Source organism: Actinoplanes auranticolor, from assembly GCF_018332655.1.
Lineage (GTDB): Bacteria > Actinomycetota > Actinomycetes > Mycobacteriales > Micromonosporaceae > Actinoplanes > Actinoplanes auranticolor.
The window spans coordinates 1-56,394 of sequence record NZ_BOQL01000037.1; the positions used below are offsets into that span (position 1 = coordinate 1).

The window sequence follows — 56,394 nt, forward strand, 5'->3', positions numbered from 1 at the left end:
GAACCGGGCAGGTCCGTCGTGCTCATGTGCCCCCACATGCGCGATCGGAAGAAACAACAGCACTGCACCGCCATGCGTGCTGATGCCGGGGCGGTTGTCGGTCCGCCGTCGGACCGAGCATTCCCCATCGACGGCGTGGATGTTAGCGGACGATCGGCCAGGTCTCGACTCCTCGCCGACCCGGGTGACCTGGGCGTCGTCACGCTGTGTTCCGTCCTGTGCGCCTGCCGTGGGCACCGGGGGTTTTACCAGGAATGCCTGGTCAGAGCTGTATAGATGAACGTGGAAAGCAGGCCTGAGCATAATGCCCGCTTCGTCGGAACTTGCGGCTGGATAACGAATCTCGCGATTCCACACCGGATCCGACACATGCAGTCGTTCTTACCTCACGCAAAGAGACAATGGAGAGATCATGAGTGGCCCTCATCTATACCCAGGGTGATGGTTGTCGCAGGGCAATGACCTGGGCAACCCCGCCCGATCGGGTGATTTCCCGGCGCCGATCATTCTTTGTTGCCGCAAGCCCTCAGCGTTGCTGACAAATCACCCGATCGGCGCACCACTACGGCGAAGCAGCCGCGCTCGTCGACCGCAGCACCGCCCGTGAGGGGTGCGCGGACAGTCGTTCGGCGTGCACGACGGCGGAGTCGGCGGGCACGGCACCCAGGCCCTCAAGGTGGTGCAGCATCGGTTCGAGCTTCTCGTAGAGCACCAGGATCACGTCCCCCGCCACGGCCAGCCGCAGCGCCGCCTCGACCCCCGCCTGGTAGCCCGGAGCCCGGACGGCCTGGATCAGCGGCCGGCGCCCGCGCATCTCACGTTCCACCAAGGCGGACACCTCCCCCGGGGCCCGGCCTCTCGGATCCTCGTCGTCGTAGAGCACCGCCCGGGTTACCCCGTCCGCCAGCACCTGCGCCGAAGCGGCCAGCAGGTCGTCGCGGCGGTCGCCGGGCAGGGTCACCGCGGCCACGCAACGCTGCGGGCCCCAGAGCCGGTGCAGGGTCCGCAGGACGGTCGCGATCGCCGCCGGGTTGTGCGCGTAGTCGACGAACAGGGTCACGTCGCCGAGACGCAGCAGCGTGGCCCGGCCCGGGTTGTCCACCCGCGGCTCGAAGGCGGCCAGCCGCTCGGCCACCACGTCCAGCGCGGCGCCGAGGGCCCGGGCGGCGGCGGCCGCGGCGAGGGCGTTGACGGCCGCGTACGGCGCCGCTCCCCCGAACGAGCCGGGCACGTCCGCGACGCGCAGCAACGGGGTGCGCCGGCCGCCGTTGGCCTGCACCAGCCAGCCGTCCTGCAGCACGTACGCCGTACCGCCCCGGCCCAGGTGCTCGGCCAGCACCGGCTGCCGGCTGTCGGTGCCGAACCACACGAGACGCTTGCGGTCGGCGCGGACCCGGGGGCGCTCGGCGATGCTGCGTACCCACGGGTCGTCGGCGTTGAGCACCAGCGTGCCGCCGTCGCGGACCCGCTCGGCGATCAGCGCCTTGACGTGGGCCAGGTCCTCGATCGACTCGAGCCCGTCCTGGCCCAGGTGGTCGGCGGTGATGTTGGTGAGCACACCGACGTCGGTCCAGTCGTACCCCAGCCCCCGCCGCAGCGTGCCGCCCCGCGCGGTCTCCAGGACCGCCGCCTGGACCCCCGGGTCGCCCAGCACCATCTGCGCCGAGCGTGGCCCGGTGGAGTCGCCCAGGCGCACCACCCGGCCGTCGATCGCCACCCCGTCGGTGCTGGCCACACCCACCCGCAGACCGGTGCCGGCCAGCACGTGGGCCACCAGCCGGGTGACGGTGGTCTTGCCGTTGGTCCCGGTCACGGCCACGGTCGGGATGCGCCCGTCGGACCCGCCGGGGAACATGGCCCGCACGATCGCGTCGCCGACGTCGCGGGAACGCCCGCGCACGGGCGCGAGATGCATGCGCAGCCCCGGTACGGCGTTGACCTCGATCACCCCGGCGCCGAGCTGCTCGGGATCACCGGTCGGCGGCAGCGGCGCGGCGATGTCGGCCAGCCGCAGGTCGATACCCGCGATGTCCAGCCCGACCAGGGCGGCGACGCGCAGGCAGAGCCGGGTCACGTCCGGGTGCGCCCGGTCGGTGACGTCGCTGCCGGTGCCGCCGGTGGACAGGTTGGCGTTCTCCCGCAGCCACACCTGACGACCGGCCGCGGGCACGGTGTCCGGTGTGCAGCCCTGCCGGTCCAGCGCGGCCAGTGCGTTGGCGTCCAGCTGGATGCGGGTCAGCACCTGGGCGTGCCCGGCACCGCGGCGCGGATCGGCGTTGGTCTGGGCGACCAGCCGGGCGACCGTGCTCTCACCGTCGCCGACCACGTGCGCCGCGACCCGCTCGGCGACGGCCACCACCTCACCCGCGACCACCAGGACGCGGTAGTCGCGGCCGGCGAACTGCCGCTCGACCACCACATCACCACCCGCGGCCGTGTACGCCCGCTCGACATCCCCGGGTGTTCGCAGGTTCAGCTCGACGTGCTCGCCCTGGCGGCCCTGCCGCGGCTTGACCACGACCGGCGCGCCCAGCACGTCGAGCAGATGCACCGCTTCGGCGACCGTACGGGCGGCGCCGCCGGGTGCGACCGGCACCCCGGCGTCCTCGAGCAACCGCCGGGTGACCTGCTTGTCCGCGGCGATGTCGACACCGACGCCGCTGGTCCGGTCGGTCATCGCGGCCCAGGCGAGCCGCCGGCGGGTCCCCCAGCCCAGGCGCAGCAGGCTGAGATCGGCGTAGCGCTCGACCGGGATGCCCCGGCGCCGGGCCGCGGCGATGATCGACCTGGTGCTCGGGCCGGTGGCCTCGCGCTCGGCCAGCGCGGTCAGGGCGGTGAGGCGTTCGGCGAGGTCGGCGGCGGGCACGGACTCGCCGCCGGCGACCGCGGCGACCAGTTCCGCGGCGGTCTCCAGCAGCTCGGCCGGCAGCGTGGAGTCCGGCGACTCGTCGACCGGGCACTCGATGATCAGGTCGTAGAGCCCGGGCTCGCCGGCCGAGACGGTCCGGCCGAAGCTGACGTCGCGGCCGATCCGCTGGGACAGCTCGATGCTGACGTGCTCGGTGACGTGGCCGAAGTAGGTGCCGCCGCGCATCCGGCTGACGAACCCGCCGGGCGAGCCGGCCGCGCAGTGGTGCTCGGCCAGGCCCGGCAGGGCGCGCAGGATCCGTTCGGTGAACCCCGCGACGTCGCTGGTCTCGCGGCCGGTGAGCGCGTCGAGGTGCAGCCGGGCCACGATCGCGGGCCGGGACAGGTGGACGTTGGGTCCGCGCAGCCGGCGGATGCTGAGGATCTTCATGCGGCCAGTTCCCGTTCCCCGGCGGCCCCGTCGACGATCGTGGGGCGGCGGCCGGACAGTTCGAACCTGCACCCGGCAGGCAGCACGTGCACCCGCGCCCCGGTGAGCGCGATCGGCCCGTCGAGCGGCACCCGGATGTCCGCGGCGGCGCCCGCGTCGACGACCGTGACCGTGCCGGTCCCGAGCACCTCGAAGCTGTCGCCCTCGGCCAGGATCGCGGTGTCCTCGTCGATGCCCAGGCCGAGCTCGTGCGGGTAGAGGGCGACCGCGCTGAGCAGCCGGTTGAGCCGGCCGCGCTCGGCGAAGTGCATGTCGATGAGCACGCCGGGCAGGAACTCCAGCCCGGGTCCGGTGCGCACGCTGGCCCGGGTGACCCCGGGACCGTCACCGCCGAGGATCATGGTGCCGGACATCATCGCGGCGCCGGCGCTGGTGCCGCCGAGCACGATCGTGCCGGTCTGCACCAGCCGCTGCAGCGCCGAGTCGGCCAGCGTGCCGCCCAGGACGGTGGTGATCCGCAGCTGGTCCCCGCCGGTGAAGAAGACCCCGGTGGCGGTCGCGAGCGCCTTCACCACGGCGGGCTCGTTGGCCTGGGCCCGGTTGTCCAGGCGCAGCGCCCGGACCCGGCCCGCGCCGAGGCGGGTGAACAGGGTGGCGTACTCAGCCTCCAGGACGGCGGGTTCCGCGCTGGCCGTGGCGATGACGATCAGCTCGGCGGCGTGGCCCCCGGCCAGCTCCACGAAGCGGCGCAGGATCGCGGTGCCGCCCGGACCGTAGCGTTCGGCGCCACCGATGACGAGCAGCCGGGAGTGACCGGAACGATCGTGTGCCACGCCGTGCCTCCTGAACGGCCGCGCCCGACGTCCGGCGGCCTGTTCTGAGGCTAATCGGAACAATACCGAAACAACGGGCTAATCCGGTGAGTCGGCGGGCAGCAGATGGGACACGACCGGCGGCCCGTCGGCCAGGGCCCACGCCTGCTGCTCCTGCTGCTCGTCGCTGCCGGTGAGCCGGCCCTCGTGCTGGCGCAGATGTTCCTCCCACGTGGGCACCAGGTAGACCTCGACGAACTCGTCCGTCTGCTCACCGGGACGGAACAGTCCCCACCGGGTGGCCCCGGTCCGCTGCCGGGAACGCCGGACCGCCTGCATCGCGGCGACGAAGGCCGCCCGGTTCGCCGCCGGGACCCGGTAGGTCGCCGTGACCAGCACCGGCCCCTCGTCCAGGTGCGGCTCGAGCATCAGGTGCGGCTCGGCCCAGTAGACCGCCGGGCTGCGGTCGCCCTCCTGGTGGTGCAGCGGCAGCCGGCGCACGGTCACGGTGCCGAGCAGCATGAGCGTGGCCGCGGCCAGAAAGGCGGCACGCAGCCCGTACGCCTGCGTCACCTGCCCCCACAGCAGCGCACCGATCGCCTGGCCACCGGCGAAGACGACCTGGTAGACCGCGAAGCCGCGGGCGCGTACCCAGTTCGGCAGGAAGAGCTGCAGGCTCGCGTTCATCCGTGACACCTGGATCATCCAGGCCAGCCCCGCGGCGACCAGGACCGGCACCACGACGGCGGTGACGGCCACGGAGGCGACCACGAGCAGGGCGAGACCGTAGACCGTGCCGGAGAGCACCAGCAGCCGGTTGGCCGGGACGTGCTCGCGGACCCGGGGCATCAGCAGCGCGCCGAGGACCGCGCCCACGCCGAGGGCGGCGAGCAGGATGCCGTACCCGCCGGGGCCCATGGCGAGCTCCTGCTCGGCGACCAGCGGCAGCAGGCCCCAGACGATGCTGCCGGGCAGGACGAACAGCATCACGCGGAGCAGGATCCGGCGGACCACCGGCGAGTAGCGCACGTACCGGCCGCCGGCCCGCAGCGCCGGGCCGAACCGCTCGGCGTGTGCAGTCCCGCTCTCCGGCGGCCTGCGCCAGCGCAGCAGCGCCCCGGCGAAGATCACGAACGACAGCGCGTTGAGGCCGAAGACCGCGGCCACGCCCACGTGCGCGACCAGCAGCCCGGCCACCGCCGGTCCGGCCGAGCGGGCCAGGTTGGTGTTGACCGCGCCGAGCGCGGACGCCGAGGCGAGCTCGTCGCGCGGCACCACCTCGGGGATGACCGCCTGCCAGGTCGGCAGGGTCAGCGCCTGGCCGACGCCGAGCAGGAAAGTGAAGATCAACAGCAGCGGCGGCGGCATCCGGTCCAGCACGGTGAGCACGGTCAGCGTCCCGGCCACGGCGAACAACCCCACCTGTACGGCGAGCAGCAACCGCCGGCGATCGAACGTGTCGGCCAGCGTGCCGGACGGCAGAGCGAGCAGCAGGACGGGCAGCATCGTCGCGGTCTGCACCAGGCTGACGTAGGTGGCCGCGTCCGGCTCGTGCACCAGCTGCCACTGGGCCCCGACGGTCTGCATCCAGGTGCCGACGTTGCTGGCCAGCACCCCGATCCACAGCCCGCGGAAGATCTTGTCGCGCAGCGGGGCCCACGCCGATGTCTCCCCTGCTGATGCTTGCGCCGGCGCCACGGCCAGGCAGCTTAGCTGCGGCGCCTGGCTCCCGGTCCGGGGCGGGGCGCGACCTCGCGGGGGTCGTCGATCCGGTGACCGTGCGCGCAGTGCAGCTCGCTGTGGACGCGCGCGCCGCAGTCGCGATGGGCCATCTCCAGCGGCGGACCCTGCGCGTCGGCGAGGTAGCGGTCGCCCCACTCCATCACCGCGGTGAGCACCGGGTAGAGGTCGAGCCCCTTGGCGGTGAGCCGGTACTCGTGGCGGACCCGCGCGCCGGGCTCCCGGTACGGCTCGCGGTGCAGCACGCCGTGCTCGACCAGCGAGGCCAGCCGGTTGGTGAGAACCTGGCGCGGGATGCCGGTGCGCTCGCGCATGTCGGCGAAGCGGCGCACGCCGGTGAACACCTCCCGCAGCACCACCACGGTCCACTTCTCGCCGAGGATGCCCATCGCACGGCCGATGGTGCAGGCGTCGACGGACCAGTCGAGGGCGGCCGGGCGCGCGAGGGTGGGCTGCATGACACCGAGGCTAGGTCTGTTTGACAGACACAGCAAGCGGGTGCCAATCTGCGTCCATGACGCAGACCCAGGACGGGACCCGCACGCGCACGTACTCCTGGACCGATCCGGCCCTGCACGCCGCCGTGCTGGGCACGACGAGCGGCCTGGACCTGATGCGCAGGATGGTGGCCGGCGAACTCCCGCCCCCGCCGATCATGAACCTGATCGACATCTCCGGCATGGAGGTCGAGGAAGGCAGCGTCACGTTCTACCTGGAGCCGCAGGAGTTCCACTACAACCCGCTCGGCACGATGCACGGCGGCGTGTTCTCCACGTTGCTGGACAGCGCCGCCGCGTGCTCGCTGCACTCGACGCTGCCGGCCGGGGTCGCCTACACCTCACTCGACCTGAACGTGAAGTTCCTGCGCCCGGTGACCGTCGATTCCGGGCGGCTCACCTGCAGGGGCAGCGTCCTGCAGAAGGGCCGCCGGACCGCACTCACCGAGGCCCGGCTGACCGACACCGCGGGACGCCTCGTCGCTCACGCCACCTCCAGCTGCATGATCTTCGAAGCGCCCCGCCCTTGATCACCCACCACCCCTGATCAGACCGCCAGCAGCCGGCGGACCGACTCGTCGCCGAGCTCGCCGGCCGGGCCCGCCCGCACGACCTCGCCCGCGTCCAGGATCACGAACCGGTCGGCCAGCCGCAGGGCCAGCTCCAGATACTGCTCGACCAGCAGGATCGTCAGCCCGGCGGCGTGCAGCTGCCGGATCGCCTCCTCGATCTCGCGCACGATCGAGGGCTGGATGCCCTCGGTCGGCTCGTCCAGCAGCAGCATCCGCGGCTCGGTGACCAGCGCCCGGGCGATCGCGAGCTGCTGCTGCTGGCCACCGGAGAGGAATCCCGCCCGCCGCTTGAGCAGCCCACGCAGCGCCGGGAACAGGTCGAACGCCTCGTCCACCACTCCCGCCCGGCGGTTGCCCGCGGTCTCCCGCGCCACCTGCAGGTTCTCCGCGACGGTCAGCTGCGGGAACGTCTCGTGGCCCTGCGGCACGTAGCCGAGCCCGAGCCGGACCCGCTCGTGCACCTTGAGCCGGGTCAGCTCCCGGCCGTCGAAGCCGACGGTGCCCGAGCGGGCCGGTAGCACCCCCATGATCGCCTTCAGCAGGGTGGTCTTGCCGACGCCGTTACGGCCCATCAGGCACACCAGCGATCCGGCCGGCGCGGTCAGCGAGACCCCGAAGAGCACCTGCGCCCGGCCGTACGACACCTGCAGGTCCCGGACCTCCAGCACGTCAGGCCACCTCCTTGTCGAGCTCGTCGCGGGACCGTCCGAGGTAGACCTCCTGCACGCGCGGGTCGGCCTGCACCTCGGCGACCGTGCCCTCGCACAGCAGCCGGCCCTCGTGCAGCACCGTCACCGTGCTGGCGAAGCGGCGCAGGAAATCCATGTCGTGCTCGACCACCAGGACCGTGTGGTCGCGGGCCACCGACTGCAGCAGCTCGCCCGTACGCTCGCGCTCGGTGCGGCTCATCCCCGCGACCGGCTCGTCCAGCAGCAGCAGCCGGGGCCGCTGCACGACGAGCATGCCGATCTCGAGCCACTGCCGCTGACCGTGCGAGAGCACGCCGGCCGGGCGGTCCGCCAGGGCGCCCAGCCCGATGGTGTCCAGCGCCGAGGCGACGTCGTCCGAGACGCCGTGCCGGCGGCGCAGCAGGGCCGGCAGCCGGCGCCGGAAACCCGCCGCCAGGTCGAGGTTGTCGACGACGCTGAGCTCCTCGAACACCACGGACGTCTGGAAGGTACGGCCGACGCCCGCGCGGACGACCTGATACTCCCGGCGGCCCACCAGTTCCTGCCCGGCGAAGCTGACCGAGCCGCTCGCCGGTCTGGTCAGCCCGGTGATGACGTCGATCAGGGTGGTCTTGCCGGCGCCGTTGGGCCCGATGAGGAACCGCAGCTCACCGGCATCGAGGGCGAAGTCCAGGTCGGTGATCGCGTGGAAGCCGGAGAAGACGACGTTCAGGCCGCGTACCTGGAGGAGCTTGCTCATGCCCGTGCCTCCTCGAGGACGGTCGGGGCCGGCGCCGCCGGACGGCGCCGGGCCGCGACCAGGTCGCGCAGCTGACCGGCCAGGCCGGCCAGGCCGCGGGGGGCCCAGAGCATGACCGCCACGAAGAGCGCACCCTGCACGTAGAGCCAGCTGTCCGGCCATTGCTCGCTGAAGATGGTCTTGGCGTAGTGGAACAGCAGTGCGCCGCCGACCGCGCCGGCGAGCGAATACCGCCCGCCGATGGCCACCCCGATGAGCAGCTCCAGCGACGCGACCACGCCCAGGTTGGCCGGCGTGAGCAGGCCGACCACCGGGACGAAGAGCGCACCGGCGATGCCGGCCAGCCCGGCCGAGAAGGCGAAGGCGAAGGTCTTGACCAGCGCCGGGTCATAGCCGAGGAAGCGCACCCGGTCCTCACCGTCGCGGATGGCCACCAGCAGCTGCCCGTAGCGGCTGCGGGCCAGCTGCCGTACGACCAGATAGGACAGTCCCAGTACGACCACGATGGCGAAGTAGAGGATTCGGCGGTCGGCGTCGTCGTAGAGGTCCAGGCCGAAGAAGAGCTGGAAGTTGGTCAGGCCGTTGGTGCCGCCGGTCAGGCCCTGCTGACCGACGAGCAGGATGACGAACGCTGCGGCCAGCGCCTGCGAGAGCACCGCGAAGTACGCGCCCCGCACCCGTTGCCGGAAGACCAGCAGTCCCAGCAGCAGCGCGACCGTCACCGGCAGCACGACCACCATCACGAGGGCGAAGACCGGATCGGCGAACGGCTTCCAGAGCAACGGCAACCGCTCGACGCCGCTCCACGACATGAAGTCGGGCAGCTGCCCCGGCCCGGCCTCGACCAGCTTGAGGTGCATGCCCATGGCGTATCCGCCGAGCCCGAAGAACACCCCCTGGCCCAGCGTCAGCATGCCGCCGCGGCCCCAGGCCAGCGCGATACCGAGGGCGACGATCGCATAGCAGAGGTACTTGGCCAGCAGGTCCAGCCGGAACGGGCTGAACACCAGCGGCGCGGCGAGCAGCAACACCGCGATCAGAGCGAAGGCGATCCGGTTTCTCATGTCAGCGCCCTCGATCGCAGGACGAACATGCCCTGGGGCCGGAACTGCAGGAACGCGATGATCACGGCGAACACCACCACCTTGGCGAAGCTGGCCCCGTTGGCCGTCCAGAACTCGACGAAGCTGTTCAGCACCCCGAGCGCGAACGCCGCGATCACCGCACCGCGCAGCTGACCCAGCCCGCCGGCCACCACGACCAGGAACGCGTCCACGATGTACCCGCTGCCCAGCGTCGGGCCGACCGGACCGATCAGGGTCAGCGCGACGCCGGCCACCCCGGCCAGCCCGGAGCCGATGAAGAAGGTGGCCTGGTCGACCCGCCCGGTCGCGACCCCGCTCACCGCGGCCAGCTGCCGGTTCTGCATCACGGCCCGCATCCGCCGGCCCTGCCGCAGCTTGCTCAGGTACAGCGAGATCGCCGCCACGCAGCCGACCGCCAGCACCAGGATGAACACCCGGTTGTAGGGGATCCGCACGCCCACGTCGATCCCGCCGGTCAGCCAGCCCGGCGCGGTCACCTGCACGTTCGGCGCCCCGAAGACGTCCCGGGCGACCTGCTGCAGGATCAGGCTGATGCCCCAGGTGAGCAGCAGCGTGTCCAGCGGGCGGCCGTAGAAGCGCCGGATGAACAACCGTTCCAGGATCAGCCCGAGCACCCCGCCGACGGCGAAGGCGACGGGCAGCGCCACCAGCACCGCCTGCTCGCCGACCAGCGGCTGCAGGACGTACGCGGTGTACGCACCGGCCATGATGAACTCGCCGTGCGCCATGTTGATGACGCCCATCTGGCCGAACGTGAAGGTCAGGCCCAGCGAGGCGAGCAGCAGCACCGCGCCGATGCTCGCCCCGATGACCAACTGGTTCAGGGTTCCCATGGCCCGCTCAGGACGCCAGTCCGGCGGCCCACGGGTAGCCCTTGAGGTACGGATCCGGCTTCACGGGCGCCCCGGAGTTCCACACCTCCTTGATCTGGCCGTCCGGCTGGATCAGGCCGATCCGGGCGGTCTTGTAGACGTGCTGGGTCTCGCCGTCGATGGTCACCTTGCCCTCGGGCAGGTCCAGGGAGATCCCGCCGGCCGCCTTCTTGACCGCCTCGACGTCGGTGCTGCCCGCCTTGGTGGCCGCCGCGGCCCAGAGCTTCACCGCGTTGTAGCCGGCCTCCATCGGGTCGGAGGTCACCTTGGCCGCGCCGTACTTGGCCTTGTACTTCTTGACGAACTCGGTGTTGGTGGCGCCCTCGGTGGTCTGGTAGTAGTTCCAGGCCACCAGGTGACCGGCGATGTTGGCCGGGCCGATCCCGCCGACCTCCTCCTCGGCCACGCTGACGCTGACCGTCGGCATGGTCTTGTCGGTGAGCCCGGCGCTGCGCAGCTGCTTGAAGAAGGCGACGTTGCTGTCGCCGTTGAGGGTGTTGAAGACGACGTCGGGCTTGGCCTGGCCGAGCTTGTTGACGATCGTGGAGTATTCGGTGGTGCCCAGCGGGGTGTACTCCTCACCGGCGACCGTCATGCCGTTGGCCGCCGCGTACGCCTTGATGATCTTGTTGGCGGTGCGCGGGAAGACGTAGTCGCTGCCGACCAGGAACACCGACTTCTTGCCCTGCTGCTTGAGGTAGTCCAGGGCGGGCACGATCTGCTGGTTGGTGGTGGCCCCGGTGTAGAAGATGTACGGCGAGCTCTCCAGCCCCTCGTACTGTACCGGATACCAGAGCAGCGCCTTGTTGCGCTCGAAGACCGGCAGCATCGCCTTGCGGCTGGCCGAGGTCCAGCCGCCGAAGGTGGTCGCCACCTTGTCCTCGTTGATCAGCTTCTGGGCCTTCTCGGCGAACGTCGGCCAGTCCGAGGCACCGTCCTCGACGACGGGTTCGAGCTTCTTGCCGAGTACGCCGCCGGCCGCGTTCACCTCCTCGATGGCCAGCAGCTCGGAGTCGCGGACCGTCACTTCACTGATGGCCATCGTGCCGCTGAGGGAGTGCAGGATGCCGACCTTGATGGTGTCGCCGGAGGAACTACCGCTCGCCGCCGGATCGTCGGCGCAGCCGGCCACTGCCAGAGTCGTGGAGAGGAAAAGGATGGAGAGAGTCTTGGTCCACTTCGTAGCTGCCATGGGGACTTGTCCCTTCGCCCGCGGAGGGTGGTGCCCCGAAAGCTAGGAACCGCTCGTTTCACGCAACGTATTGACACATGTCGAATAAGTTAACGCGACCTCACAGGCCACATAGGATCTCCGGCGCTAGGCTGGCCCGGTGCTCAGCGCAATCCTGGTACCCGGCGGCACCGGCATCGTCCAGACCACCCTGCTGGACCTCGGCTGGGAGGCGCTGACCGACCGGCAGGCCCTCATCGAGCAGGTCACCTGGACGGTGCCCGAGGGACTGATGGAGGTCGGGCCGGAGCCGTTCGTCCGCGCCTGCGTCGCCGCGGCGCTGCACCGGCTGATCCAGCGCGACCCCGACGCCCGGCCGGTGCTGATCGCCAAGTCGCTGGGCACCCACGCCGCGACCCTGGCCGCCGACCTGGAACTACCGGCGATCTGGCTGACCCCGCTGCTGACCATCCCGCCCGTCGTGGACGCGATCACCCGCAACCCGGCGCCGCAGCTGCTCATCGGCGGCACCGCCGACCCGTGGTGGGTCCCGGACGCAGCCCGCTCGACCGGCAAGCAGGTGCTGACCGTCCGGGACGCCGACCACTCCCTGCGCGCGCCCGGGACCCTGCGGGATTTCACCGAGACGCTGGGCGTCATCGGCACCGCGATCGAGGACTTCCTGGACGCGCGCTGACGCCGGGTCTCGCCCCGGGCGGGCTCAGCTGCCGGAGACCACCGGAGTCAGATCCCCGGCCGTCGGCTGCCACGTCGACGCGTCGGCCTCGACCTGGTCACCCGAGCGGATGTCCTTGATCGTGTCCGCCGCACCGTCGGCACCGGGGAACCAGACGTACGGGATCCCGCGCCGCTCGGCGAAACGGATCTGCTTGCCGAACTTGGCCGCCGACGGCGCCACCTCGGTGCTGATCCCCCGGCTGCGCAGCGACCGGGCGATCCGGTCGCAGGCCGGGCGCAGCTCCTCGGCCGGCAGCGCGACCACGACGCAGGTCGGCACCGACCGCGAGACGCCCAGCGCGTTCTGGCCGAAGAGCAGCCCCAGCATCCGTGAGACGCCGATCGAGATGCCGACCCCCGGGAAACGCTCGTTGCCCGCGGTCGCCAGATTCTCGTAGCGGCCGCCGGAGCAGATCGAGCCGAACCGCTCGTACCCCTGCAGCTGCGTCTCGTAGACCGTGCCCGTGTAGTAGTCCAGGCCGCGGGCGATCTTGAGCTCCGCCCGGATCAGGCCCGGCGCGTGCTCCACACCGGCCTCGACCACCCGGACCAGCTCCTCAAGACCCTCGTCGAGCAGCGGGTTGTCGACACCGAGGGCCCGGACCGCGTCCACGAAGGAGGCGTCCGCGGTCGAGATCGAGGCCAGCTCCAGGCAGGCCCTCGCCTGGGCGTCGGTGGCCCCGGCCGTCTCGACCAGCAGCGCCGCCACCTTCTCCGGGCCGATCTTGTCGAGCTTGTCGACCGTGCGCAGCACCTGATCCGGGTCGTCCAGGCCCAGGCCCCGGTAGAAGCCCTCGCAGACCTTGCGGTTGTTGACCAGGATCGTGGCCGGCGGGATCGGCAGCGACGCGAACGCGTCCCCGATCACCAGCGGCATCTCGGTGTCGTAGTGGAACGGAAGATCGTCGCGGTCGACCACGTCGATGTCGGCCTGCAGGAACTCCCGGTAGCGGCCCTCCTGCGGGCGCTCACCGCGCCACACCTTCTGGATCTGGTAGCGGCGGAACGGGAACTGCAGCTTGCCGCTGTTCTCCAGCACGAAGCGGGCGAACGGCACGGTCAGGTCGAAGTGCAGGCCGAGGGAGTCGGCGGACTGGGCACCCGGCTCCTCCTGCAGGCGGCGCAGGACGTACACCTCCTTGGAGGTCTCCCCCTTGCGCAGCAACTGGTCCAGGGGCTCGACGGCGCGGGTCTCCAGCGGCGCGAAGCCGTAGAGCTCGAAGGTCGCGCGGATCCGCTCGACGATGTTCTGCTCGATCATCCGCTGTGCGGGCAGCCACTCCGGGAAGCCGGAGATGGGCGTGGGCTTGCTCATGGTGCTGTTCTCCTAGCGAGAAGTCTCAGAGGCCCCGGCCGGGCGCGGCGGTCAGCTCCCGCAGGTACGGGTTTGCCACGCGCTCGCGGCCGATGGTGGTTTCCGGTCCGTGGCCGGGGAGCACGACGGTGTCGTCGGCCAGCGGCAGGATCTTGTCCCGCAAGCTGGTCAGCATCGTCTCCGTGCTGCCGCCCGGCAGGTCGGTGCGGCCGATCGAACCGGCGAAGAGCACGTCACCGGAGAGGCAGACCTGGTCCGCCTCCCACTGCGAGCTCGCGCCGGGCAGCCGGAAGAGCACCGACCCGCCGGTATGGCCCGGGGCGTGGTCGACGGTGATCTCCAGCCCGGCCAGGCTCAGCGTCGCGCCGTCGGTCAGCTCCGCGACGTCGTCGGGCTCGGTGTACGACAGCCGGCCGCCGAACAGCGCGGTCAGATCCACGCTGAGGCCCTTGGCCGGGTCGGCCAGCATCTCCCGGTCGGCGGGGTGCACGTACGCCGTGATGCCGCGCGCGCCGCACACCGGCGCGACGGAGAACGTGTGGTCCAGGTGGCCGTGGGTCAGCAGCACCGCGGCCGGGTGCAGCCGGTGCTGCGCCAGCACCTCGTCGAGGCGGTCGAGCACGCCGATGCCCGGATCGACCACCAGGCACTGCTCACCCGGGCCGGCGGCCACGACGTAGCAGTTGGTGCCGAAGGCGTCGGCCGGAAAGCCGGTGACGAGCACTGGGCACCCCTCTCTCGCGGTCGGTTCAGCGGTTCCAGCCTAGCGGGACACACCGTACGCACCGTGACGGAACCTCGCACACCACATTCCCAGCGGTTACCCGTACACTCTTGCGGGCGTGTGGCGTGGCGCACTGGACAAGAGTTTAAGGAAGGGGAGCACTCGGTGGCTTCCAGCAGGGACCGGGCGCGGAAACTGGCGCGGGAGAAGCTCGATCGGCAGCTCGCACGCCGTGCGGGCAGGCAGCGCCGGCGGCGGCAGATCCAGGCCGGACTCGGTGCGGCACTGGCGCTCGTCCTGATCGTGGGCGGAGTGGCGTGGCTCGGCGGCGCCTTCGACGACGACCCGGTCGACCCGACCGCTTCCGAGGTGTGCGCGTGGACGCCGCAGAACGCCGAGTCGAACCCCGACCTCAAGGACGTCGGGGAACCGCCGACGAGCGGCATCCCCACCGCGGGCACCCGGCCGATGACGATCACGACCGACCAGGGCGCCCCGATCGTCGTGACGCTCGACCTGGCCGCCGCGCCGTGCACCAGCGCCAGCCTGAGCCACCTGGCGGGCAAGCAGTTCTTCGACAACACCACCTGCCACGAGATCACCACCGAGGGCGCGATCCACTGCGGTGACCCCAAGGGCACCGGGCAGGGCGGCCCGACGTACACGGTCTACAACGAGAACACCCCGCTGGCCCCGACGCCCGCGCCCAGCGCCTCGGCCGCGGCCACGCCGCAGGAACCGCTCTACCCCAAGGGCACCGTGGCGATGATCGGCAACCCGCCGGGCGCCAACGGCAGCCAGTTCCTGATCTTCTTCAAGGATTTCACCCCGAAGACGGAACCGCAGTATCCGATCGTCGGAAAGGTCACCGGCGGCCTGGACACCGTCGCCAAGATCGGCAAGATCGCCACCGTGGCCAACAGCGCCGGTGACAAGGTCACGCCGAAGGACAAGATCACCGTGCAGAGCATCACCGTCGGCGAGCCCAGCGCAGAGCCCGCCGACACCGTCCCGTCGGCCGCCCCCTCGGCGTCCAGTCAGTCCTGAGCTTTCCGGACCACAATCGTCGGAACATATCCCCTCACCGCACCGAGGCATACAGGAGGAACACCGTGTCGTCGATCAAGGACCGGCAGCGCGCGGCGGCGCGGGCCCGGCTGGAGAAGGAAATGGCCGAGCGGGCCACTGCCGCGCGCAAGCGCCGGCAGCGGCAGGCCATTATCGGCTCGGCCCTCGCGGTCGTCGTGATCGCGGGCGCCGCGGTGTGGATCGTCGCCGCGCTCGGCAACGACGACGACAAGAAGTCGACCGACGCGTCCGCCCCGCCGCCCGGCACCGTCAGCTGCTCGTGGATCCCGGAGGACGGCAGCACGGGGAGCAAGGTCAAGGACGTCGGCACCCCGCCGGCGAACGCCCCGAACACGGGCACGGCCACCCTCACCATGGACACCAACCTGGGCGCGATCACGGCCGCGGTGGACCTGAGCAAGGCGCCGTGCACCGGCGAGGCGTTCACGTTCCTGGCCGGCAAGAAGTTCTGGGACAACACCAAGTGCCACCGGCTCACGACCGCGGGCATCAAGGTGCTGCAGTGCGGCGACCCGTCGGCCACGGGCAAGGGCTGGCGCGAGAGCGACGGCTCCGGCGGCCCGAGCTTCCGCTACGCGGAGGAGAACCTGCCGACCAACGCGAAGCCGGCCTACCCGAAGGGCACGATCGCGATGGCGAAGACCTCGGCGCCCAGCTCGACGGGCAGCCAGTACTTCATCGTGTACGAGGACACCGACCTCCCGCCGGACTACACCGTCCTGGGGAAGATCACCAAGGGGCTCGACATCGTCGAGACTGTTGCCAAGGCCGGCAGTGACAATGCCAATGGTGAGGGTGACGGGCACCCGAAGAAGGAGATCACCATCAAGACGCTGACCATGGCCAAGGGCTAGTCGGCTCTCTGTTCCTGGAAGGCGGATCCCGGTTTTCTTCGGGGTCCGCCTTTCTGCTTCCGGGTTTCGGTGGTGGGGCTTGGGGGCGGGGATGGCCCGCGCTGCCTCGCCCGTTCTCTCCTACCGACGCCCGCCACGCCGTCAGGGTTACTTCACCCGGCTGCCCGGACCTTCTCCCGGCCGCCACCTTCCACCGCGCCGTTCGTCTGATCGCTTCACCGCGTTCGGCGAAGCTTGCCGGTTTTGTCCAGCGCCCTGATGTTGTTGCGCGACGACTCGGCGCTGAGCAACCCTGCGACCCGTTCAGCCCCACCACTCAGCGCAGCCCAGCGCCGCTTGACCACCCCGGCACTGCGCACAGCCATGCGATCCGGCGTAGCCGACCACCCAGCCTGGCTCAACCACGCAGTGCGGCGCCGCTATCCACCCTCAGCGCAGCCGATCAAGCGGTCCATCGTGGCCCCACCATCCAGCGCGGCCTCACCATCCGGTCCCGGCGTAGCCATTCACGCAGCCCGGCTCGATCAGGTTTGCCGCGCCACCAACCGACCCGGGCGCAGCCAGCCAAGCGGTCCAGCAGGGCCAACCACCCGGCGCAGCACAACCTTGCGGCCCGCCATGGGGCCCTGCACAACCAACACCCAACGCAGCCTCAACCGCCCGGCGCGGCCCAACCACCCAGCGCGGCGCGGCAGCGGGTCTGCGGTGGCTGGCCTGGTGTCGGGGCCGTGGCCGGTCGGAGCGGTGCTTGGTGGCGCTCCGACGGCCGGCGTTTTCGTTCCCGCCTGGGGCGGGTTGGTCAGGCGCCTGAGGTTACGCGGTAGGCATCGAAGACGCCGTCTACCTTGCGGACTGCGGCTACCAGGTGGCCCAGGTGCTTCGGGTCGGCCATTTCGAAGGTGAACCGGCTGACCGCCACCCGGTCGCGGGTCGTGGTGACCGTTGCCGACAGGATGTTGACGCGTTCCTCGGACAGGACGCGGGTCACGTCGGCCAGGAGCTTGTGCCGGTCCAGCGCCTCCACCTGGATGGCTACCAGGAAGGTTGATGCCGACGTCGGCTTCCAGCTGACCTCGACCACGCGTTCGCTCTGGTCGCGGAGGTCTTCGGCGTTGGCGCAGTCCTCGCGGTGGACGCTGACGCCGCCCGACCGGGTCACGAAGCCGAACACCGCGTCGCCCGGGACGGGGGTGCAGCAGCGGGCCAGTTTCACCCATACGTCGCTGACGTCCTTGACCACCACGCCGGGGTCCTGGGCCGTGCTGCGGTTGCGCGGCGGGCGGGTGGCGACGGCGGTCTCGGCGATGTCCTCGACCGCGCCCTCCTCGCCACCGAAGCCGGCGACGAGCTTCTGCACGACCGACTGGGCCGAGACCGTGTTCTCTCCCACGGCCGCGTACAGCGAGGCGACGTCGGCCAGGTGCAGGTCGCGGGCGATGGTCGTCAGGTTGTCGCTCGTCAGCATGCGCTGCAGGGGCAGGCCCTGCTTGCGCATCGCCTTGACGATCGCTTCCTTGCCGTCCTCGATCGCTTCCTCGCGGCGCTCCTTGTTGAAGTACTGGCGGATCTTGGTGCGGGCGCGCGGGCTCTTGACGAAGCCGAGCCAGTCCTGGGTCGGGCCGGCCGTGGCGGACTTCGAGGTGAATATCTCGATGACGTCGCCGTTGGACAGGGTCGACTCCAGCGGCACGAGCTTGCCGTTCACCCGGGCGCCGATGGTCTTGTGGCCGACCTCGGTGTGCACCGCGTACGCGAAGTCCACCGGCGTCGAACCGGTCGGCAGCGGGATGACGTCGCCCTTGGGGGTGAAGACGTACACCTCCTGGCTGGACAGGTCGAAGCGCAGCGCGTCCAGGAACTCGCTCGGGTCGCTCGCCTCGCGCTGCCAGTCCAGCAGCTGGCGCAGCCACGTCATCTCGTCGATGTGCGCGGGCGGGCCGACGATCGTCGCGCCCTTCTGCTCCTTGTACTTCCAGTGCGCGGCGATGCCGAACTCCGCCGTACGGTGCATCGCGAAGGTCCGGATCTGCATCTCGACCGGCTTGCCGGTCGGGCCGATGACCGTCGTGTGCAACGACTGGTACATGTTGAACTTCGGCATCGCGATGTAGTCCTTGAACCGGCCCGGCACCGGCTGCCAGTTCGCGTGGATGACGCCCAGCGCGGCGTAGCAGTCGCGGACCGTGTCGACCAGGATGCGCACGCCGACGAGGTCGTAGATGTCGTTGAAGTCGCGGCCCCGGACGATCATCTTCTGGTAGATCGAGTACAGGTGCTTCGGCCGGCCGGTGGTCTCCGCCTTGATCTTCGCCGACTTCAGGTCGAGCTGGACGCGCTGGGTGACCTGCCGCAGCAGCGCCTCCCGCTGCGGCTGGTGCTCGCCGATCAGGCGGTTGATCTCCTCGAAGCGCTTGGGGAACAGCGTGCCGAACGCGAGGTCCTCGAGCTCCCACTTGATCGTGTTCATACCCAGGCGGTGGGCCAGCGGGGCGAGGATCTCCAGCGTCTCCTTGGCCTTCTGCTCCTGCTTGGGCCGGGGCAGGAAGGTCAGGGTACGCATGTTGTGCAGCCGGTCGGCCAGCTTGATCACCAGGACGCGCGGGTCCTTGGCCATCGCGACGACCATCTTGCGGATCGTCTCCGCCTTGGCCGCGTCGCCCAGCTTGACCCGGTCGAGCTTGGTGACGCCGTCGACCAGGAGCGCGACCTCGCCGCCGAAGTCGGCCTTCATCTGCTCCAGGCCGTAGTCGGTGTCCTCGATCGTGTCGTGCAGCAGGGCGGCGACCAGCGTCGTGGTGTCCATGCCGAGGTTGGCCAGGATGGTGGCGACCGCGAGCGGGTGCGTGATGTACGGGTCCCCCGACTTGCGGTACTGCCCCGAGTGCCAGCGGGCGGCGACGTCGAAGGCCCGCTGCAGCGCCCGCCCGTCCGCCTTGGGGTGGCTGGCCCGGTGGGTGGCGATCAGCGGCTCGAGCACCTCGCTGACCTGGGTGCTCTGCCACGGGGCGTTGAAGCGCGCCAGCCGGGCCCGGACCCGTCGTCCGGTGGGCGCACTGGCCAGCCCGAAGCTGCTGGCCGGCTCCTCCGCCGGGGACAGCGGCTGGGTGGACTCGAGGTCGTGCGTCTCCCCGGTGACCGGTACGTCGGTTTTCGGGGCTTGAACCTTCGGGGCCTGGGTCGTCGGGGTCTGAGACTTCGGAGCCTGAACCTTCGGGGCTTGCTCAGCCTCGGGCGCCTTCGCGCCGGTCGGCTGCACCGTGCCGTCCGTCGGAGGGGCGACGTCGCTGGACACCGGCCTCCTCACACCATCGCCGGGACCACCGGTCGTCCTCGACCGGTCCGGTCCGCCACCATTGCTCACCTTGCTGAGAACGTCATCCTACCCGTCCCCACTTCCCGGATGGCCCGGCCCGATCCGCCGAAACCGTGCCGCCCCCGGCGGCAGATGCGGATCAAACGGTCAGCAGAGCATGGACCGTACGCGGAGCCAGCCGCTTGCGGCCGTCGAGGAAGCCCAGTTCCATCAGCACCGTGAAGCCGGAGACGGTGCCGCCGGCCCGCTCCACCAGGTCCAGCGCCGCCCCGGCCGTACCGCCGGTGGCGAGCACGTCATCCACGACCAGCACCCGCTCACCGGCCACGAACGCGTCCTCGTGGACCTCGAGGGTCGCCTCGCCGTACTCCAGGGCGTACGACGCCGAGTAGGTCTTGCGGGGCAGCTTGCCGGCCTTGCGCACCGGCACGACGCCCTTGCCGGTGGCGTAGGCGATCGCCGCGGCGACCACGAAGCCACGCGCCTCCACGCCCGCCACCACGTCGAACGAGCCGGTCCCGTGATGCGCCACGATCCCGTCGATCACCTGCCGGAACACCGTCCCGTCGGCGAACAGGGGCATCAGGTCCTTGAAGACGATGCCCGGCTTCGGGAAGTCCGGCACGTCCAGCACCCGGCTGGCCACCAGCGCCGCAACCTCGGGACCGCTGTCCCCGCGTACCTCGTCAGTCTGGGTCACGCCGGACAGCCTAGACAGGCCGACGGCCCGCCACCGAAGCGGTGGCGGGCCGTCTGGTCAGACCGTGGTGCTCAGCGGCGCTTCTGGCCGCCGCTAGGGCGGTTGCCCGCACCGCCACCGCGCGGGTTGCGCTTGGCGGCGGGCCGCGCGCCGGGCCGCGGCGTGGAGGAACCGGCCAGGGCCGGGACCTCCTCGGCCGGGGTCGTGCCGGCCGGGCGGTTGCGCTCGCCGCGGGCCACGTCGCCGGAGCGCACCCCGGAACGGCGGGCCAGGACCCGGGCGGTGTGCGCCTTGATCCGCGGCTCGTTGTCCTTGAGCGCGGCGAGCAGCGGCGAGGCGAACAGGATCGAGAGGATGACGCCCAGGCCCATGCCGACGAACAGGACCAGACCGAGGTCCTTGAGGGAACCGGCGCCGAGCAGGCCGGCACCGATGAAGAGCAGACCGCCGACCGGCAGCAGCGCCACCAGGCTGGTGTTGATCGAGCGCATCAGGGTCTGGTTGACCGCGAGGTTGGTCGCCTCGCTGTACGTCTGGGTGCTGCCCGCGGTGATGCCACGGGTGTTCTCCTGCACCTTGTCGAACACCACGACCACGTCGTAGAGCGAGAAGCCCAGGATCGTCAGGAAGCCGATCACGGTGGACGGCGTGACCTCGAAGCCGACCAGCGAGTAGACCGCGGCCGTCAACACCAGGTCCAGCAGCAGCGAGGAGACCGCGGCCACCGCCATCCGCCACTCGAAGCGGATCACCAGGTAGACCATGACCAGCACGAGGAAGATCGCCAGACCCAGGAGTGCCTGCTGGGTGACCTGTTCACCCCAGGCCGCCGAGACCCGGTTGTCACTGATGTCGGCTACCGGAACATTCAGGTCGGTCGCCAGCGCCTCCTTCACGGCGGTCGACTTGTCCTGGTCGAGAGCCGCGGTCCGGACCGTGTAGGTGGCCTCCGGACCGTTGCCGACCCGCTGGGCGGCGCCGATGTTCGCCTCCTCAGCGACACCGGCGGTCTCGACCGCCCGGGCCACCGCGCTCTGCGCATCGGCCTGGGTGCCGACGCTGGCCGGGATCACGAACTGGGTGCCACCGGCGAACTCGATGCCGAGGTGGAAACCCCGGAGCAGGAAGCTGCTCAGGGCGACGAGCACCAGCACGCCCGCGATCGTGAACCACATCTTGCGGCGACCGACGATGTTCAGGTTCGCCTCGCCACGGTAGAGGCGGTCGGCAAAACCCTTGCTGGCCATGTCAGGCCTCCTTGACGTCGGTCGGGGCACGCTTGAGGGCGCGGCCGAGGCCGCTGACCCGCGGCGACATGAACGCCTTCGTGTTGGCGAACATCGTCATGATCGGGTGCCGGAACAGGAACACCACGACGAGGTCGAGGATGGTGGCCAGTCCGAGGGCGAAGGCGAAACCCTTCACCGCGCCGATCGACACGATGTACAACACCACCGCCGCCATGATGGTGATGGTGTTCGCGGAGATGATGGTACGCCGGGCGCGGGCCCAGGCCCGGGGTACGGCGCTGCGAGGGCTGCGACCCTCGCGGATCTCGTCCTTGAGCCGCTCGAAGTAGAGAACGAACGAGTCCGCCGCTACACCGAGCGAGACGATGAATCCCGCGATGCCCGCCAACGTCAAGGTGAAGCCCGTCGACCGGCCCAGGAACACCAGCGCGCCGAAGGTGAGCACCGCGGACAGCACCAGACTCAGGAGGATGACCGTGCCCAGCAGGCGGTAGTAGAAGAACGAGTAGAGCGCGACGAGCCCCAGGCCGATTCCGGCGGCGAGCAGACCGGCCTCGAGCTGCTGCTTACCCAGCGTCGCGGAGACCGACTGGGTCGCCGCGGGTTCGAAGGTGACCGGCAGGGCGCCGTACTTGATCTGGTCGGCGAGCTCCTTGGCCGAGGCGGCGTCGAACTGGCCGGTGATCTGCGACTGGCCGGTCAGCACGCCCTGGATCTCGGGGGCGGAGATGACCGTCTTGTCGAGCACCACGGCGACAAGGCAGTGCGTCGCGCCGGTGGACAGCGCCTGCGCGGCGGCCACGCAGGTGTCGTTCGCGGCCGGCTGGAACGCCTCACGGGTGAGTGCGGTCCACTTCGCCTGGCCCGTGCTGGTGAAGTCCAGGGAGACGACCCACTGGCCCTGCTGCTGGTCGAGCTGCGGGGTGGCGGTGTCGATGTCGGTGCCGATGACCTTGGCGACGTCGAGGTACATCTTCGCGCCGCTCTGGCAGGCGACGACCTTCGAGTCGATCACGTCGATCGCGCCGTTGGGCCGCTTGTCGAGCTGGTTCTCACAGCCGATCGTCGGGACGTTGAACTGCATCTCCGGCGACAGCGCGTTGACTTCCTGGCCGGTGAGCGTGCCGAACGCCTTGAACTGCACGCCGGCCGTCGGGTCGGTGGACAGGTCGACCGGGTCGGTCAGCTTCTCGGCCGCCGCCCAGGCCTTCGCGCCGACCTTCTTCTCGATGGCCGCGCGCTGCGTCTTGATGTCGGCCGACACCGGAGCCGGGGCCGCCGCCGAGGCGGAAGGCGCGGGCGCCGGGGCGGACGGAGCCGGGGCGGACGGGCTCGGTGCCCGCTCCCCGCCACCCTGACCGCCGGTGGACGCCGACGGCGCGGCGCTGCCGGTGATCTGCGGGGCCGCACCGGCGCTCGCGCTGGGCGCGGCTCCGCTCGGCGCGACACTCGGCGGGTTGGCCGCCACGGCGGCGTTGTCGCCGGTCGCCTTGAGCACCTTGCGGAAGCGCATCTGCGCGGCCTGGCCGACGTTCTTCAGCTGGTCGTCGGCCTCACCGGCCACGGAGACCACGATGTTGCGGTTGCCCTCGACGACAACTTCCGCCTCGGCCACGCCGAGCGCGTTGACCCGCTGATCGATGATCTTGCGGGCCTCCTCCATGCTGGCCTGCGGCGGCGGCTGCCCGTTGGACTGCAGCGACGCGACGTAGGTCGCCTGGGTGCCGCCGACGAGGTCGAGGCCCAGTTTGGGCTCGAGCCGCTGCTGCCAGCCACCCTTGGCGCCCGCGCCGAAGAAGACGAGGGCACCGAGGATGACGAAGAGGAGACCGAGCACGGCGAGCTGCCGCCCGGGATGCATCTGTCCCTGTGGTGGTCGTGCCACGACTGTCGATCTCCTCGTGCTTTTCGGCCGCGACGGGAGCGCGCGGCACTGGGGATGAATCGGGGAACAGGCCGGACCGGACGGGTCCCGCCGCGCAGGCGGGTTCCGGCCGATTTGCCCGGCGCCGATTATTCACAACAACGAGCCGTCCGGCTGCCCCGCCTCACGGCCTGTCGTACTTTTCCGGTTGCGGCCCGCCGTGGGAACGGGCCGCAGCCGTCAGTCCTTGGTCTTGCGGGTCTCGACGACCGGGCTCTCGATCGGCGCCGTCGCGCCCGGCTCGGTGACCGGGTCGGTGGCGACCGGCTCGTCGTCGGGAACGATGTCGTCGACCGGCGTCTGCTTGACGACCTTGGCGATCGCCGGGCGGGCGAAGCGGGCGTTCACCCCGGGGGAGATCTCCACGGTCACGACGTCGTCGGCCACGTCCACCACAGTCGCGTGCAGGCCGCCGATGGTGACGATCTCGTCGCCGGGACCGAGCGCGGACTGCATCTGCTGAGCCTCACGGCGTCGCTTCTGCTGCGGGCGGATCATCATGAAATACATGACGCCGAAGAGCAGGACGATCAGAAGCAGCGGCGTAAAACTGCCACCGCCCTGCGCTTGAGCTGCGTTAAACACGAAGACGACCTTCCAGACTGGCCATGAGGCCCGCGGCGCGGCGTGGGGCACACGACGGGGCGATATACACATCCCGTTCGAACGGCGGCGAGTCTAATCCCTCTACCTGGGAACTCGGAAAGCGGCACACGTCACGTTCACATTACGGAGAGCTTTCGGCATCCCGGGCGAACAGGTCGGGTTGCTGCGGCATGGCGCCCCGGCCCTCCGGCGGCCGCTTGCCGAGATGCTGCCAGCCCGCGTCGGTGGCGACCCGGCCCCGCGGCGTACGCGCGAGCAACCCGGCCCGGACCAGGAACGGCTCGCACACCTCCTCGACGGTGTCGGACTGCTCCCCCACCGCCACGGCGAGGGTGGAGAGCCCGACCGGCCCGCCCCGGAACGACTCGATGAGCGCTCGCAGCACCGCCCGGTCGAGCCGGTCCAGTCCCAGCTGGTCGACGTCGTACACGGTCAGCGCGGCCTTGGCGGTCGCCTCGTCGACGATGCCGTCGCCGCGCACCTCGGCGTAGTCACGCACCCGGCGCAGCAGCCGGTTGGCGATGCGCGGGGTGCCGCGGGAGCGGCCGGCGATCTCGGCCGCACCCTCCGGGGTGATCGGCACGCCCAGGATGCGCGCGGAACGGTGCAGCAGCGCGTCGAGGTCGGCCGGCGAGTAGAAGTCCAGGTGGGCGACGAAACCGAACCGGTCGCGCATCGGCCCGGAGAGCAGCCCGGCCCGGGTGGTGGCGCCGACCAGGGTGAACGGCTCCACGTCGAGCGGGATGGCGGTGGCACCGGGACCCTTGCCCACGATCACGTCGACCCGGAAGTCCTCCATGGCGCTGTAGAGCAGCTCCTCGGCGGGCTTGGCGATGCGGTGGATCTCGTCGATGAACAGCACGTCACCCTCGGCCAGCCCGGTGAGGATGGCCGCGAGGTCGCCGGAGCGCTCGATGACCGGGCCGCTGGTGGTCCGGATCCCGGTGCCCAGTTCGGCGGCGACGATGTTGGCCAGGGTGGTCTTGCCGAGGCCGGGCGGGCCGCTGAGCAGGATGTGGTCGGGCGGGGTGCCGCGCCCCATCGCGCCCTTGAGCAGCAGCTCGAGCTGGTCCCGGACGCGGTGCTGGGCGATGAAGTCGGCCAGCCGGCGGGGCCGGACGCTGGCCTCGGCGTCCAGCTCCTCGTCCTCGGCGAACGGCGAGACCAGGTCGTCCGGACCGTCGGTCATCGGGTGCGGCCCAGCAGCCGGATCGCCTGGCGCAGCAGCACCGGCACGGCCGGCACCTCACCGTCGATCGACTCGGCGACCGCGACGACGGCCTGATCGGCCTGCTGGGCCGACCAGCCGAGCGCGATCACGCCCTGACGCACCTGCTCCTGCCAGCCGCCGCTGAGCGAGCCGGCCACTCCGTCGGGGCCGGTGGACACCGCGCCGATGCGGTCGCGCAGCTCCAGGACCAGGCGTTCGGCGCCCTTCTTGCCGATCCCGGGCACCCGGGTCAGGGTGGCGATGTCCCCACTGGACACCGCCCGGCGGACGACCTCGGGCTGATGCACGGCGAGCACCGCCTGGGCCAGCCGCGGGCCGACCCCGCTGGCGGTCTGCAGCAGCTCGAACAGGTGCTTCTCGTCGTCGTCGGCGAAGCCGTACAGGGTGAGCGAGTCCTCGCGCACCACCATGCTGGTCGACAGCCGGGCCTCGGCGCCGGCCTTGAGCCCGGCCAGGGTGGCGGGCGCGCACTGCACCTGCAGGCCGACACCGCCGACCTCGATCACGGCGCTGTCGGTGGCGATCGCGGCCACCACGCCGCGCACGCTGGCGATCATCGTCGGGGTCCTCCCCTGCGAGCGGAGGCGGCGGCCACGGCCGCGGCCTGGATGCGGGCGCGGGTGCCACCGCGCCAGATGTGACAGATGGCCAGCGCCAGGGCGTCGGCGGCGTCGGCCGGGCGCGGCGGGGCGTCCAGCCCCAGCAGGCGGGTGACCATGCTGGTCACCTGGGCCTTGCCGGCGGTGCCGGAGCCGGTGACGGCGGCCTTGACCTCGCTGGGCGTGTAGGTCTGCACGGGCAGGCCGGCCCGCGACCCGGCCAGGATGGCGACCGCGCTGGCCTGGGCGGTCCCCATCACGGTACGGACGTTGTGCTGGCTGAACACCCGCTCGACGGCGACACTGTCGGGCTGATGCTCGGCGACGAGCTCCCCCAGGGACTTGTCGAGATGCAGCAGCCGCAATGCGATGTCCTCGTCGGGCTCGGAGTGGACGACGTAGTAGCCGATGAGCTTGCCCGGCCGGCCCGGCACACCCTCGACCACACCGACGCCGCACCGGGTCAACCCCGGGTCGATGCCGAGCACCCGCACCAGAACTCCCCTCGGACGTGTGTTCGACACCCTATGGGATGGGCGCCCCGGTCCCGCAGCCGACACACGCGCGGGTTGTCTCCGGCTCCCGATCACCGGCGAAGGTGGTCTTGGCGGTCGCCTTGCGCCGGCTTCCGGGTGCGCCGACCATGGGGGTCGGGAGGTCGCCATGGCTTACCTGATCCCGCCGATGGAGGACGAGACACCGCCGGAGTTCATCGCCTTCGTGGCCGCGCGGCACGACATGCTGCTCGGCGAGGCGGCCCGGCTGACCGGCGGCGAGCGCTCGGCGCCGGAGCTGTGCATGCAGGTGCTGACCGACCTGGCCGGCCGGTGGCGCTGGCTGACCTGGATCAGCCGCCTCACCCGCCGCGACGCCGCGGCGCAACTCCTGGACCGTCGCCTGACCGCCCGGACCAGGCAGTGGCGCGAGGATCAGATCTACCCGGTCGAGGTCCAGGTCCTGCGCGACCACGACCAGAGCCTGCACACGGTGGCGGTCCCGTCCACCGCGACGGTGCAGTATGAGCGCCCGCCGGCGCCGGCTCACGAATCGGTCGCTCAGCAACTCGCGGCGCTGCTGCCCTCCACGGTGCGGGCCGGCACCGGGGTCATCGCCGAGGCGGAGATCGCCTGGGTGCACGCCTACCGCCGCTACCTGTGGCGCCGCTACTGCACCGTGGGCGGCGGCATGGTCTTCCTGATCGGCGGCATGGTCCAGTTCATGTCGCAGTTCTCCGCCACTACCTGAGCACCCGCAAAAGCGCCGGTGGCAATCTCTTGCTCGGTCTTCGCGTAGTAGCTGCTGTTCGCGATCAGCAGAGTCTCGGCAAGCACCGGCTCACAGACGGACAGCAGTCCGCGATCCTCGATCTCGTCCCAGCCGGGGTCAGCTTGCTTGCGCATGATGCGGGTCAGCGCGCTGGTATCGACCAGATATCTCGTTCTTCGGCAGCGTCCAGTTGACTGAAGTCGAAAGCACCGGCTTCATACCTCTCATTCAGGCGCGCGCGTGCGGCTCTGCGCTTTTCTCTCTCCTGCTCGACCAGGCGTCGGAGCGCCTCGTTGATCGCGGCGTTGGAGGAATGGGCAGAGAAGTGCCGTTGCGCCTCAGCGAGGAGATCGCTGTCGATCTCTTCCTCGGTGATGGGGCCGGTCGCCAGGTCGGTCAAAGCGCCCTCCTGTGGATCGGTCACTTCCAACCCCCTCACCGCACTAGTCGCTTGGACAGGCGTCACGCGTCAATGGCTGCCATCACTTCGTCGCTCACGTCGAGGTTCGCGTAGATGTTCTGGACGTCGTCGCAGTCCTCGAGGACGTCGATGAGTTTGAAGCACTTGCGGGCCGCTTCCTCGTCCACCGGGACCGTCATGGTCGGGACCAGCGAGGATTCCGCCGAGTCGTACTCGATGCCGGCGTCCTGCAGCGCCGTGCGGACCGCGACCAGGTCGGTCGGCTCGCTGACCACCTCGAACGAGTCGCCCAGGTCGTTGATCTCCTCGGCGCCGGCGTCCAGCACCGCCATCATGAGGTCGTCCTCGGACAGGCCGGCCTTCGGGACGATGATCACGCCCTTGCGGTTGAACAGGTACGACACGCTGCCGGCGTCGGCGAAGGTGCCGCCGTTGCGGGTCAGCGCCGTCCGGACCTCGGTGGCCGCGCGGTTGCGGTTGTCGGTCAGGCACTCGATGAGCAGCGCCACGCCGTTGGGGCCGTAACCCTCGTACATGATGGTCTGCCAGTCGGCGCCGCCGGCCTCCAGGCCGGAGCCGCGCTTGACCGCGTTGTCGATGTTGTTGTTCGGGACCGAGCTCTTCTTGGCCTTCTGGATGGCGTCGTAGAGCGTCGGGTTGCCGGCCGGGTCACCACCGCCGGTGCGGGCCGCGACCTCGATGTTCTTGATCAGCTTGGCGAACATCTTGCCGCGCTTGGCGTCGATGACAGCTTTCTTGTGCTTCGTCGTCGCCCATTTGGAGTGGCCGGACATGCAAAACCTCCGTGTTTACCGTGCGTCTTCGGCCTGCCCTTCCAACCGCCCGGCCGCCGTCCTGCAACGGACTATGACTGACGAACGATCTCGACGAAGTACCGGTGGACGCGGAGGTCGCCGGTGAGCTCCGGGTGGAAAGCCGTGGCGAGCAGGTTCCCCTGCCGAACGGCGACAATCCTACCGGCGGCGGGCCCGGACGTGACGCGGCCCAGCACGCTGACTTCCGGGCCGACCTGCTCGACCCAGGGAGCGCGGATGAAAACGGCGTGGAAGTCGTCACCGGGAATGTCGTCGATGGCCACGCCGGCCTCGAACGAGTCGACCTGCCGCCCGAACGCGTTGCGCCGCACTGTCATGTCGATCCCGGCGAAGGACTCCTGGTCGGGGCGCCCGTCCAGCACGGTCGTGGCCAGCATGATCATGCCGGCGCAGGAGCCGTAGACGGGCATCCCGCCGGCGATCCGCTTCCGGATCGGCTCGAGCAGCCCGAACGTGATGGCCAGGTTGCTCATGGTAGTGGACTCGCCGCCGGGGATCACCAGGGCGTCGACCTGGTCGAGCTCCTCCGGGCGGCGGACCGGCCGGGCGAGGACGTCGCTCTCGGCCAGGGCGGACAGGTGTTCCCGCACGTCGCCCTGCAGGGCGAGCACTCCGATGTTCATCGAACCCTTCTTAGATTTTCGCCACTCACGCAGAAGGAAGGGCGCAGGGTCCTGTTCTGGAGCGACAGCTCCTCGGGGCCCTGCGCCCGGCCTCGGCGTGAGCGACGGTCAGCACCATGCAACCAGGCACGACATCTGGATTTTGAAGTTGAGGCCTACCAGCCCCGCTCGGCGAGCCGGTGCGGCTGCGGGATCTCCTCGACGTTGATGCCGACCATGGCCTCACCCAGCCCGCGCGACACCTTGGCGATCACGTCGGGGTCGTCGTGGAAGGTGACGGCCTTGACGATCGCGGCGGCCCGCTGGGCGGGGTTGCCGGACTTGAAGATGCCGGAGCCGACGAACACGCCCTCGGCGCCGAGCTGCATCATCATCGCCGCGTCGGCCGGGGTGGCGATGCCACCCGCAGTGAACATGACCACCGGCAGCTTGCCGGCCGCGGCGACCTCCTTGACCAGGTCGTACGGCGCCTGCAGCTCCTTGGCCGCGACGAACAGCTCGTCCTCGGCCAGCGAGGTCAGCCGGCGGATCTCCCCGCGGATGGTACGCATGTGCGTGGTGGCGTTCGAGACGTCGCCGGTGCCGGCCTCACCCTTGGAGCGGATCATGGCCGCCCCCTCGGTGATCCGGCGCAACGCCTCACCGAGATTGGTGGCGCCGCAGACGAACGGCACGGTGAAAGCCCACTTGTCGATGTGGTTGGCATAGTCGGCCGGCGTCAGCACCTCGGACTCGTCGACATAGTCGACCCCGAGCGACTGCAGCACCTGCGCCTCGACGAAATGCCCGATCCGCGCCTTGGCCATGACCGGGATGGAGACGGCGCTGATGATCCCGTCGATCATGTCAGGATCACTCATCCGCGAAACGCCACCCTGGGCCCGGATATCGGCCGGCACCCGCTCGAGCGCCATGACCGCAACCGCGCCGGCATCCTCAGCGATCTTGGCCTGCTCCGGCGTGACCACATCCATGATCACACCACCCTTGAGCATCTCGGCCATCCCCCGCTTCACGCGAGCGGTGCCGGTGACGGAAGTGGGGCTCTCAGAGCTGGACACAGCGAAGACTCCTTAAGAGGTGTGATCTGAGCGGAATTTTACGGCGGGTGGGGGGTGCCGCCGATGGCCAATCAACCCCAAGGTGGCCTGCTCGGGGGTGGCTTGGGAGATCCGTACCTCAAGATCAAAGTTCAAGTTCAAGTTCAAGGTCATGTCGTGCGTGGGTGAGGGGTGGTGACCGTCGCTCCCGCCGAGAGCGGTCGCTGCGCTCCCTGCCTTGTGCGGGACCACTCGCCCTTGCCCGCGCGGCGGGCACCCCCCGGCTACGCCTCCACCCACCCGCCGCTGCGCGGCGCGGCGCATTACGCGCCGCCCTGCGGCGCGGTCACCTCGGCCCGACACGACCCGGCCCGACACCGCCCGGGGCGACCCGACGCGGCCCGGCTCTACCCGACGCGGCCCGACGCGGCCCGGCGCGGTCTGGCGCGGCTCCACCGGACGCGGCGCGGCGCGACCCGACGCAACCCGGCGCGACGCCACCCGGCCCGGCGCGACCAGGCCCGGCGCGACCAGGCGCGACCCTGCCCAGCGCGGCGCGACGCAGCCCGGCGCGACCGGCGCGACCCGGCGCGACCCGGCCCAACGCGGCGCAACGCAGCCCGGCGCGACCAGGCCCGGCGCGACCAGGCCCGGCGCGACCAGGCGCGACCCTGCCCAGCGCGGCGCGACGCAGCCCGGCGCGACCCGGCGCGACCCGGCCCAACGCGGCGCAACGCAGCCCGGCGCGACCAGGCGCGGCGCAACCGACTCGGCACGATCCGGCGCGGCGCGGCGCGGCGCGGCCCGGCCCGACCCAGCGCGGCGCGGCGCGGCGCGGCGCGGCGCAACCGACTCGGCCCGATCCGGCGCGGCCCGATCCGGCCAAGCGCGACCGGGAGATCTTGGTAAGAAACGGTCGCTATAGGGACCGTACTTTTCCAAGATCTACTCACTGATCCCCATATGAAGATCCACTGGGCTGGGCTGGGCTGGGCTGGGCTGGGCAAGGCAAGGCGAGGCCCGGCCGAGGAGGGCCGCGCCGAGCCCGGCGGAGAAGGACCAGGCCCGGCGGAGAAGGACCGCGCCGAGCAGGACCGGTCCGGGTCGGCCGGGCAGGCAGGCAGGCAGGCACATTGCAGGCTGGCGCAGGTGGTCGGCGCAAGCGGTTGTCGTGCTACCTGCCGTGGGCATGCGAAAGGGCCGCCCATCGGGCGGCCCTTCGTCGTGCGGGGAGATTCAGCCGACCAGCGTCGGGATCTTCTCGAACAGCTGCGTCGTGAAGGTGACCATCTCGTGCAACATCCAGTTCCCCGAGAACAAGATCGCCGCACCCACACCCACCGCCTTCGGGACGAACGACAGCGTCGCCTCCTGGATCTGGGTCACCGACTGGAACAACGAGATCGCAAAACCGATCAGCAACGCCGTCAACAGCACCGGCGCGCACATCTTCGCGGCGATGGTCATGGCCTGCAGCCCCAGCTCAACGATCTGCGTGTCCGTCATGCCATCCCCTTCGGGCCCCCGCAGAAGCCGGGGAGCGCAGAATGGGCGCACCACGGTTGCCGTTCGGTTCAGGCGTCCGGAAACCTCAAGTCGAGACCGGGACCGGTGGTTCGGGCGCCGGGCGCTGGGTCACCGTCAGTGGCTCCGGGAAGATCGGCTCGACGATCTCGAAGTAGCGGGGGCGTTCGTAGTGCCGGGCCATCCTCAGCAGCCGCACCAGCGGACGCCGGCGGGCGGTCAGGGCGTCGCGGACCAGGTCGGTGTGCACCTGACGGGCCAGGACCACCCGGCGGCTGGTCGCCACCAGGGTGCGGGTCGCGGCGTCCGTGCCGGTCAGCCGGACTGCCTGCAACTGGCGGGTCAGGTCGTTCTCCGCCGCCTCGCGCTCGTCGGGCTCCGCGTCCAGGGCCAGGCGCGCCGCTGCGTACAGCTCGATGAACTCCGTGTTCTCCGCTACCACCGCTGCGGCGGCCGCGCGGCGCAGCAGGTGGGCGTCCAGGGCCCGGCCGGCGGAGGCGGCGCGGACGTGTACGCGCTCCACCCGGTGGGCCGTCCAGGCCAGGTACGCCGACAGCACAGCCGCCACCGCAAGCGCACCCATGACCCACCACATGCGGGGCATCGTAGTGCCGTTTTGTGTCGGAGAGTTACGTCCCGGACCGTGGTTCGGCCCACTCTTCGTCGAAAACGCGACCGTCCGTAGCCTCGATCGCCGTCGCGTATACCTCGAGTACACGGTTGGCTACGCTGGGCCAGTCGAAGGTCTTCACCACTTCGCGGGCGCACTCGGCCAGCATGGCCCGGCGTTGCGGGTCGTCCAGCAGTTCCGCCAGCACCGCCGTCAATGCCCCGGTGTCGCCGGTCGGGAAGAGCGCCCCGGCCCGGCCGCCGTCGAGCACCCGGCGGAACGCGTCGAGGTCACTGGCCGCGATCGTCGCGCCGGCCGCCATCGCCTCGGTGAGGATCATGCCGAAGGACTCGCCGCCCGTGTTCGGGGCCACGTAGACGTCCACGCTGCGCAGCATCCGGGCCTTGTCGGCCTCGCTGACCAGCCCCAGGAACTCCACCCTGGGGTGCAGGTCGGGCGGGATCCCGTCGTACAGGTCGCCGCGGTCGCCGGGGCCGGCCACCAGCAGGCGCAGGCCGGGCCGTTGCCGGGCGAGCGTGACGAACGCCGTACGCAGCAGCTCGAAGCCCTTGCGCGACTCGGTGAAGCGGCCCAGGAAGCCCAGCGTGCCGTCCTCGCCCGGCCAGCCCGGCAGGGGCTGCGCGGTGGCGAACTTGGCCACCGCGACCCCGTTGGGGATCTCCACCGCGCCGCCGCCGATGTGCTCGACCTGCACCTTGCGGGCCAGCTCACTGACCGCGATGCGGGCGGTGATCTTCTCGACCACCGGCTGGAGGAAGCCCTGGGCCGCGGCCAGCGCGCGGGACCGGACCATCGCGGTGTGGAAGGTCGCCACGACCGGTCCGCGCGCAGAGAGAACCGCCAGCAGCGACAGGCTCAGCGTGAGCGGCTCGTGCACGTGCAGCACGTCGAACTGGCCGCGGGCCAGCCAGCGGCGGACCCGCGCGGTCGACACCGGGCCGAAGGCGATCCGGGCCACCGACCCGTTGTACGGCAGCGGCATCGCCCGCCCCGCCGCCACCACGTACGGCGGCAGCTCCGCGTCCTCGTCCGCCGGCGCCAGCACGCTGACCTCGTGGCCGAGCGTGATCAGCGCCTCGGCGAGGTCGACGATGTGGTTCTGCACGCCGCCCGGCACGTCGAACGAGTACGGCGAGACGATGCCGATCCGCACGCTGCCCCGCCCTCAGACCCGGGCGCTCTGGTCGAGCCACAGTTTCTGCAGCATGTGCCAGTCCTGCGGGTGCTCGGCGATACCCAGCGCGAACGCGTCGGCCAGCCGCTGAGTGGTGATCTTGACCCGGACGTCGAGGGCGCCCTCGTCCGGCTCGGGCAGCTCGATGCGGCGGATCCGGCCGAGCGAGCCCGTCGGGGTGAACCACAGATCGGCCGCGTACAGCGGGGCCCCCGTGCGCAGCGCCAGGATCGCGGGGCCGGCCGGCATCCGGGTGCGGCCGCCGAAGAACTGCACCTCGATGCCGCGGGCGGACAGGTCACGGTCGGCGAGCAGGGGTACCGCGTACCCCTGGGTGGCTTTCTCGGCGAGCACGTCCAGCGGTGGCCGCTGGCCGCCGGTGAGCGGGAGCACCTCCATGCCGAGCTTCTCGCGGTAGGCGATGAAGCGCTCGAACAGCCCCTCGGGCTTGAGCCGCTCCATCACCGTGATCATCCGGTAGTCGTGCGAGACGAGCCAGGCGGCGGCCGCGTCCCAGTTGGCCATGTGCGGCAGCGCCAGGATCGCGCCCTTGCCCTCGCCCAGGACGCGGTGGAACTCGTCCGCGTTGACCAGGTCGAAGTCGCGCAGGAAGTCGGCCCGGCTCTGCGAGGGCAGCCGGAACGCCTCCATCCAGTACCGGGCGTACGAGCGCAGCCCGGCCCGGACCAGCTCGTCGAGCTCGGCCTCCGGCATGTCGGGGCCGACGACCATGCGCAGGTTGCGGCGCAGCCGCTGGGTGCTCGGCCCGTTGGCTCTGGCCGCCCGGTCGGCGCCCCGGTTGAAGACGGCGCGGGCGGCGCGCAGCGGCAGCATCCGCGTCACCCGCCAGCCGGCGGCGTAACCCAGCTCGGTCAGCTGATCCCGCCGCGAACTCACGCCGGACCGTCCGGCTCGGCCGGACCAGCCGGCGCGCCCGGCTCGCCGGCGGCAGCGGGCCCGGCCGGGACCACGTCCGACTTGGCCGCGTGGATCAGCCGCTGGAAGACCGTGATGATCGACAGCACCGACAGCACCCAGAGCGCGGCCGGCAGGCCCCACTCCAGCCCGGCGGCGCCCAGCAGACCGCCGACACCCACGATGAGCAGGCGTTCGAGGCGCTCGGCGATGCCGACGTCGGCGTCCAGGCCGAGGCTCTGGGCACGGGCCTTGACGTAGGAGACGACCTGGCCGAAGGCGAGCGAGACCAGCGCGGCGACCATGCCGCCGTACGGGTTGCCCTCGCCGGCCAGGTAGTAGGCGACGGCGCCGAAGACCGCGGCGTCGGCGATCCGGTCCATCGACGAGTCCAGCAGGGCGCCGAACTTGCCCGACGGTCCCCGCAGGCGGGCCATCGTGCCGTCGAGCGCGTCGGTGAGCGCGGAGGCGGTGACGATCACGGTGCCCCAGAACAGCTCGCCCCGGGCGCCGAAGCCCAGGGCGCCGATCAGGACGCCGACGGTGCCGGCGACGGTCACCGCGTTCGGGGTGACCCCGAGGCGGAGCAAGAGGCGGGCGGTCGGATGGAGGACGTACGACGAGAGGGCGCGGGCGGGCACGCTGACGATCTTTGCCATGGCCGTCCCACCATAACGGCGTGCGGGGAGAACCCGGTACGGCGTGCGTCACGCGTCGCCGGATCGTCATGAAAGGCCGGTTGCCGACTACAAAGGGTTGCGGGGGCGACTGCGCTGGGTGTCAGATCCAAGGACGGGGGGCGTAACAGCCAGGAATGCCCGCCCGGTTCCCGCGGCAGCCGACGGGGTCGGGAGAATGGGCGCCGACCGCGGCTGCCGACAGGAGGGCGTCACCATGACGCAGAAGACCCAGGAGAAAGGGCTCACCGCACCGGTGGTGACCGAGCCCGGCAGAGTACGCAACGTGGTGCTGGTGGGCCACTCCGGCGCGGGCAAGACGACCCTGGTCGAGGCGCTGCTCGCGGCGACCGGCACGATCTCGCGTGCGGGCACGGTGGCGGACGGCACCACGGTGACCGACCACGACCCTGCGGCCGTACGCCAGCAGCGGTCCGTCTCCCTCTCGTGCGCCCCGCTGGTGCACGAAGGAGTGAAGATCAACCTGCTCGACACCCCCGGCTACGCCGACTTCGTGGGTGAGCTGCGCGCCGGCCTGCGGGCCGCGGACGCCGCCGTCTTCGTGGTCTCGGCGGTCGACGGCGTGGACGAGGCGACCGTCGCTCTCTGGGAGGAGTGCGCCGCGATCGGCATGCCCCGGGCCGTGACGATCACCCGGCTCGACCATCCGCGCGCCGACTACGAGGGCACACTGCAGGACTGCCAGGAGGCGTTCGGCGAGAACGTCATGCCGATCTACCAGCCCATGCTCGGTGACGACGGCGCCGCCATCGCCGGCCTGCTGGGCCTGGTCACGCTGCGGGTCCTGGACTACTCGACCGGCTATCCGCCGCGGGTCGGCGAGGCCGAGCGCGAGCACCTGACCCCGATCAAGGACGACCGCGACCTGCTCATCGAGGGGATCATCGCCGAGAGCGAGGACGAGACCCTGATGGACCGGTACGTCGCCGGCGAGCTGATCAGCACCGAGACGCTGGTACCGGACCTGGAGAAGGCCGTCGCCCGCGGCACCTTCTACCCGGTCATCCCGGTCTGCGCCGCGACCGGCGTCGGCCTGGACGCCCTGCTCGACGGCCTGGTCAGCGCCGCGCCGTCGCCGCTGGAGCACGACCTGCCGGTGGTCACCGGGGTGGACGGCAGCCCTCGCCCGCCGCTGACCTGCGACCCGGACGGCCCGCTGGTGGCCGAGGTGGTCAAGACCACGATCGACCGGCACGTCGGCCGGGTCTCGCTGGTCCGGGTCTTCTCCGGCACCCTGCGCCCCGAGCTGACCGTGCACGTCTCCGGGCACGGCCTCACCGAGCGGGGACATCCCGACCACGACGCCGACGAACGGATCGCGCACGTCTACTCCCCGCTCGGCGCGCAGCTGCGCGAGGTGCCGGCCTGCGTGGCCGGGGACATCTGCGCGATCACCAAGTCGGGCAGCGCCGAGACCGGTGACACCATCTCGGCCAAGGACCAGCCCCTGCTCATGGAGCCGTGGACGATGCCGGAGCCGCTGCTGCCGATCGCGGTGGTCGCCCGGACCCGTTCCGACGAGGACGCCCTGGCCAAGAACCTGGCCCGGCTGGTCGCCGGCGATCCCACGCTGCGACTGGAACGCAATCCCGACACCCACCAGCAGGTGCTCTGGTGCATGGGTGAGTCGCACGCCGACGTGGTCCTCGAACGACTGCGCTCCGGCGGCGTGGAGCTGGACACCGAGCCGGTGAAGGTGTCCCTGCGCGAGACCTTCAGCGCCCCGGCGCAGGGTCACGGCCGGCACGTCAAGCAGTCCGGCGGGCACGGCCAGTACGCGGTCTGCTCCATCCAGGTCGAGCCGCTGCCGCGCGGCAGCGGCTTCGAGTTCGTGGACAAGGTCGTGGGCGGCGCGGTGCCGCACAACTACATCCCGTCGGTGGAGAAGGGGGTACGCGCCCAGCTCGAACGGGGCATCGTCGCCGGTTACCCCGTGGTCGACCTGCGGGTGACGCTGGTGGACGGCAAGGCGCACAGCGTCGACTCCTCCGACGCCGCGTTCCAGACCGCCGGGGCGCTGGCCCTGCGGACCGCCGCCGAGCAGGGTCAGGTGACGCTGCTCGAACCGGTCGACGAGATCGTGGTGCGGGTGCCGGACACCTACGTCGGCCCGGTGATGAGCGACCTGTCCGGGCGCCGGGGCCGGCCGCTGGGCACCGAGGTGACCGAGGACGGGGAGCACAGCCTGGTCCGGGCCGAGGTGCCGGCCACCGAGCTGGTCCGCTATGCGGTCGAGCTGCGGGCGCTCACCTCGGGGGCGGGCACCTTCACCCGCGCGTACGCCCGGCACGAGCCGATGCCGGCGCACCTGGCCGACGCCGTCCGCAAGGAGCACGCGAGCCGGTAGATCCGCTCACGCGACCGGCGCCATCGGGTAGGACGGCAGCTCGATGGCGTTGGCCGCGTCGTGCAGCGGCCGGGTGACCCGCTCGATGAGCTGCCGCTCGAGCGGGTGGTGCGGGCCCTAAGCCTCGCCCCAGGCCTTCACCAGTAGGGCGCGGGTGTCGCCGAGCATCTGCGGCAGCACCTTGGTCCGGCCGATCACCGGCATGAAGTTGCCGTCACCGCCCCACCGCGGCACCACGTGCTGGTGCAGGTGCGCCGCGATCCCGGCGCCGGCCACGGCCCCCTGGTTCATCCCCAGGTTGAAGCCGTGCGGGCTGCTGGCCTGCCGGATGACCCGCATCGCCCGCTGGGTGAAACCGGCCAGCTCGACCGTCTCGGCGTCGGTCAGCTCGGTGTAGTCGGCGACGTGCCGGTACGGGCAGACCAGCAGATGCCCCGGGTTGTACGGGTACAGATTGAGCACCGCGAAGACGTGCTCACCGCGGGCCACCACGAGGCTCTCCCCCTCGTCGAGCCCGGGCGCCACGCAGAACGGGCAGTCGGCCGGCGCCTCGTAGCCACCCTCGGGCCGGTCCGCACCCGAGATGTAGGCCATCCGGTGCGGTGTCCAGAGCCGGTCGAGACCGTCCCGGTCCCCTGCGTCACTCACGCCTCCACCCTAGTCAGCCGGGCCGGCCCCCGCCCGGTGCGCGCCTGGCATCGACGTCCGTCATAGAGTGTCGGCGATCAATGTGAGGTGGACGAGCATGCGTGGGACACACATCCGGCACCGTCGCGGTGTCCTGGTCATCCTGATCGTCGCGGTGCTGGTCGCCGGCGTGACGGTGGCCGTCGTCGGCGCGCTGCGGACCGGCGACGAGGCACCGGTGGCACCGGCCGCGGCACCGGCCGACCCCGGGCGCCGCCCCTGGCAGGTGACCCTCGACGTCGACGAGACCTCCGGCTACGTCGTCACGGCCAGCGTCACCGACGGCGACCGGCAGACCCTCACCGTGCAGAACCTCGGCCTGGGCGACGGCCCCGACGGCACGTACGGCGGCGAGGTGACCGCCTTCTCGCCGGGCACGCTGGACGAGAGCCAGTTCCGCAAGGCCGAGCAGATCGACGACTTCCGGTACCTGACCGCCTTCTCCTTCGCCGGGCACACCACCGGGGAGACCGAGCCGTGGCAGACCCCGGCGGTGGGCCGGCGGGACCCGTCGGGCACCTGGATCGTGGTCTACGCCGACCGCGCCCGCGCCGAGGGCAGGATCGCCCGCTCGGACCTGCTGAAGCTGGCCGCAGCCGTGACCCTCGGCTCCCCGCGCGACCTGCGGCTGCCGCTGCGCCTGGGCGTCGCCCTGCCCAAGGGCCTGCAGCTCACCTACGTGCGCTCGCCGGACCACCGGATCGACCGCGGGCAGGCGGCGGCGGGCTTCAGCACCGTCTCCCGCGCCCCGTCGGGTGCGGCTGTCTACACCGGACTGCCGGGCGGGCTGGAGGTCGCCGTGCTGACCGAGGCCCGGGACGCGGCCTGGGCGGACAAACGGGCGACGCTGACCGGCCGGACCCAGGTCGGCAAACTGCCGGCCTGGTACGAGCCACGCGGCCGGCTCATCGTGGAGGCGGAGCACTGCGTCGTCACGGTCGAGTCGCTCTTTCCCCGCCCCGAACTGGACCGGATGATCGAGGACCTCACCATCGGCGACTGTGCCGACCCGGACTCCTGGATCCCGCCGCTGAGCTGACGCGGGACCCAGGAGGCGCGGGGACGTCTCAGGCCGCGGACGGCCCGGTGTTGACCCGGCTGCGCACGATCTCGACGACGTGCGCGACCGCCTCGTCCAGCGGCACGCCGTTGCGCTGCGAGCCGTCGCGGTAGCGGAAGGACACCGTGCCGCCGTTCACGTCGTCGTCGCCGGCGATCGCCATGAACGGGATCTTCTGCTGCTGCGCGGTGCGGATCTTCTTCTGCATCCGGTCGTCGGAGTAGTCGACCTCGGCCCGGATGCCCTCCCGGCGGAGCCGGGCGACGAACTCACCGAGGTAGTCGGCGTGGTCGTCGCGGATCGGGATGCCGACCACCTGCACCGGGGCCAGCCAGGCCGGGAACGCGCCCGCGTAGTGCTCGGTCAGCACGCCGAAGAAGCGCTCGATCGAGCCGAACAGCGCCCGGTGGATCATGATCGGTCGCTTGCGGGTGCCGTCTGCCGCCGAGTACTCCAGCTCGAAGCGCTCCGGCAGGTTGAAGTCGAGCTGGATGGTCGACATCTGCCAGGTCCGGCCGATCGCGTCCTTGGCCTGCACGCTGATCTTCGGACCGTAGAACGCCGCGCCGCCCGGGTCCGGCACCAGGTCCAGTCCGGACTCGGTGGCCACCCGGCGCAGGGTCTCGGTGGCGCGCTCCCAGTTCTCGTCCGTGCCGACCGACTTCTCCGGGTTGCGGGTGGACAGCTCCAGGTAGAAGTCGTCCAGGCCGTAGTCCTTGAGCAGCTGGAGCACGAAGGTCAGCAGCGAGGTGAGCTCGGCCTCCATCTGCTCCTCGGCGCAGAAGATGTGCGCGTCGTCCTGGGTCATGCCGCGGACCCGGGTGAGGCCGTGGATCACGCCGGACTTCTCGTAGCGGTAGACGGTGCCGAACTCGAACATGCGCAGCGGCAGCTCGCGGTAGGACCGGCCGCGGGACCGGAAGATCAGGTTGTGGAACGGGCAGTTCATCGGCTTGAGGTAGTAGTTCGCGCCCTCCATCTCCATGGGCGGGAACATGCCGTCGGCGTACCAGTCGAGGTGTCCGGACGTCTCGAACAGGTTGGCCTTGGTGATGTGCGGGGTGTTGACGAACGCGTACCCCGCCTCCTCGTGCTTGCTGCGCGAGTAGTTCTCCATCTCGCGCCGGATGATGCCGCCCTTGGGGTGGAACACCGGCAGGCCCGAGCCGAGCTCGTCCGGGAAGGAGAACAGGTCCAGGTCGGCGCCCAGCTTGCGGTGGTCGCGGCGGGCGGCCTCCTCCAGCAGCTTCAGGTACGCCTTCAGCTCGTCACGGGTCGGCCACGCGGTGCCGTAGACCCGCTGCAGCTGCGGATTCTTCTCACTGCCCCGCCAGTACGCGGCCGCGGAGCGCATCAGCTTGAAGGCGCCGATCAGCCGGGTCGTCGGCAGATGCGGGCCGCGGCACAGGTCGCCCCAGACGCGCTTGCCGTCCTTGTCGATGTTGTCGTAGTGGGTCAGCTCGCCGGCGCCGACCTCCATGACCTCGTCCGCGTCCACCTCGCCTTTGATGTCGACCAGCTCGAGCTTGTACGGCTCGTTCGCCAGCTCCACCTTGGCCTCGTCGAGCGAGCCGTACTCGCGGCGCCGGAACGTCTGACCGGACTTGACGATCTCCTGCATCCGCTTCTCGAGCTTGGCCAGGTCGTCGGGCTGGAACGGCTTGGCCACGTCGAAGTCGTAGTAGAAGCCGTTCTCGATCGGCGGGCCGATGCCGAGCCTGGCCTCCGGGAAGACGTCCTGCACGGCCTGGGCCAGCACGTGCGCGGTCGAGTGCCGCAGCACGTTGAGCCCGTCCGGCGAGTCCAGCGGCACCGGGGTGACCTCGGTGTCCAGCTCCGGAGCCCAGTCCAGGTCGCGCAGCCGGCCCGCCGGGTCACGGACGACCACGATCGCCTTCGGACCGGCGGCGGGCAGGCCGGCGGCGGCCACCGCGTCGGCCGCCGTCGTCCCGGCCGGGACGACCAGGCCCTCGGCGGGGGTACGGGGTGCAGACACGGTGGTTCTCCTTTGCGTGAAAAGCGGGGTCGAGCACGATGCTAGTAGGTCGGTTTGCTCACGCCTCGCGCGACGCGGTCACCCAGTCGGGCAGCTCCTCGCGGGCCGCCAGCCAGGCCGCCGGGATCCCCTCCACCCCGGTGTACGCGGCGACGATGCCCCCGGCCATCGCGGCGGTGGTGTCCACATCCCCGCCCGCGGTCACGCACGCGGTGATCGCGGCCGGATAGTCGCCGAGGTGCCGGGCGGCCACCCAGACGGCGAACGGCACCGAGTCCTGCGCCGTCGACCGTGAGCCGGTGCCGAGCTCGTACGCCGCCTCGGCGGCGTCGGTGATCCGCTGGGCCCGGTGCAGGCCGTCCTGCACGTGCCCCGGAGCGACCCACCCCGCGACGGCCGCGAGGAACTGTGCCGGCTCGGGCGGGTGACCGTCGAGGCGGGCCGCCGCCGCGATCGCCGCCGCGACGGTGACCGCCACCCCGCCGGCGATGCCCTCGGGGTGGGCGTGGGTGACCTCGGCCGCCCGGGCGCCCTGGGCCGCGGCGTGGGCCAGCGAGTCGGCGTGCCAGGCACCGATCGGCGCGGCCCGCATGGCCGCGCCGTTGCCGGCGGAGCCCTGCCCGTCGAAGGCGGCGGCGGCCGCGATCGGCCACGGGGTGCCCTCGCGGATCTGCCGGAGCATCACCACGGCGCCCGGTCCGTAGCCGCGGTAGGCGTCGAAATGCCGGCCGAGCAGGTCGGCGAAGTGGTCCCGGTCGAGGCTGAGCTCGTCACTGGCGGTCAGGGCGGTGACCAGGCAGCAGGCTTCCTCGGTGTCGTCGGTCCACGGCCACGGCGGGGTGGGCAGGTGGCCGCGGGTGAGGTCGGCGGCATGGTGGCCGGGGACGAAATACTGGGCGCCGAGCGCGTCGCCGACCGAGAGACCGGCCAGGCTGTCGGTGGCGAGGGCCAGACGTGCGTCGGGAAAGAGTGTGAAGGTCATCGGTACCGTCATCCTATAGCGTCCGGTTTCCGGTGACTGTGAGTGATCGACGGCTGCCTCTGAATGACGGATTCGGCATGGCTTGCCAAGGGCAGTACCTTCTCTGCATGGCCACGGTGTTGCTCGTCGAAGACGACCACGTCGTGCGCGGCGCCATGCTCCGGTCGCTGGCCGATCGGGGGCACGCCGTGCACGCCGTCGGCACGGCGCTGGACGCCCTGCGCCGCGTGGCCGCCGAGACCCCCGACCTGGTGGTGCTCGACCTGGGCCTGCCCGACCTGGACGGCTCGGACGCGCTGCGCATGCTGCGCGGCATCACCGATGTCCCGATCATCATCGCCACCGCCCGCGACGACGAGCAGACCGTCGTGCGGCTGCTGCGGGCCGGGGCCGACGACTACATGGTCAAGCCGTTCACCGGCGCCCACCTCGACGCGCGGATCACCACGGTGCTGCGCCGCGTCGGCCGGGCCAGCCGGACCGCCCAGCCCGCCGTGCACGAGGTCGGCGAGCTGCGGGTGGACGTCGGCGAACGCAGCGCCAGCCTGGCCGACCAGCCACTGGCACTGACCCGCAAGGAATTCGACCTGCTGGCGTACCTGGCCGCCCGCCCGGGCCGGGTCGTGTCGCGCCGTGAGCTGTTGGAGGAGGTATGGCGACAGCCGTCAGTCGGCGAGGACCAGACGATCGACGTGCATCTGTACTGGCTACGTCGGAAACTGGGCGAATCCGCGGCGAAGCCTCGTTACCTGCGCACCGTGCGGGGGGTCGGATTCCGGTTGGTGGCGCCGGACTGAGGGCGCGGCTGGCCTACGTCAGCGCCGCCACCACCGCCATCGCCGCTCTCGCATTCCTGGTCCCGCTGGGCTGGGAGCTGCGGGAGAACCACCGTGACCGGGCCATGTCCGCGGCCGAGCAGCGCAGTGCCCTGGTCGCCGGCGCGATCGCCGCGGGGGCGAACAAGAAGAACGTCGACGCCGCGGTCAAGACGGCCGGCGGCGGGCTGGTCGTGCACCCGCCGGACACCGTGGCCAACACCCGGGTCGGTGCCGACGACATCCTGGACGCGGCCAAGGGCACCGAGGCGCTGGTGCTCGAGGCCGACGACGGGCTGGTGCGCCTGGAGCCGGTCCGCGTCGGCGCCAAGACCTCCGTGGTCGAGGCCTTCGTCAGCGACGAGGAGCTCGGCGCGGGTACGGCCCGGGACTGGTGGATCCTGCTCGGCATCATGCTCGGGCTGGTCCTGGGCTCGGTGATCGTGGTCGACCGGCTGGCCCGCGGCGCGGTCGCCTCGGTGCGCAACCTGGTGCACGCGGCGATGGCCGTCGGCGGCGGTGACCTCGGCGTGCGCATCCAGCCCTCCGGCCCGCGCGAGCTGGCCGAGGCCGGGTACGCGTTCAACCGGATGGCCGACCGCCTGGTCACCTCCCGCACCAGCGAGCGTGAGCTGGTCGCCGACCTGTCGCACCGGCTGCGCACCCCGCTGACCGTGCTGCGCCTGGACGCCGAGGCGCTCGACCCCGACGACACCCACATCGGCGAGTTCTCCGCGGCGGAGCTGGACCGCCGCCGCGGCATCCGGCGCATCCGGCAGGCCATCGTCACCCTGGAGGGTGAGGTCGACCAGCTCATCAACACCACCCGGCAGGCCGTCGCCGCCCAGGTCGCGGCGCCCGAGGAGGGGCTCTGCGACGCCAGCGAGGTGGTCCGCGACCGGATGGTCTTCTGGTCCGCGCTCGCCGGCGACCAGGACCGCCAGTACCGGGTGGTGGGCGCGCACCTGCGCATCCCGGTGCCGGTGGCCCGGGCGGAGCTGGCCGCGGCGCTGGACGCCGTGCTCGGCAACGTCTTCCGCTACACCCCGCAGGGCACCGCGTTCGAGGTGGGCATCAGCCGCCGCGACGGCTGGGTCGCGCTGCGGGTCGACGACGCGGGGCCGGGCATCGACGACCCGGAGAAGGCGCTGCGCCGCGGGGAGAGCGAGCAGGGCTCGACGGGTCTGGGCCTGGACATCGCGCGGCGGGCGGCCCAGGCCACCGGCGGCTCGGTGAGCCTGGACCGGGCCGCGATGGGCGGGGCCAGCGTCGTCATGCTCCTGGCCGACGCCGAGGCCGCACCGAAACAGGTGAACCGTTTCGGCCTGGTCGGCCGGCTGGCCCGGGAACGGGATCCGGTGAAGCGCAAGTGGCCGCATCAACGCACGGAGGACGTGTAGAGAACGGCCTGATCGCACCGCACCTCCCGAAACAACCCGGACGGTACAACGATTGCTTAGATCTGTATTAAAGGCGTTCCCCTGGCGCTCCCGGGCTGGCACGCTCTACCCCGATCCCATCCGGCCGGCCGGTCCGCAGCCCGACGCACGACCCCACACCACGGATCCGGCAGGCCACCTCGCGGTGGGAGGTGGTCACCCCATAACCCCCTCCCACCGCACCCCCGCAGTACGAGGAGATGGTTTGTCCACCCACCGACGTCCCGCGCCGCGTGGGGAGGCGCCGTCCACCCGGCGGCGGGCTCCCGCCGACCGGGGACGCCGGCGTGCCACTCCCCGCCCGCACCGGCTGCTGCCGGTGCTGCTGGGCGTCGCGATGCTCGGCATCGGCGGCGTGGTCGGCCCGAGCGTGGTCGGCGGCGGCTGGACCGGTGACGGCGGCGGCCGGGACGGCGAGCGGATCACCTACGCCGCCAAGCCGGCCGACAACCCCGGCCTCGGCCTGGTCTATTTCGGCCTCAAGCCCGGCGATGCCGACTCGCTCTGCGCGGGTGTGTACGAGCTGGACGAGGAGACCTGCACGCACGGTCCCGACCCGGCCCCGGCCGGGCTGAAGGTGACCCGCGACGTCACCCCGGTCACCGCGAAGGTGCCCGAGCCGGCCGATCCGGCCCGCGAGCCGGCGACCGTGCCGCCGGACGCGGAGATCGTCCGCGACCAGGGCGGCAGCTCGCTGTCGCCCGGCGCGCCGGCGCTGATCCCGGACGCCGCCCCCGGCGAGGCGGACTTCGTCATGGGTACGCACGACGTGGCCTGCGAGGGCGACGGGCGCACCGGCAAGCGGGTCCAGGTGCTCTACCTGCACGAGTTCGGCACCCCGAGCCGCTACGCCGACTTCCTCGGCTCGATGCGCACCTGGTCGGCCGGCGTGGACCAGATCTTCGACGCGAGCGCGGCCGAGACCGGCGGCTCCCGCCACGTGCGCTTCGTGACCACCCCGCAGTGCCGGGTCGACGTCGCCGAGGTGCAGGTGCCCGAGGCCGCGCTGGAGTCGTTCACCGGCAACATCGACGCGCTGCAGACGCTCGGCTACAACCGCACCGACCGCAAGTATCTGATCTTCGCCGACACCAACGTGTACTGCGGCATCGGCACCTTCGTGGCCGACAAGCGCCCGGGGCTCGGCAACCGCAACAACGGCGGGCCGTCGTACGGCCGGGTCGACGCGGGCTGCTGGAGCTCGGTGGTGGCGGCACGCGAGGTGACCCAGATGCTCGGCGCCCGGCTGCAGGACTCGCCGAACTCCACCGGCGCGGGCAGCTGCACCGACGACTACGACCTGATGTGCAACAAGGACCGCTCGAACACGCCGCTGCGGACGGTCTGCCCGAAGAAGCACGAGGACCGCCTCGACTGCGGTCACGACGACTACTTCAACACCGATCCGAAGCCGAAGAGCTACCTGGCCGAGAACTGGAACGTGGCGCAGAGCGAGTTCCTGCTGCGCAGCGACGGCGGCGACGACGTTCCCGACGCCCCGAACGCGGTTCCGGCCGAGCCGGACGCCACTCCGCGGGCGAAGCCCAGCACGAAGGCGACCGAGGCACCGGCTCCGGAGGCGCCCGCCCCGACGGCCACCGGCGGCGACGCCTCCGACGGTGGCGGCGACGCTGTGCCGCCCGGCGCCGCGCCCGGTCCGACCGCGCCCGGCGGACCGGCCGCGACGACCGGCGCTCCCGCGGCGGATCCGACCACGGCCGTCCCGACGGTCCCGGCGGCGCTCGCCACGACCCCGGCTGTGGCTCCCGCCGTGCAGGCGGTCCTCGAGGTCCGCGAGCCCAACAGCACCTCCGTCCGGCTCACCTGGAGCGCCGCCGGCCCGAAGGCGAGCTACGACGTCGAGGTGGACGGGGTGAAGATCGCCACCACGGTGGCCACCCGCGCCCGGCTGATCGGCCTGCGCCCGGACGCCAAGTACCAGGTGGCGATCCGCAGCACCAACGGATACCTGGCCAAGGGCACCGCCCAGTCGGCACCGGCGGCCCGGCCCGCGGCGAACACGTGGTTCGTGCTCACCAACTCGCTGACCGGCGGCGCGGCGGACCTGTACGCCGCACGGACGGCGAACGGCACTCCGGTGACGCTCGGCGGCCCGGACGGCGACTCGCAGCAGCAGTGGAAGCTGGTCCCCGCCGCGGCGGGGGCGTTCTCCCTGCAGTCGCGGGCGACCGGTAAGTGCGTGATCCCGCTGGACGGCAACCCGGTGGCCGGTGCGCCGCTCGTGCAGGGCGACTGCACGTCGGCCGGCAGCGGCCGGTGGTCGTTGTTCGCCACGGACTACGGCTTCAGTCTGCGCACCACCGCCGGCGGCCTGGTCGCCGGTGTGGGCAGCCAGCGTTTCGGCGCGTCCCGGCTGCTCGTCCTGCAACAGCCGGAGCAGGCCCGGCACCAGAGTTGGACGGCGGTTCCCGGCTGAGATCCGGGCGAGGGGAGTGACGATGCTGGACACCGACGTACGCAGCGATCCGGAGCTGGAACCGGACGAGGACCCGGGCCGGTTCAACCGGCGCCGGGTCGTCCGGGTGGTGACGATCCTGGTGCTGGGAATCCTGGCCGTGCTGGCGATCTGGCAGGAGCCGCTGCACGCCGGCTTCCGCTCCCCCGGCTACTGACCGGCGGCGTAGTCGTCGATCTCGGCCAGCAGCTGTAACTTCCCGGCCGGGGGCAGGAACGACGCGTGCACGGCCGCGCGGGCGAGTCCGGCCACCCCGGCGGCGTCGAGATCGAGCAGCCGGGCGGCCACCGCGTACTCCTCCTCCAGGGTGGTGCCGAACATCGGCGGGTCGTCGGAGTTGATCGTGACCGGCACCCCGGCGGCGACCAGCACCGGCAGCGGATGCTCGTCGAGGCTCGCCACGGCCCGGGTCCGTACGTTGGAGGTCGGGCAGACCTCCAGCGGGATCCCGTGCTCGGCCAGATGGGCCATCAGCTGCGGGTCCCGGGCGGCGGCGATGCCGTGCCCGATCCGCTCGGCGCCGAGATCACGCAGCGCGTCCCAGATGGTTTCCGGCCCGGTGGTCTCGCCCGCGTGCGGCACGCTGTGCAGCCCGGCCGCGCGGGCCTTGTCGAAGTACGGCTTGAACTGCGGCCGCGGCACTCCCACCTCGGGACCGCCGAGCCCGAAGCTGACCAGGCCGGCGGGCTGCTCCCCGAGCGCGATCCGCAGCGTCTCCTCGGCGGCGGCCAGCCCGGCCTCCCCCGGGATGTCGAAGCACCAGCGCAGGTCGACGCCGAAGTCGGCCGCGGCGCCGGCCCGGGCGTCCTCGATGGCCGCGCAGAACGCCGGCGCCGGGATGCCCCGCCGCACGTGCGAGTACGGCGTGACGGTCAGCTCGGCGTACCGGACCTGCTGGCGGGCCAGCTCGCGGGCCACCTCGTAGGTCAGCGTCCGGACGTCCTGGTCGTCGCGGATCAGGTCGACCACGCTCAGGTAGATCTCGATGAAGTGGCCGAAGTCGCGGAACGCGAAGTAGTCGGCCAGGGCCGCCGGGTCGGCGGGCACCGGCGTGTCCCCCTCGTGCCGGGCCGCCAGCTCGGCCACGATCCGCGGCGATGCCGAACCGACGTGGTGCACATGCAGCTCGGCCTTGGGCAGTCCAGCGATGAACGAGGTCAGGTCGGTCAACTTCTCCCCCTAGGCGGTGGTCGCCACCGCGAAGATCCGGCGGAACGGGAACGCCACGTACCCGTTGCGGGCAGGGTATTCCGCCGTCAGCGTGGCACCGAGCGCGGCCCGGAACCCGCGCCACGCCGAATCGTCGAGTGCGGCTTTCACGGGCCGCAGCGCGGTGCCCTCCATCCAGCGCAGCACCGGGTGCTCGGGCCCGGTGTCCGGCAGCAGGTGCACGTAGGTGGTCTCCCAGGCGTCCACCGCCGCGCCGGCGCCGGTCAGCAGCGCGGCGTAGCCGACGGCGTCGTCCACCGGTGCCTCACGGACGACGTCACCGACCAGGTCCGCGTAGGGGGCGCTGCGGGCCAGCGCCCGCAGGGCGCGGTGCGAGGGAGCATCGAAGTTGCCCGGGACCTGCATGGCGAACCAGGCGCCGGGCGGCAGCGCGCGGATCCACCGCTCGATCAGCGCGCGGTGCTCCGGCACCCACTGCAGGACCGCGTTGGTGACCACCACGTCGGTGTCCGGGCCGGGCTGCCAGTCGCCGACGTCGGCCACCGCGAAGTCCACGCTCCCGTCCAGGGCCCGGGCCTGGCCGATCATCTCGGCCGACGAGTCCAGGCCGGCGATCCGGGCGTGCGGCCAGCGCCGCGCCAGGCTCGCGGTGAGCTCACCGGGACCGCAGCCGAGGTCGGTGACGGTCCGGGGATGCTCCGCGCCGATCCGGGCGACGAGATCGTGGAACGGGCGGGCGCGCTCGTCGCCGAAGCGGTGGTACACGGTGGGATCCCACATGGCGATGCTCCAAACCGTACGTACGTCTTTTTTGCAGCGTATCATCGGCGGACTAGGCTCAAGACGTGGAAAATCGCAGCTTCGCCCGCATGGGGCGCACCGTCGGCGTGATCGGTCTCGGCGCCTGGCAGCTCGGCGCCGACTGGGGCAGCGTCAGCGAGGACGACGCCCTCGCCACCCTCGGCGCGGCGGTCGACGCCGGCGTCACCTTCATCGACACCGCCGACGTCTACGGCGACGGCCGCAGCGAGCAGGTCATCGGCAAGTTCATCAAGGACAAGCCGCAGCTGACCGTGGCGACCAAGATGGGCCGCCGGGTGCCGCAGGAGCCGGGCAACTACACCCTCGACAACTTCCGGGCCTGGACCGACCGGTCCCGCACCAACCTGGGCGTCGACACCCTCGACCTGGTGCAGCTGCACTGCCCGCCGACCCCGGTGTTCTCCACCGGCGCGGTCTACGACGCGCTGGACACCCTGGTTCAGGAGAAGCGCATCGCGGCGTACGGCGTCAGCGTCGAGAAGGTCGACGAGGCCCTGGCGGCCATCGCCCGCCCGGGCACCGCGAGCGTGCAGATCATCCTGAACGCGCTGCGCCTCAAGCCGCTGGAGCAGGTGCTGCCCGCGGCGGCCGAGGCCGGCGTCGGCATCATCGCCCGGGTGCCCCTGGCCAGCGGGCTGCTGTCCGGGCGCTACGACGAGCACACCACCTTCAGCGAGGACGACCACCGCACGTACAACCGGCACGGCGAGGCCTTCGACGTCGGCGAGACCTTCTCCGGGGTCGACTTCGGCACCGGCCTGCAGGCCGTCCGGCGGCTGCTGCCGCACGTGCCCACGGGCGCGACCATGGCCCAGTTCGCCCTGCGCTGGATCATCGACCAGCCCGCGGTCACCGTGGTCATCCCCGGCGCCCGCAACGCGGACCAGGCCCGGGCCAACGCCGCGGCCGCCGGGTTGGCACCGCTGGGCGACGAGGCTCACGAGGTGGTCCGGTCGGTCTACGACGAGCTGATCAGGCCCCAGGTCCATGACCGCTGGTGAGGGCGCGCCGATGAAAGGCTGGCCGTGGCTGACCGCGGGCCTGCTGGGCCTCGTGCTGGGCGTGCTGTGGACGGCTCAGGGCCTCGACCTGATCGGCGGCAGCGTGATGAGCGGCGTGACGATCTGGGCCGTCATCGGGCCGGTCGTCGCGGTGGCGGGGCTGGTGCTGATCGTCCTCGGGGTTCGCATCCGGGCTCGTAGCAAGTCCCAGCCCTAGGGATTTTTTTAATTGCTGTCGTGCCTGGTTGCATGGTGCTGACCGTCGCTCCCGCCGATTGCCGGGTGGTTGCATGGTTCTGTCCATCCGGCTTCGGGTTCTCTTCGGCTTTTTTGGTGGTTGCGCCTGGGGGCTTGGGGGGCGGGGATGACCCACGCGGACCGTCAGGCTTGATATCCGCGTGGGTCATCCCCGCCCCCCAAGCCCGTTGTGGTCCGGGTTCCCGGTCGGCTGCCGGCTTCCAGCCCGGCAGAGAGCCTGGCGCGCCCCGGGAACTCGGCGTCACTGGAGCAGCCCGCAACCATCTCCCGCCGAGCCGCGCCTCCTGGTCGCATGCGGGTCAACCCACAGCTCTCAGTCCACAACTCGCCCGGCCGCGACTGGCGCGGTAGGGCTGGCGCGGATAGGGCTGGCGCGGATAGGGCTCGCCCAAGTGGGGCAGGCGCGAGCTGGCCCGGGAGGCTGGCCCAAGCCGGGCTGGCCCGGGCACGGCTCAGCCCGGGCACGGCTCAGCCCGGCCACGGCACGGCTCAGCCCGGCCACGGCACGGCTCGGCTCGGCTCGGCTCGGCTCGGCTCGGCCAGCATTCGGCATGTGGCCGCTCGCAGTGCCCACATGCCGGGCCCAGGCAGGCTGGCCGAGGCGAAGGTGGTCCGGGCGCGCTCGCCGGAGCACGGCTCGCACAAACACGACTCGCTCAGGCGAGGCTCGCCAGCATTCGATGTCGTGGCCGCTCGCAGCGTCCACAAGCCGGGCCAGGCAGGCCGCCGCGGCAGGCTGGCTGGCTGCGGCAGGCAGGCTGCGGCAGGCAGGCTGCGGCAAAGCTGGCCCGAGGGCTGCTCGCCGAAGCACGGCTCGCACAAGCACGGCTCGCGCAAGCGAGGCTCGCCCCGCATCCGGTGTCGTGGCCGCTCGTGGTGCCCACTGCCCGGCTTACGTATCAGCCTGACTCGACGAGGCGAAGCTAGCGCGGAGCTGAGCCCCGGCGAAGGTAGCCCGGCCCCCAGCCACCAGACCGCGGCAGGCGGCGACGCCGGGGGTCGTTCTCCGCACCCCACGCCCCGCACGTCAGGAAGCGCCATCAGGCTGCGCGGGGCTCAGGTCCGTTGTGGTGGGACTTGCTGAGGCCGTTCAGTTGGGTGTTGTGAAGCCGGCAGCGAAGCAACCAGGCCGACCACAACGGGCTTGGGGGCGGGGATGACCCACGCGGATATCAAGCCTGACGGTCTGCGTGGGTCATCCCCGCCCCCAAGCCCCCAGGCGCAACCACCAAAGAAGCGGAGACAGAAAAACCCCGCATCCCTCGAAGAAGGGATGCGGGGTTACTCAGGCCGATCTGCGATGAAGCGAACCGGCGGCCGGCGTCGCCGCCGGCGGGATGGTCTCAGAGCGGGCGAACCTGCTCCGCCTGAGGGCCCTTCTGGCCCTGGGCGATCTCGAACTCGACCCGCTGGTTCTCTTCCAGACTGCGGTAGCCGCTCGTCTGGATGGCCGAGAAGTGGACGAACACGTCAGCACCCCCGCCATCGACGGTGATAAAGCCGAAGCCCTTGTCTGCGTTGAACCACTTCACGGTTCCCTGCGCCATGCTGAACTCTCCTTCTGAAAATGCCGGCCCGGTGATGCGGGGCCGATGGTCGTTTCCGCGCAGCGGCCGCCGCGAGGGGCGGCGTTTCAGAAGGCCGAACTCTGCTGAGCCACCTGAACCACGTACACAAAAACTGGCCACACTGTACCCGAAGAACCAGCCCTAAAGCTGCCCCTCAGCCGAATCCCGTCGACTTGGACAGGACCGGAAAAGGCCTCCGGCGCCGCGTGAGCGGCGCCGGAGGCCTCGACGAGCGTCTATGTAGCCGATCGATCAGTCAGGCCATTCGCCGGTGATCTTGCGGACGCCGACTGCCCCGCCCCGGTCGACCAGTGCGCGGACCGCCGAGAAGATCGCACCCTGAATCGCCGCGGCAGCGATGATCTCACCCCAGCCACGGTCCTCGTCGGTGGCGTTCGGGGCGTCGTCGTCCCCGGAGGCGAACTTCCAGACCTCCTTGAAGACGAAGCCCGCGAGGGCGCCGGCGCCGATGCCGAGCAACATGCCGACCGGCCTGTACGCCACCTTCTGAAGCTTGTTGCTCACTTACGCCTCCCGCGCACGATGAGGATGATGCCGACCAGCGCCACCCCGGCCGCGAGCACAGCGGCGAAGGGGATCGGGTTGCGCTGCACCTGGGCGCGCGCGTCCTGCGCCTTGTCCAGCACACCGGTGTCCTTGACCTTGTCCAGGACGCCCGACTCCTTGACCTTGTCCAGCGCGCCGGACTCCTTCACCTTGTCACCGGCGAGGGCCACCTTGTCGCCGGCCTGCGCCTTGGCGGTGCGGACCTTCTCCGAGGCGGCACCGACCGCGGCGGCCGCGGCCTCACGGACCTTGCCGGTCGCGTCGTGCACCTGCGCCTTGGCCTTCTGCTTGGTCAGCTCGACCTGCTCCTTGGCCCGGGCCTTGACGTCCGCCTTGGCCGCGAGGGCCTGGACCGTCTCGCCGAGCTCGGCGCGGGTCTGCTTGATGTCCTCGCGCAGGGCCGCCACGTCGGGCTTGCCTCCGGCGGATCCGTTCTTGTCACTCATGCCCGGCTCCTGCTCTTGATCGCGTGCTTGACCTCGTCGACGTCCGCCTTCGCGCTGGCGATGGCGTCCGAGGGCTCCGGCGGGACCGCCTGAGTGACCTGCTTCTTACCGAGCAGCGCCAGCACTCCGGCCGCGGCGAAGAGCACCACGGTCACGATCAGCGCGGCCAGCCACAACGGCAGGAACAGGTCGAGGACGATGATCAGCGTGGCGAACAGCGCGCCGACGCCGTACATGGCCAGCACCCCACCACCGCCGAACAGACCCACACCGATGCCGGCGTGCTTACCTTTCTCGGTGAGCTCCGCCTTCGCGAGCGCGATCTCATCCTTGACCAGGCGAGAGATCTGCTCGCTCGCCTTCTGTACCAATTCCGAGGTGGACTGGTCGGTCCCCGGACGGACCGGGCTACCGTTCAGGACATCGGCCATGGTGTCCTCCTTTCCCAATGGAGCCTCTATGCCCTGCACAGGGCCTGGTCAATCCTCGCCTGCCGAGCCCGAAATTACTGCCTGATACCGGACGTGGCGCCAGATGTCTGCTCTTCCGGGCCACTGAAGACCGCCGCCCGCTCGTCACCGTCCCCGGCGCCGCTGAACACCCGGGCGTCGTCGCGGGGCGCCGCGTCGTCCGCCGGGGCAACGACGGCCTGCGCGGGCACCGGCCGTTCGCTCTGGGCCACGTCGGCCCGCAGCCGCGGCAGCGAGTCCCGCCGGTGCTCGAAGACCCAGGTCACCAGGCGCTCGCGGACCAGGCAGCGCAGGTCCCACAGCGAGCCCGCGTCCTGCGCGCTGACCAGGGCGCGGAGCCGGATCATGCCGCCGGTCGCCTCGGTCACCTGCAGTACGCACACCCGGCCGTCCCACAACTCGGTGCCCTCGCACACCGCGCGCAGCTCGGCGCGCATCGGCTCCACCGGGGCCGACCAGTCGACGTCGATCTCCGCGGTGCCGAGCACGGCGGAGCCGGTCCGGGTCCAGTTCTGGAACGGCTTGGTGGTGAAGTACGAGGTGGGCAGGATCAGCCGGCGGTCGTCCCAGATCTGCACGGCGACGTACGTCAGGGTGAGTTCCTCGATCCGGCCCCACTCCCCCTCGACGACCACCACGTCGTCGATGCGCACCGCGTCGCTGAAGGCGAGCTGCAGACCGGCGATGAGGTTGCCCAGGGTGCTCTGCGCGGCGAGCGCGGCGATGACGCTGATCACGCCGGCCGAGGCGAGCACGCTGGCGCCCAGGGCCCGCACGTCCGGGAAGGTCATCAGCATGACGCCGACGGTCAGCACCACGATGGCGGCGATCGTGACCCGGCGCATTATCACGACCTGGGTCTTGACCCGGCGGGCCTTCATGTTGTCCGGGACGTCGACCCGCCAGCGGGCCAGGGCGGCGTCCTCCAGCACCAGCAGCAGCGCGCCGACGAGCCAGGCGACCGAGGCGATCACCAGCAGGACCAGAGCGTGCAGCACCCCGGCGCGGCCGGTGAACTCACCGGCGGAGCTGCGGACGGCCTGCTGCACGGCGTACACGGTGACCGTGGCCAGGAATGGCTTGTGCGCCGTACCGGCCAGGTCGTTGAGCAGAGTCGAGCGGCGCCCGAGCCGTTTGACGACCCAGTGCACCGCCTCGACCAGGACGATCGCCGCGCCCGCCGCGATGACGACGGCGAGCAGGGCGGTGAGCACGCTGGTCACGGGTTCCCTCTCCAGACTTCAGGGTTCGTTGCCAGCGCTCTACCTTGCCCTGCCCGCCGGTACGCAGACACGTCTTCCACCCGCTTCACAGCTTGGGATACGTCACACCTTGCGGTAGCGCGCCTGCGAGAAGCAGTAGACGCCGAACGCGGCGATGCCCAGCGCGACGAGGCCCAGCAGCCACGGGCCGTACGACTGCTCCGCCAGCAGGCGCAGCGCGGCGTCGAGCCCGCGCGCCTTGGCCGGGTCGTAGGTCACGGCGGCGGCCACGATCAGCCCACCGGCGATCGTGTACGCGACGCCCTTGGCCGAGTAGCCGGCGACACCGAGGCGACGCGTGGTCTTGCGCACGGTGGCGCTCATCTGCTGGGTGTTGAGGTGCTTCTCGAACTTCTTGGTGACACCGTAGATCACCAGGCCGATGCCGACGCCGGCCACCACGAGCCCGATCAGTCCGACCAGCCAGCGGCCGCCGGAGTTGGCCATCAGGCTGGAGGCGCCCTTCTCCTGGCTGTCGCCGGTGGAGGCGTTCGAGCCCTGCAGCACCCGGATCGCGATCCAGGCGAAGGACAGGTAGATCACCGCACGGACCCCGGAGATGACGCGCTCGGCGATCGCCTCCTTGTCCTGCGGGCCGCTCTCGCCGATCGCCGCCTCGAACGCCTGCCAGAGCGCCAGGGCGATCATGCCGATGACGGCGATGACCAGCATCGTCTTGCCGAACGGTTTACCCGCCAGGCTCTGCAGCGCGCCCGACTGGTCGCTCTCGCCCTGCGAGTCGCCCAGGGCGATCTGCAGCGCCAGCCAGGCGAAGAGCAGGTGGATGATGCCGTAGACGATGAATCCGCCGCGGGCGAGGTATTCGAGGGGTTTGCTGTCGGCAGCACGCGACGCGGTGCTCCGGGCTTGCTGGGTGGCAGACATGCTGCCCTGATTGACCTGGGGCAACATTTTCCAAACCTGCCACCCGTGCCACCCGCCACGTGCTAACGCGCCACCTGGAAGCTGATCTGGTCGGCGGTGATGCTGTCCAGCGACACCTGCAGGCCGCCGACGTCCACGGCCTGCTGGCCCTTGGTGAGCTGCACCTGCTCACCGGCCACCTCGAGGGTGACCGTGTCGGCGTCGGCGCTGACGAACTTGGCCTCCACGCCGAGCACACTGGCGCTCGCGCTGGTGCTGCGCTCCATGGTCACGGTGCACTGGTCGAGGCCGCAGTCGACGTTGTCGCTGCTGCATCCGGCCAGCAGGGTCAGACCGAGGACGGCAGAGGTGAACAGGGCGGCGATTCGCGGGGCTGCGGTGTTCATCACCCGATCAACAGTACGGGCTGCCGGCCACCCTAGGCTGGCGGGATGGACGTCACCGTGCACGACAATCCCGCCCGCCACCGCTTCGAGCTGCTGCTCGACGGCGAGGTCGGCGGGTTCGCCGACTACCGCGACCGCGACGGCGCGGTGGTGGTCGTGCACAGCGAGGTGGACCACGCGCACCGGGGCCAGGGTCTGGGCAGCGTCCTGGCCGCGCAGACCCTCGACGCCCTGCGGGCCCGCGGGGCCAAGGTCGTGCCCGCCTGCCCGTTCTTCGCCCGCTACGTCGCGGACCACCCCGAGTACGACGACATCATCGGCTGAATCCGGATGCGACCCTTCAGGCGGCGAGGGCCGGCGACGCCAGCTGGGGCACCGAGGAACCGGCGATGATCTCGGCGGCGGCCTGACCGCAGGCCCGGGTGGCACCGTAGGTCGCCAGGTGCACCCCGCCGCTGACCGCGACCGGCACACCCATCTCCACCACGATCGCGTCCGGGCGTACCGCCAGCGTGGCGCGCAGCGCGTCGGAGATCCACGGGTGCCGGTGCGCGTCGCGGACGACCAGTACCAGCGGCCGGCCACCGGCGCCGGCCAGGATCGGCGCCGACGCGTCGCTCACCCCGGCGAGGTCCTCGGCGCTGAGCCGCACCGAGGTGGTGCCGGGCAGCAGGTTGCCCAGGGGCGCTCCCACTCCCCACGGCGTCTCGGCGCCGATGGCGATGTTGCGGACCGGCGCGAACTCGACAACGTGCGGCGCGCAGCTCAGCGGCAGCTCCGGGGCGGCCGC

Annotated in this window: 55 protein-coding genes (1 of these 55 only partly in view); 14 read left to right on the forward strand and 41 right to left on the reverse strand. The window is 71.3% G+C overall.

Translation table 11 applies throughout. The features are described from left to right. Positions 1-562 precede the first annotated feature (562 nt). The 4 genes from cphA to Aau02nite_RS22995 form a co-directional block, all read right to left on the reverse strand. Positions 563-3,298, reverse strand: coding sequence for a cyanophycin synthetase (gene cphA, locus Aau02nite_RS22980; RefSeq protein WP_212990612.1), 2,736 nt, complete (start codon positions 3,296-3,298; stop codon positions 563-565). Continuing rightward, on the reverse strand, positions 3,295-4,131 hold the full coding sequence (locus Aau02nite_RS22985; RefSeq protein ID WP_212990613.1) for a cyanophycinase: 837 nt from the start codon (positions 4,129-4,131) through the stop codon (positions 3,295-3,297). The genes cphA and Aau02nite_RS22985 overlap by 4 nt, the downstream gene beginning before the upstream one ends. 78 nt (positions 4,132-4,209) lie before the next feature. After that, the gene (locus Aau02nite_RS22990) at positions 4,210-5,808 is read right to left on the reverse strand and encodes an MFS transporter (RefSeq protein ID WP_212990614.1); all 1,599 of its coding nucleotides are present in this window, start codon (positions 5,806-5,808) and stop codon (positions 4,210-4,212) included. A gap of 11 nt (positions 5,809-5,819) precedes the next feature. Further along, entirely contained in the window at positions 5,820-6,308 is a 489-nt protein-coding gene (locus Aau02nite_RS22995) for a winged helix-turn-helix transcriptional regulator (protein WP_212990615.1), read from the reverse strand. Between the two features lie 56 nt (positions 6,309-6,364). Here Aau02nite_RS22995 and Aau02nite_RS23000 point away from each other — a divergent pair, with 56 nt between their 5' ends. Beyond that, positions 6,365-6,877 carry a PaaI family thioesterase gene (locus Aau02nite_RS23000; RefSeq protein WP_212990616.1) on the forward strand — a complete coding sequence of 171 codons (513 nt, stop codon included), beginning with the start codon at positions 6,365-6,367 and terminating at the stop codon, positions 6,875-6,877. Positions 6,878-6,894: 17 nt separating this feature from the next. Here the strand turns inward: Aau02nite_RS23000 and urtE are convergent, their stop codons facing one another. From urtE to urtA, 5 genes are read right to left on the reverse strand one after another with little or no spacing between them, the layout of a single operon-like run. Beyond that, on the reverse strand, positions 6,895-7,587 hold the full coding sequence (urtE, locus tag Aau02nite_RS23005) for an urea ABC transporter ATP-binding subunit UrtE (RefSeq protein WP_212990617.1): 693 nt from the start codon (positions 7,585-7,587) through the stop codon (positions 6,895-6,897). Between the two features lies 1 nt (position 7,588). Further along, positions 7,589-8,347, reverse strand: a complete 759-nt coding sequence (gene urtD, locus Aau02nite_RS23010) for an urea ABC transporter ATP-binding protein UrtD (protein WP_212990618.1) — start codon at positions 8,345-8,347, stop codon at positions 7,589-7,591. Beyond that, on the reverse strand, positions 8,344-9,411 hold the full coding sequence (urtC, locus tag Aau02nite_RS23015; RefSeq protein WP_212990619.1) for an urea ABC transporter permease subunit UrtC: 1,068 nt from the start codon (positions 9,409-9,411) through the stop codon (positions 8,344-8,346). The genes urtD and urtC overlap by 4 nt, the downstream gene beginning before the upstream one ends. Then, a complete protein-coding gene (gene urtB, locus Aau02nite_RS23020; protein ID WP_212990620.1) occupies positions 9,408-10,286 on the reverse strand; it encodes an urea ABC transporter permease subunit UrtB in 879 nt (292 codons plus the stop codon). Before urtB ends, urtC begins: the two co-directional genes overlap by 4 nt. Before the next feature lie 7 nt (positions 10,287-10,293). Further along, a complete protein-coding gene (gene urtA / locus Aau02nite_RS23025; protein ID WP_212990621.1) occupies positions 10,294-11,517 on the reverse strand; it encodes an urea ABC transporter substrate-binding protein in 1,224 nt (407 codons plus the stop codon). Positions 11,518-11,656: 139 nt separating this feature from the next. Here urtA and Aau02nite_RS23030 point away from each other — a divergent pair, with 139 nt between their 5' ends. Next, positions 11,657-12,193 carry an alpha/beta hydrolase gene (locus tag Aau02nite_RS23030; protein ID WP_212990622.1) on the forward strand — a complete coding sequence of 179 codons (537 nt, stop codon included), beginning with the start codon at positions 11,657-11,659 and terminating at the stop codon, positions 12,191-12,193. Positions 12,194-12,217: 24 nt separating this feature from the next. Here Aau02nite_RS23030 and hisS read toward each other — a convergent pair whose 3' ends face one another. Beyond that, a complete protein-coding gene (hisS, locus tag Aau02nite_RS23035; RefSeq protein WP_212990623.1) occupies positions 12,218-13,549 on the reverse strand; it encodes a histidine--tRNA ligase in 1,332 nt (443 codons plus the stop codon). A 25-nt stretch (positions 13,550-13,574) separates the two neighbouring features. After that, on the reverse strand, positions 13,575-14,273 hold the full coding sequence (locus tag Aau02nite_RS23040; RefSeq protein ID WP_212990624.1) for an MBL fold metallo-hydrolase: 699 nt from the start codon (positions 14,271-14,273) through the stop codon (positions 13,575-13,577). Between the two features lie 165 nt (positions 14,274-14,438). On the opposite strand from Aau02nite_RS23040, the gene Aau02nite_RS23045 reads away from it, so the two are divergent. Further along, positions 14,439-15,320: a peptidylprolyl isomerase gene (locus Aau02nite_RS23045; protein WP_212990625.1), complete on the forward strand. Its 882-nt coding sequence runs from the start codon at positions 14,439-14,441 to the stop codon at positions 15,318-15,320. 65 nt (positions 15,321-15,385) lie between these two features. After that, positions 15,386-16,216, forward strand: coding sequence for a peptidylprolyl isomerase (locus tag Aau02nite_RS23050; RefSeq protein ID WP_212990626.1), 831 nt, complete (start codon positions 15,386-15,388; stop codon positions 16,214-16,216). Between the two features lie 799 nt (positions 16,217-17,015). On the opposite strand, the gene Aau02nite_RS23055 is transcribed toward Aau02nite_RS23050, so the two are convergent. The 8 genes from Aau02nite_RS23055 to ruvC form a co-directional block, all read right to left on the reverse strand. Then, complete coding sequence (locus Aau02nite_RS23055) at positions 17,016-19,508, reverse strand: RelA/SpoT family protein (protein WP_212990627.1); 2,493 nt, start codon at positions 19,506-19,508, stop codon at positions 17,016-17,018. Positions 19,509-19,668: 160 nt separating this feature from the next. After that, positions 19,669-20,229 (reverse strand): adenine phosphoribosyltransferase, encoded by a 561-nt coding sequence (locus Aau02nite_RS23060; RefSeq protein ID WP_212990628.1) that lies wholly within the window; start codon positions 20,227-20,229, stop codon positions 19,669-19,671. Positions 20,230-20,300: 71 nt separating this feature from the next. Continuing rightward, positions 20,301-21,476, reverse strand: a complete 1,176-nt coding sequence (gene secF, locus Aau02nite_RS23065) for a protein translocase subunit SecF (protein ID WP_212990629.1) — start codon at positions 21,474-21,476, stop codon at positions 20,301-20,303. A gap of 1 nt (position 21,477) precedes the next feature. Next, entirely contained in the window at positions 21,478-23,340 is a 1,863-nt protein-coding gene (gene secD / locus Aau02nite_RS23070) for a protein translocase subunit SecD (RefSeq protein ID WP_212990717.1), read from the reverse strand. 243 nt (positions 23,341-23,583) lie between these two features. After that, on the reverse strand, positions 23,584-23,988 hold the full coding sequence (gene yajC, locus Aau02nite_RS23075) for a preprotein translocase subunit YajC (protein WP_212990630.1): 405 nt from the start codon (positions 23,986-23,988) through the stop codon (positions 23,584-23,586). Positions 23,989-24,130: 142 nt separating this feature from the next. Next, on the reverse strand, positions 24,131-25,198 hold the full coding sequence (ruvB, locus tag Aau02nite_RS23080; protein WP_212990631.1) for a Holliday junction branch migration DNA helicase RuvB: 1,068 nt from the start codon (positions 25,196-25,198) through the stop codon (positions 24,131-24,133). After that, positions 25,195-25,797, reverse strand: a complete 603-nt coding sequence (gene ruvA, locus Aau02nite_RS23085; RefSeq protein WP_212990632.1) for a Holliday junction branch migration protein RuvA — start codon at positions 25,795-25,797, stop codon at positions 25,195-25,197. The genes ruvB and ruvA overlap by 4 nt, the downstream gene beginning before the upstream one ends. Further along, complete coding sequence (gene ruvC, locus Aau02nite_RS23090; protein ID WP_212990633.1) at positions 25,794-26,333, reverse strand: crossover junction endodeoxyribonuclease RuvC; 540 nt, start codon at positions 26,331-26,333, stop codon at positions 25,794-25,796. The genes ruvA and ruvC overlap by 4 nt, the downstream gene beginning before the upstream one ends. A gap of 169 nt (positions 26,334-26,502) precedes the next feature. On the opposite strand from ruvC, the gene Aau02nite_RS23095 reads away from it, so the two are divergent. Continuing rightward, complete coding sequence (locus Aau02nite_RS23095) at positions 26,503-27,084, forward strand: SigE family RNA polymerase sigma factor (protein WP_212990634.1); 582 nt, start codon at positions 26,503-26,505, stop codon at positions 27,082-27,084. Positions 27,085-27,247: 163 nt separating this feature from the next. Here Aau02nite_RS23095 and Aau02nite_RS23100 read toward each other — a convergent pair whose 3' ends face one another. The 9 genes from Aau02nite_RS23100 to pgsA all read right to left on the reverse strand — a co-directional run bounded on the left by Aau02nite_RS23100 (position 27,248) and on the right by pgsA (position 34,928). Further along, the gene (locus Aau02nite_RS23100) at positions 27,248-27,529 is read right to left on the reverse strand and encodes a type II toxin-antitoxin system VapB family antitoxin (protein WP_212990635.1); all 282 of its coding nucleotides are present in this window, start codon (positions 27,527-27,529) and stop codon (positions 27,248-27,250) included. A gap of 38 nt (positions 27,530-27,567) precedes the next feature. Continuing rightward, positions 27,568-28,320 carry a YebC/PmpR family DNA-binding transcriptional regulator gene (locus Aau02nite_RS23105; RefSeq protein ID WP_212990636.1) on the reverse strand — a complete coding sequence of 251 codons (753 nt, stop codon included), beginning with the start codon at positions 28,318-28,320 and terminating at the stop codon, positions 27,568-27,570. Between the two features lie 71 nt (positions 28,321-28,391). Then, positions 28,392-28,985 carry a pyridoxal 5'-phosphate synthase glutaminase subunit PdxT gene (pdxT, locus tag Aau02nite_RS23110; protein WP_212990637.1) on the reverse strand — a complete coding sequence of 198 codons (594 nt, stop codon included), beginning with the start codon at positions 28,983-28,985 and terminating at the stop codon, positions 28,392-28,394. Between the two features lie 155 nt (positions 28,986-29,140). Further along, entirely contained in the window at positions 29,141-30,046 is a 906-nt protein-coding gene (gene pdxS / locus Aau02nite_RS23115; protein ID WP_212990638.1) for a pyridoxal 5'-phosphate synthase lyase subunit PdxS, read from the reverse strand. A 1,215-nt stretch (positions 30,047-31,261) separates the two neighbouring features. Next, complete coding sequence (gene fliQ, locus Aau02nite_RS23120; protein WP_212990639.1) at positions 31,262-31,531, reverse strand: flagellar biosynthesis protein FliQ; 270 nt, start codon at positions 31,529-31,531, stop codon at positions 31,262-31,264. 85 nt (positions 31,532-31,616) lie between these two features. Next, on the reverse strand, positions 31,617-32,153 hold the full coding sequence (locus Aau02nite_RS23125; RefSeq protein ID WP_212990640.1) for a hypothetical protein: 537 nt from the start codon (positions 32,151-32,153) through the stop codon (positions 31,617-31,619). A gap of 25 nt (positions 32,154-32,178) precedes the next feature. Continuing rightward, positions 32,179-33,333 carry a glycosyltransferase family 4 protein gene (locus Aau02nite_RS23130; RefSeq protein WP_212990641.1) on the reverse strand — a complete coding sequence of 385 codons (1,155 nt, stop codon included), beginning with the start codon at positions 33,331-33,333 and terminating at the stop codon, positions 32,179-32,181. A 12-nt stretch (positions 33,334-33,345) separates the two neighbouring features. Then, the gene (locus Aau02nite_RS23135) at positions 33,346-34,251 is read right to left on the reverse strand and encodes a phosphatidylinositol mannoside acyltransferase (protein WP_281421012.1); all 906 of its coding nucleotides are present in this window, start codon (positions 34,249-34,251) and stop codon (positions 33,346-33,348) included. Further along, positions 34,248-34,928 carry a phosphatidylinositol phosphate synthase gene (gene pgsA, locus Aau02nite_RS23140; protein WP_212990642.1) on the reverse strand — a complete coding sequence of 227 codons (681 nt, stop codon included), beginning with the start codon at positions 34,926-34,928 and terminating at the stop codon, positions 34,248-34,250. Before pgsA ends, Aau02nite_RS23135 begins: the two co-directional genes overlap by 4 nt. Before the next feature lie 235 nt (positions 34,929-35,163). Here pgsA and Aau02nite_RS23145 point away from each other — a divergent pair, with 235 nt between their 5' ends. Then, a complete protein-coding gene (locus Aau02nite_RS23145) occupies positions 35,164-37,314 on the forward strand; it encodes an elongation factor G-like protein EF-G2 (RefSeq protein ID WP_212990643.1) in 2,151 nt (716 codons plus the stop codon). A 117-nt stretch (positions 37,315-37,431) separates the two neighbouring features. On the opposite strand, the gene Aau02nite_RS23150 is transcribed toward Aau02nite_RS23145, so the two are convergent. Beyond that, positions 37,432-37,908 carry an HIT family protein gene (locus Aau02nite_RS23150; RefSeq protein WP_212990719.1) on the reverse strand — a complete coding sequence of 159 codons (477 nt, stop codon included), beginning with the start codon at positions 37,906-37,908 and terminating at the stop codon, positions 37,432-37,434. A gap of 151 nt (positions 37,909-38,059) precedes the next feature. On the opposite strand from Aau02nite_RS23150, the gene Aau02nite_RS23155 reads away from it, so the two are divergent. Continuing rightward, on the forward strand, positions 38,060-39,040 hold the full coding sequence (locus Aau02nite_RS23155; protein WP_212990644.1) for a hypothetical protein: 981 nt from the start codon (positions 38,060-38,062) through the stop codon (positions 39,038-39,040). 28 nt (positions 39,041-39,068) lie between these two features. On the opposite strand, the gene thrS is transcribed toward Aau02nite_RS23155, so the two are convergent. Both thrS and Aau02nite_RS23165 read right to left on the reverse strand, forming a co-directional pair. Continuing rightward, entirely contained in the window at positions 39,069-41,057 is a 1,989-nt protein-coding gene (gene thrS, locus Aau02nite_RS23160) for a threonine--tRNA ligase (RefSeq protein WP_212990645.1), read from the reverse strand. A 58-nt stretch (positions 41,058-41,115) separates the two neighbouring features. Continuing rightward, a complete protein-coding gene (locus Aau02nite_RS23165; protein WP_212990646.1) occupies positions 41,116-42,039 on the reverse strand; it encodes an ADP-ribosylglycohydrolase family protein in 924 nt (307 codons plus the stop codon). Between the two features lie 107 nt (positions 42,040-42,146). On the opposite strand from Aau02nite_RS23165, the gene Aau02nite_RS23170 reads away from it, so the two are divergent. The 4 genes from Aau02nite_RS23170 to Aau02nite_RS23185 all read left to right on the forward strand — a co-directional run bounded on the left by Aau02nite_RS23170 (position 42,147) and on the right by Aau02nite_RS23185 (position 46,926). Beyond that, complete coding sequence (locus Aau02nite_RS23170) at positions 42,147-42,836, forward strand: response regulator transcription factor (RefSeq protein WP_203766725.1); 690 nt, start codon at positions 42,147-42,149, stop codon at positions 42,834-42,836. Positions 42,837-42,940: 104 nt separating this feature from the next. After that, a complete protein-coding gene (locus Aau02nite_RS23175; RefSeq protein WP_246595375.1) occupies positions 42,941-44,254 on the forward strand; it encodes a HAMP domain-containing sensor histidine kinase in 1,314 nt (437 codons plus the stop codon). 244 nt (positions 44,255-44,498) lie between these two features. Then, on the forward strand, positions 44,499-46,730 hold the full coding sequence (locus Aau02nite_RS23180) for an RICIN domain-containing protein (protein WP_212990647.1): 2,232 nt from the start codon (positions 44,499-44,501) through the stop codon (positions 46,728-46,730). 22 nt (positions 46,731-46,752) lie between these two features. Next, positions 46,753-46,926 carry a hypothetical protein gene (locus Aau02nite_RS23185; protein WP_212990648.1) on the forward strand — a complete coding sequence of 58 codons (174 nt, stop codon included), beginning with the start codon at positions 46,753-46,755 and terminating at the stop codon, positions 46,924-46,926. Here the strand turns inward: Aau02nite_RS23185 and Aau02nite_RS23190 are convergent. Further along, positions 46,920-47,939, reverse strand: coding sequence for an adenosine deaminase (locus Aau02nite_RS23190; RefSeq protein WP_212990649.1), 1,020 nt, complete (start codon positions 47,937-47,939; stop codon positions 46,920-46,922). The genes Aau02nite_RS23185 and Aau02nite_RS23190 overlap by 7 nt on opposite strands. A gap of 9 nt (positions 47,940-47,948) precedes the next feature. After that, a complete protein-coding gene (locus Aau02nite_RS23195; RefSeq protein ID WP_212990650.1) occupies positions 47,949-48,719 on the reverse strand; it encodes a trans-aconitate 2-methyltransferase in 771 nt (256 codons plus the stop codon). Between the two features lie 65 nt (positions 48,720-48,784). Here Aau02nite_RS23195 and Aau02nite_RS23200 point away from each other — a divergent pair, with 65 nt between their 5' ends. Next, complete coding sequence (locus tag Aau02nite_RS23200; RefSeq protein WP_212990651.1) at positions 48,785-49,762, forward strand: aldo/keto reductase; 978 nt, start codon at positions 48,785-48,787, stop codon at positions 49,760-49,762. Then, positions 49,749-49,979, forward strand: coding sequence for a hypothetical protein (locus Aau02nite_RS23205; protein ID WP_246595376.1), 231 nt, complete (start codon positions 49,749-49,751; stop codon positions 49,977-49,979). The genes Aau02nite_RS23200 and Aau02nite_RS23205 overlap by 14 nt, the downstream gene beginning before the upstream one ends. A gap of 1,384 nt (positions 49,980-51,363) precedes the next feature. Here Aau02nite_RS23205 and Aau02nite_RS23210 read toward each other — a convergent pair. The 7 genes from Aau02nite_RS23210 to Aau02nite_RS23240 form a co-directional block, all read right to left on the reverse strand. Further along, the gene (locus Aau02nite_RS23210; protein WP_007458127.1) at positions 51,364-51,567 is read right to left on the reverse strand and encodes a cold-shock protein; all 204 of its coding nucleotides are present in this window, start codon (positions 51,565-51,567) and stop codon (positions 51,364-51,366) included. A gap of 273 nt (positions 51,568-51,840) precedes the next feature. Next, positions 51,841-52,113 carry a DUF4235 domain-containing protein gene (locus tag Aau02nite_RS23215; protein WP_212990652.1) on the reverse strand — a complete coding sequence of 91 codons (273 nt, stop codon included), beginning with the start codon at positions 52,111-52,113 and terminating at the stop codon, positions 51,841-51,843. Beyond that, positions 52,110-52,601, reverse strand: a complete 492-nt coding sequence (locus tag Aau02nite_RS48090) for a DUF3618 domain-containing protein (protein ID WP_212990653.1) — start codon at positions 52,599-52,601, stop codon at positions 52,110-52,112. The genes Aau02nite_RS23215 and Aau02nite_RS48090 overlap by 4 nt, the downstream gene beginning before the upstream one ends. Continuing rightward, positions 52,598-53,032 carry a phage holin family protein gene (locus Aau02nite_RS23225; RefSeq protein WP_212990654.1) on the reverse strand — a complete coding sequence of 145 codons (435 nt, stop codon included), beginning with the start codon at positions 53,030-53,032 and terminating at the stop codon, positions 52,598-52,600. The genes Aau02nite_RS48090 and Aau02nite_RS23225 overlap by 4 nt, the downstream gene beginning before the upstream one ends. 74 nt (positions 53,033-53,106) lie before the next feature. Next, positions 53,107-54,294, reverse strand: coding sequence for a mechanosensitive ion channel family protein (locus tag Aau02nite_RS23230; RefSeq protein ID WP_212990655.1), 1,188 nt, complete (start codon positions 54,292-54,294; stop codon positions 53,107-53,109). Positions 54,295-54,396: 102 nt separating this feature from the next. Next, positions 54,397-55,218 carry a DUF1206 domain-containing protein gene (locus Aau02nite_RS23235; RefSeq protein WP_212990656.1) on the reverse strand — a complete coding sequence of 274 codons (822 nt, stop codon included), beginning with the start codon at positions 55,216-55,218 and terminating at the stop codon, positions 54,397-54,399. Positions 55,219-55,280: 62 nt separating this feature from the next. Further along, a complete protein-coding gene (locus Aau02nite_RS23240; protein ID WP_212990722.1) occupies positions 55,281-55,604 on the reverse strand; it encodes a hypothetical protein in 324 nt (107 codons plus the stop codon). Between the two features lie 45 nt (positions 55,605-55,649). Between Aau02nite_RS23240 and Aau02nite_RS23245 the strand changes: the two genes are divergently transcribed. Further along, positions 55,650-55,928, forward strand: a complete 279-nt coding sequence (locus Aau02nite_RS23245) for a GNAT family N-acetyltransferase (protein WP_212990657.1) — start codon at positions 55,650-55,652, stop codon at positions 55,926-55,928. Between the two features lie 16 nt (positions 55,929-55,944). Here the strand turns inward: Aau02nite_RS23245 and Aau02nite_RS23250 are convergent, their stop codons facing one another. After that, positions 55,945-56,394: the 3' end of a glycoside hydrolase family 3 protein gene (locus Aau02nite_RS23250; RefSeq protein ID WP_212990658.1), read on the reverse strand. 1,128 nt of this gene lie beyond the right edge of the window; only the last 450 of its 1,578 coding nucleotides appear in the window; its start codon lies off the right edge, out of view; the stop codon is at positions 55,945-55,947.

What these genes read in the sequence shown, in the direction of transcription:
- cphA (WP_212990612.1), bottom strand. Translation starts at nt 3,298, where the DNA reads ATGAAGATCCTCAGCATCCGCCGGCTGCGCGGACCCAACGTCCACCTG.
- Aau02nite_RS22995 (WP_212990615.1), bottom strand. Translation starts at nt 6,308, where the DNA reads ATGCAGCCCACCCTCGCGCGCCCGGCCGCCCTCGACTGGTCCGTCGAC.
- Aau02nite_RS23000 (WP_212990616.1), top strand. Translation starts at nt 6,365, where the DNA reads ATGACGCAGACCCAGGACGGGACCCGCACGCGCACGTACTCCTGGACC.
- urtD (WP_212990618.1), bottom strand. Translation starts at nt 8,347, where the DNA reads ATGAGCAAGCTCCTCCAGGTACGCGGCCTGAACGTCGTCTTCTCCGGC.
- urtC (WP_212990619.1), bottom strand. Translation starts at nt 9,411, where the DNA reads ATGAGAAACCGGATCGCCTTCGCTCTGATCGCGGTGTTGCTGCTCGCC.
- urtB (WP_212990620.1), bottom strand. Translation starts at nt 10,286, where the DNA reads ATGGGAACCCTGAACCAGTTGGTCATCGGGGCGAGCATCGGCGCGGTG.
- urtA (WP_212990621.1), bottom strand. Translation starts at nt 11,517, where the DNA reads ATGGCAGCTACGAAGTGGACCAAGACTCTCTCCATCCTTTTCCTCTCC.
- hisS (WP_212990623.1), bottom strand. Translation starts at nt 13,549, where the DNA reads ATGAGCAAGCCCACGCCCATCTCCGGCTTCCCGGAGTGGCTGCCCGCA.
- secF (WP_212990629.1), bottom strand. Translation starts at nt 21,476, where the DNA reads ATGGCCAGCAAGGGTTTTGCCGACCGCCTCTACCGTGGCGAGGCGAAC.
- secD (WP_212990717.1), bottom strand. Translation starts at nt 23,340, where the DNA reads ATGCATCCCGGGCGGCAGCTCGCCGTGCTCGGTCTCCTCTTCGTCATC.
- ruvB (WP_212990631.1), bottom strand. Translation starts at nt 25,198, where the DNA reads ATGACCGACGGTCCGGACGACCTGGTCTCGCCGTTCGCCGAGGACGAG.
- ruvA (WP_212990632.1), bottom strand. Translation starts at nt 25,797, where the DNA reads ATGATCGCCAGCGTGCGCGGCGTGGTGGCCGCGATCGCCACCGACAGC.
- Aau02nite_RS23095 (WP_212990634.1), top strand. Translation starts at nt 26,503, where the DNA reads ATGGCTTACCTGATCCCGCCGATGGAGGACGAGACACCGCCGGAGTTC.
- Aau02nite_RS23105 (WP_212990636.1), bottom strand. Translation starts at nt 28,320, where the DNA reads ATGTCCGGCCACTCCAAATGGGCGACGACGAAGCACAAGAAAGCTGTC.
- pdxT (WP_212990637.1), bottom strand. Translation starts at nt 28,985, where the DNA reads ATGAACATCGGAGTGCTCGCCCTGCAGGGCGACGTGCGGGAACACCTG.
- fliQ (WP_212990639.1), bottom strand. Translation starts at nt 31,531, where the DNA reads ATGACGGACACGCAGATCGTTGAGCTGGGGCTGCAGGCCATGACCATC.
- Aau02nite_RS23125 (WP_212990640.1), bottom strand. Translation starts at nt 32,153, where the DNA reads ATGCCCCGCATGTGGTGGGTCATGGGTGCGCTTGCGGTGGCGGCTGTG.
- pgsA (WP_212990642.1), bottom strand. Translation starts at nt 34,928, where the DNA reads ATGGCAAAGATCGTCAGCGTGCCCGCCCGCGCCCTCTCGTCGTACGTC.
- Aau02nite_RS23145 (WP_212990643.1), top strand. Translation starts at nt 35,164, where the DNA reads ATGACGCAGAAGACCCAGGAGAAAGGGCTCACCGCACCGGTGGTGACC.
- Aau02nite_RS23150 (WP_212990719.1), bottom strand. Translation starts at nt 37,908, where the DNA reads ATGGCCTACATCTCGGGTGCGGACCGGCCCGAGGGTGGCTACGAGGCG.
- Aau02nite_RS23155 (WP_212990644.1), top strand. Translation starts at nt 38,060, where the DNA reads ATGCGTGGGACACACATCCGGCACCGTCGCGGTGTCCTGGTCATCCTG.
- Aau02nite_RS23165 (WP_212990646.1), bottom strand. Translation starts at nt 42,039, where the DNA reads ATGACCTTCACACTCTTTCCCGACGCACGTCTGGCCCTCGCCACCGAC.
- Aau02nite_RS23170 (WP_203766725.1), top strand. Translation starts at nt 42,147, where the DNA reads ATGGCCACGGTGTTGCTCGTCGAAGACGACCACGTCGTGCGCGGCGCC.
- Aau02nite_RS23175 (WP_246595375.1), top strand. Translation starts at nt 42,941, where the DNA reads ATGTCCGCGGCCGAGCAGCGCAGTGCCCTGGTCGCCGGCGCGATCGCC.
- Aau02nite_RS23185 (WP_212990648.1), top strand. Translation starts at nt 46,753, where the DNA reads ATGCTGGACACCGACGTACGCAGCGATCCGGAGCTGGAACCGGACGAG.
- Aau02nite_RS23195 (WP_212990650.1), bottom strand. Translation starts at nt 48,719, where the DNA reads ATGTGGGATCCCACCGTGTACCACCGCTTCGGCGACGAGCGCGCCCGC.
- Aau02nite_RS23205 (WP_246595376.1), top strand. Translation starts at nt 49,749, where the DNA reads ATGACCGCTGGTGAGGGCGCGCCGATGAAAGGCTGGCCGTGGCTGACC.
- Aau02nite_RS23210 (WP_007458127.1), bottom strand. Translation starts at nt 51,567, where the DNA reads ATGGCGCAGGGAACCGTGAAGTGGTTCAACGCAGACAAGGGCTTCGGC.
- Aau02nite_RS48090 (WP_212990653.1), bottom strand. Translation starts at nt 52,601, where the DNA reads ATGAGTGACAAGAACGGATCCGCCGGAGGCAAGCCCGACGTGGCGGCC.
- Aau02nite_RS23225 (WP_212990654.1), bottom strand. Translation starts at nt 53,032, where the DNA reads ATGGCCGATGTCCTGAACGGTAGCCCGGTCCGTCCGGGGACCGACCAG.
- Aau02nite_RS23235 (WP_212990656.1), bottom strand. Translation starts at nt 55,218, where the DNA reads ATGTCTGCCACCCAGCAAGCCCGGAGCACCGCGTCGCGTGCTGCCGAC.
- Aau02nite_RS23240 (WP_212990722.1), bottom strand. Translation starts at nt 55,604, where the DNA reads ATGAACACCGCAGCCCCGCGAATCGCCGCCCTGTTCACCTCTGCCGTC.
- Aau02nite_RS23245 (WP_212990657.1), top strand. Translation starts at nt 55,650, where the DNA reads ATGGACGTCACCGTGCACGACAATCCCGCCCGCCACCGCTTCGAGCTG.